Origin of the sequence: Devosia pacifica (genome assembly GCF_014652635.1) — a bacterium.
In the GTDB taxonomy this organism is placed as follows: Bacteria; Pseudomonadota; Alphaproteobacteria; order Rhizobiales; family Devosiaceae; genus Devosia; species Devosia pacifica.
Window position 1 is genome coordinate 508479 of record NZ_BMZE01000002.1, and the last position, 57131, is coordinate 565609.

At 61.2% G+C, this 57131-nt stretch carries 51 protein-coding genes, 2 tRNA genes and 1 pseudogene (2 of these 54 cut by a window edge); 29 read left to right on the top strand and 25 right to left on the bottom strand.

Annotated elements, in window-relative coordinates; translation table 11 throughout:
* The 4 genes in view from yihA to rpmH are tightly spaced (at most 36 nt apart) and all read right to left on the bottom strand, a layout consistent with a single transcriptional unit that may run on beyond the window.
* Positions 1-249: the start of a ribosome biogenesis GTP-binding protein YihA/YsxC gene (yihA, locus tag IE127_RS09610; protein WP_189425463.1), read on the bottom strand. The gene continues 393 nt to the left of window position 1, outside the view; the window shows 249 of its 642 coding nt (coding positions 1-249); it begins with the start codon at positions 247-249; its stop codon lies off the left edge, out of view.
* A 36-nt stretch (positions 250-285) separates the two neighbouring features.
* Entirely contained in the window at positions 286-2115 is a 1830-nt protein-coding gene (gene yidC, locus IE127_RS09615) for a membrane protein insertase YidC (RefSeq protein WP_189425464.1), read from the bottom strand.
* Complete coding sequence (rnpA, locus tag IE127_RS09620) at positions 2112-2537, bottom strand: ribonuclease P protein component (RefSeq protein ID WP_189425465.1); 426 nt, start codon at positions 2535-2537, stop codon at positions 2112-2114. The genes yidC and rnpA overlap by 4 nt, the downstream gene beginning before the upstream one ends.
* Positions 2537-2671, bottom strand: a complete 135-nt coding sequence (gene rpmH / locus IE127_RS09625; RefSeq protein WP_189425466.1) for a 50S ribosomal protein L34 — start codon at positions 2669-2671, stop codon at positions 2537-2539. The genes rnpA and rpmH overlap by 1 nt, the downstream gene beginning before the upstream one ends.
* A gap of 222 nt (positions 2672-2893) precedes the next feature.
* On the opposite strand from rpmH, the gene IE127_RS09630 reads away from it, so the two are divergent.
* From IE127_RS09630 to IE127_RS09645, 4 genes are all read left to right on the top strand, one after another.
* Positions 2894-4330, top strand: coding sequence for a dihydrolipoyl dehydrogenase family protein (locus IE127_RS09630; protein WP_189425467.1), 1437 nt, complete (start codon positions 2894-2896; stop codon positions 4328-4330).
* 105 nt (positions 4331-4435) lie between these two features.
* A complete protein-coding gene (locus tag IE127_RS09635; protein WP_189425468.1) occupies positions 4436-5875 on the top strand; it encodes a sensor histidine kinase in 1440 nt (479 codons plus the stop codon).
* A gap of 107 nt (positions 5876-5982) precedes the next feature.
* Positions 5983-6059, top strand: a tRNA-Arg gene (locus IE127_RS09640).
* A gap of 66 nt (positions 6060-6125) precedes the next feature.
* Positions 6126-6494: a Rossmann-fold NAD(P)-binding domain-containing protein gene (locus IE127_RS09645; protein WP_210310468.1), complete on the top strand. Its 369-nt coding sequence runs from the start codon at positions 6126-6128 to the stop codon at positions 6492-6494.
* Positions 6495-6600: 106 nt separating this feature from the next.
* On the opposite strand, the gene IE127_RS09650 is transcribed toward IE127_RS09645, so the two are convergent.
* From IE127_RS09650 to IE127_RS09665, 4 genes are all read right to left on the bottom strand, one after another.
* Entirely contained in the window at positions 6601-7734 is a 1134-nt protein-coding gene (locus tag IE127_RS09650; RefSeq protein WP_189425469.1) for an MFS transporter, read from the bottom strand.
* Entirely contained in the window at positions 7731-8249 is a 519-nt protein-coding gene (locus IE127_RS09655) for a TetR/AcrR family transcriptional regulator (RefSeq protein WP_244640085.1), read from the bottom strand. Before IE127_RS09655 ends, IE127_RS09650 begins: the two co-directional genes overlap by 4 nt.
* Before the next feature lie 236 nt (positions 8250-8485).
* Positions 8486-8905, bottom strand: a complete 420-nt coding sequence (locus IE127_RS09660) for a VOC family protein (RefSeq protein ID WP_189425471.1) — start codon at positions 8903-8905, stop codon at positions 8486-8488.
* 34 nt (positions 8906-8939) lie between these two features.
* Positions 8940-9797, bottom strand: coding sequence for a glycerophosphodiester phosphodiesterase (locus tag IE127_RS09665; protein WP_189425472.1), 858 nt, complete (start codon positions 9795-9797; stop codon positions 8940-8942).
* A gap of 213 nt (positions 9798-10010) precedes the next feature.
* Between IE127_RS09665 and IE127_RS09670 the strand changes: the two genes are divergently transcribed.
* From IE127_RS09670 to IE127_RS09695, 6 genes are all read left to right on the top strand, one after another.
* Entirely contained in the window at positions 10011-11342 is a 1332-nt protein-coding gene (locus IE127_RS09670; protein ID WP_189425473.1) for a DUF4214 domain-containing protein, read from the top strand.
* Between the two features lie 167 nt (positions 11343-11509).
* Positions 11510-13030, top strand: a complete 1521-nt coding sequence (locus IE127_RS09675; RefSeq protein WP_244640087.1) for an ABC transporter substrate-binding protein — start codon at positions 11510-11512, stop codon at positions 13028-13030.
* Positions 13015-14025, top strand: a complete 1011-nt coding sequence (locus IE127_RS09680) for an ABC transporter permease (protein ID WP_189425475.1) — start codon at positions 13015-13017, stop codon at positions 14023-14025. The genes IE127_RS09675 and IE127_RS09680 overlap by 16 nt, the downstream gene beginning before the upstream one ends.
* Positions 14018-14878 (top strand): ABC transporter permease, encoded by an 861-nt coding sequence (locus IE127_RS09685; protein WP_189425476.1) that lies wholly within the window; start codon positions 14018-14020, stop codon positions 14876-14878. The genes IE127_RS09680 and IE127_RS09685 overlap by 8 nt, the downstream gene beginning before the upstream one ends.
* Positions 14875-15669: an ATP-binding cassette domain-containing protein gene (locus IE127_RS09690; RefSeq protein WP_189425477.1), complete on the top strand. Its 795-nt coding sequence runs from the start codon at positions 14875-14877 to the stop codon at positions 15667-15669. Before IE127_RS09685 ends, IE127_RS09690 begins: the two co-directional genes overlap by 4 nt.
* Entirely contained in the window at positions 15662-16246 is a 585-nt protein-coding gene (locus IE127_RS09695) for an ATP-binding cassette domain-containing protein (protein ID WP_189425478.1), read from the top strand. The genes IE127_RS09690 and IE127_RS09695 overlap by 8 nt, the downstream gene beginning before the upstream one ends.
* On the opposite strand, the gene IE127_RS09700 is transcribed toward IE127_RS09695, so the two are convergent.
* The gene (locus tag IE127_RS09700; RefSeq protein ID WP_189425479.1) at positions 16247-17209 is read right to left on the bottom strand and encodes a helix-turn-helix domain-containing protein; all 963 of its coding nucleotides are present in this window, start codon (positions 17207-17209) and stop codon (positions 16247-16249) included.
* 193 nt (positions 17210-17402) lie between these two features.
* On the opposite strand from IE127_RS09700, the gene IE127_RS09705 reads away from it, so the two are divergent.
* From IE127_RS09705 to IE127_RS09740, 8 genes and pseudogenes are all read left to right on the top strand, one after another.
* Positions 17403-18407: a tetratricopeptide repeat protein gene (locus tag IE127_RS09705; RefSeq protein WP_189425480.1), complete on the top strand. Its 1005-nt coding sequence runs from the start codon at positions 17403-17405 to the stop codon at positions 18405-18407.
* A gap of 132 nt (positions 18408-18539) precedes the next feature.
* Positions 18540-20561, top strand: a complete 2022-nt coding sequence (locus tag IE127_RS09710) for a beta-galactosidase trimerization domain-containing protein (RefSeq protein WP_189425481.1) — start codon at positions 18540-18542, stop codon at positions 20559-20561.
* Between the two features lie 362 nt (positions 20562-20923).
* On the top strand, positions 20924-22216 hold the full coding sequence (locus IE127_RS09715; protein WP_189425482.1) for an ABC transporter substrate-binding protein: 1293 nt from the start codon (positions 20924-20926) through the stop codon (positions 22214-22216).
* Positions 22217-22578: 362 nt separating this feature from the next.
* Positions 22579-23442: pseudogene (locus IE127_RS09720) on the top strand (carbohydrate ABC transporter permease); the annotation flags it as partial.
* Positions 23443-23542: 100 nt separating this feature from the next.
* Positions 23543-24316 (top strand): carbohydrate ABC transporter permease, encoded by a 774-nt coding sequence (locus tag IE127_RS09725; RefSeq protein ID WP_244640163.1) that lies wholly within the window; start codon positions 23543-23545, stop codon positions 24314-24316.
* Positions 24317-24318: 2 nt separating this feature from the next.
* Positions 24319-25341 carry a Gfo/Idh/MocA family protein gene (locus IE127_RS09730; RefSeq protein WP_189425485.1) on the top strand — a complete coding sequence of 341 codons (1023 nt, stop codon included), beginning with the start codon at positions 24319-24321 and terminating at the stop codon, positions 25339-25341.
* Positions 25338-26432 carry a Gfo/Idh/MocA family protein gene (locus tag IE127_RS09735; RefSeq protein ID WP_189425486.1) on the top strand — a complete coding sequence of 365 codons (1095 nt, stop codon included), beginning with the start codon at positions 25338-25340 and terminating at the stop codon, positions 26430-26432. The genes IE127_RS09730 and IE127_RS09735 overlap by 4 nt, the downstream gene beginning before the upstream one ends.
* Positions 26433-26443: 11 nt before the next feature.
* Complete coding sequence (locus tag IE127_RS09740) at positions 26444-27523, top strand: ABC transporter ATP-binding protein (protein WP_189425487.1); 1080 nt, start codon at positions 26444-26446, stop codon at positions 27521-27523.
* Positions 27524-27585: 62 nt separating this feature from the next.
* Here the strand turns inward: IE127_RS09740 and IE127_RS09745 are convergent, their stop codons facing one another.
* The 7 genes from IE127_RS09745 to IE127_RS09775 form a co-directional block, all read right to left on the bottom strand.
* Positions 27586-29133: a carbon-nitrogen hydrolase family protein gene (locus tag IE127_RS09745; RefSeq protein ID WP_189425488.1), complete on the bottom strand. Its 1548-nt coding sequence runs from the start codon at positions 29131-29133 to the stop codon at positions 27586-27588.
* A gap of 61 nt (positions 29134-29194) precedes the next feature.
* A complete protein-coding gene (locus IE127_RS09750; RefSeq protein ID WP_189425489.1) occupies positions 29195-29521 on the bottom strand; it encodes a DUF167 family protein in 327 nt (108 codons plus the stop codon).
* A complete protein-coding gene (locus tag IE127_RS09755; RefSeq protein WP_189425490.1) occupies positions 29518-29808 on the bottom strand; it encodes a YggT family protein in 291 nt (96 codons plus the stop codon). Before IE127_RS09755 ends, IE127_RS09750 begins: the two co-directional genes overlap by 4 nt.
* Before the next feature lie 74 nt (positions 29809-29882).
* Positions 29883-30491 (bottom strand): DedA family protein, encoded by a 609-nt coding sequence (locus IE127_RS09760; RefSeq protein ID WP_189425491.1) that lies wholly within the window; start codon positions 30489-30491, stop codon positions 29883-29885.
* A 96-nt stretch (positions 30492-30587) separates the two neighbouring features.
* Positions 30588-32402, bottom strand: coding sequence for a translational GTPase TypA (gene typA / locus IE127_RS09765; RefSeq protein ID WP_189425492.1), 1815 nt, complete (start codon positions 32400-32402; stop codon positions 30588-30590).
* A 238-nt stretch (positions 32403-32640) separates the two neighbouring features.
* Positions 32641-34764 carry a putative bifunctional diguanylate cyclase/phosphodiesterase gene (locus IE127_RS09770; protein ID WP_189425493.1) on the bottom strand — a complete coding sequence of 708 codons (2124 nt, stop codon included), beginning with the start codon at positions 34762-34764 and terminating at the stop codon, positions 32641-32643.
* Positions 34765-34877: 113 nt separating this feature from the next.
* Positions 34878-36098: an argininosuccinate synthase gene (locus IE127_RS09775; RefSeq protein WP_189425494.1), complete on the bottom strand. Its 1221-nt coding sequence runs from the start codon at positions 36096-36098 to the stop codon at positions 34878-34880.
* A gap of 122 nt (positions 36099-36220) precedes the next feature.
* Here IE127_RS09775 and IE127_RS09780 point away from each other — a divergent pair, with 122 nt between their 5' ends.
* On the top strand, positions 36221-36688 hold the full coding sequence (locus tag IE127_RS09780; protein WP_189425495.1) for an Lrp/AsnC family transcriptional regulator: 468 nt from the start codon (positions 36221-36223) through the stop codon (positions 36686-36688).
* A gap of 46 nt (positions 36689-36734) precedes the next feature.
* On the top strand, positions 36735-37379 hold the full coding sequence (locus IE127_RS09785) for a LysE family translocator (RefSeq protein ID WP_189425496.1): 645 nt from the start codon (positions 36735-36737) through the stop codon (positions 37377-37379).
* Between the two features lie 33 nt (positions 37380-37412).
* Here IE127_RS09785 and IE127_RS09790 read toward each other — a convergent pair whose 3' ends face one another.
* The 4 genes from IE127_RS09790 to trxA form a co-directional block, all read right to left on the bottom strand.
* Positions 37413-39422, bottom strand: a complete 2010-nt coding sequence (locus IE127_RS09790; protein ID WP_244640089.1) for a HAMP domain-containing methyl-accepting chemotaxis protein — start codon at positions 39420-39422, stop codon at positions 37413-37415.
* Positions 39423-39558: 136 nt separating this feature from the next.
* Complete coding sequence (locus tag IE127_RS09795) at positions 39559-39780, bottom strand: Trm112 family protein (protein ID WP_189425497.1); 222 nt, start codon at positions 39778-39780, stop codon at positions 39559-39561.
* Positions 39781-39797: 17 nt separating this feature from the next.
* Positions 39798-40463, bottom strand: coding sequence for an LON peptidase substrate-binding domain-containing protein (locus tag IE127_RS09800; protein ID WP_189425498.1), 666 nt, complete (start codon positions 40461-40463; stop codon positions 39798-39800).
* Positions 40464-40497: 34 nt separating this feature from the next.
* A complete protein-coding gene (gene trxA / locus IE127_RS09805) occupies positions 40498-41442 on the bottom strand; it encodes a thioredoxin (RefSeq protein ID WP_244640090.1) in 945 nt (314 codons plus the stop codon).
* Positions 41443-41616: 174 nt separating this feature from the next.
* Here trxA and IE127_RS09810 point away from each other — a divergent pair.
* Positions 41617-41691 (top strand) — tRNA-Gly (locus IE127_RS09810).
* 390 nt (positions 41692-42081) lie between these two features.
* Positions 42082-44226: a sodium-translocating pyrophosphatase gene (locus IE127_RS09815; protein ID WP_189425499.1), complete on the top strand. Its 2145-nt coding sequence runs from the start codon at positions 42082-42084 to the stop codon at positions 44224-44226.
* Between the two features lie 34 nt (positions 44227-44260).
* On the opposite strand, the gene IE127_RS09820 is transcribed toward IE127_RS09815, so the two are convergent.
* Complete coding sequence (locus IE127_RS09820) at positions 44261-44851, bottom strand: phosphotransferase-like protein (RefSeq protein WP_189425500.1); 591 nt, start codon at positions 44849-44851, stop codon at positions 44261-44263.
* Between the two features lie 2 nt (positions 44852-44853).
* On the bottom strand, positions 44854-45387 hold the full coding sequence (gene ppa / locus IE127_RS09825; protein WP_189425501.1) for an inorganic diphosphatase: 534 nt from the start codon (positions 45385-45387) through the stop codon (positions 44854-44856).
* Positions 45388-45492: 105 nt separating this feature from the next.
* Here ppa and IE127_RS09830 point away from each other — a divergent pair, with 105 nt between their 5' ends.
* Positions 45493-46053: a hypothetical protein gene (locus tag IE127_RS09830; protein ID WP_189425502.1), complete on the top strand. Its 561-nt coding sequence runs from the start codon at positions 45493-45495 to the stop codon at positions 46051-46053.
* 5 nt (positions 46054-46058) lie between these two features.
* On the opposite strand, the gene IE127_RS09835 is transcribed toward IE127_RS09830, so the two are convergent.
* On the bottom strand, positions 46059-46502 hold the full coding sequence (locus IE127_RS09835; RefSeq protein ID WP_189425503.1) for a tellurite resistance TerB family protein: 444 nt from the start codon (positions 46500-46502) through the stop codon (positions 46059-46061).
* A gap of 254 nt (positions 46503-46756) precedes the next feature.
* Here IE127_RS09835 and IE127_RS19910 point away from each other — a divergent pair, with 254 nt between their 5' ends.
* From IE127_RS19910 to IE127_RS09845, 3 genes are read left to right on the top strand one after another with little or no spacing between them, the layout of a single operon-like run.
* A complete protein-coding gene (locus IE127_RS19910) occupies positions 46757-47572 on the top strand; it encodes an ImuA family protein (protein WP_373297307.1) in 816 nt (271 codons plus the stop codon).
* Positions 47523-49139: a Y-family DNA polymerase gene (locus IE127_RS09840; protein WP_373297319.1), complete on the top strand. Its 1617-nt coding sequence runs from the start codon at positions 47523-47525 to the stop codon at positions 49137-49139. The genes IE127_RS19910 and IE127_RS09840 overlap by 50 nt, the downstream gene beginning before the upstream one ends.
* A complete protein-coding gene (locus IE127_RS09845) occupies positions 49136-52537 on the top strand; it encodes an error-prone DNA polymerase (protein WP_189425505.1) in 3402 nt (1133 codons plus the stop codon). The genes IE127_RS09840 and IE127_RS09845 overlap by 4 nt, the downstream gene beginning before the upstream one ends.
* 3 nt (positions 52538-52540) lie before the next feature.
* Here IE127_RS09845 and IE127_RS09850 read toward each other — a convergent pair whose 3' ends face one another.
* Positions 52541-53236, bottom strand: a complete 696-nt coding sequence (locus tag IE127_RS09850) for a DUF998 domain-containing protein (protein WP_189425506.1) — start codon at positions 53234-53236, stop codon at positions 52541-52543.
* Positions 53237-53614: 378 nt separating this feature from the next.
* Between IE127_RS09850 and IE127_RS09855 the strand changes: the two genes are divergently transcribed.
* From IE127_RS09855 to IE127_RS09865, 3 genes are all read left to right on the top strand, one after another.
* Positions 53615-55933, top strand: a complete 2319-nt coding sequence (locus IE127_RS09855) for a putative bifunctional diguanylate cyclase/phosphodiesterase (RefSeq protein WP_189425507.1) — start codon at positions 53615-53617, stop codon at positions 55931-55933.
* A 145-nt stretch (positions 55934-56078) separates the two neighbouring features.
* Positions 56079-56831, top strand: a complete 753-nt coding sequence (locus IE127_RS09860) for an N-acyl amino acid synthase FeeM domain-containing protein (RefSeq protein ID WP_189425508.1) — start codon at positions 56079-56081, stop codon at positions 56829-56831.
* A gap of 62 nt (positions 56832-56893) precedes the next feature.
* Complete coding sequence (locus tag IE127_RS09865) at positions 56894-57052, top strand: YqaE/Pmp3 family membrane protein (protein WP_189425509.1); 159 nt, start codon at positions 56894-56896, stop codon at positions 57050-57052.
* Here the strand turns inward: IE127_RS09865 and IE127_RS09870 are convergent, their stop codons facing one another.
* On the bottom strand, positions 57053-57131 hold the 3' portion of the coding sequence (locus IE127_RS09870) for an HNH endonuclease family protein (RefSeq protein WP_189425510.1). 260 nt of this gene lie beyond the right edge of the window; 79 of the gene's 339 nt are visible here — the last part of the coding sequence; its start codon lies off the right edge, out of view; it ends in the stop codon at positions 57053-57055. It lies immediately after the preceding gene.

A 57131-nucleotide genomic window follows, 5' to 3' on the forward strand; every position in this document is an offset into this window, starting at 1 on the left:
GCTCTCGAAGATGTTGAGCTCCTGCGTTCGCCCAGGCGTGTTGGAAGTGCGAGCGAGAGAGGACGTTCCGCACAAGGCGTTCAAAAGTGACGATTTGCCTACATTGGAGCGCCCGGCAAAGGCGATCTCGACGCGATCGGCGGGCGGCAGGTCGTCGATGCGCACGCAGCCTTTGACGAACTCGAACGGCCGGGCGAACAAAAGCCGCCCGGTCTCCAGCGTTTCCTGAGAATAGTCAGTGTCGGACATACGCGGTTTCCGCTCGGGTTCAGCCCAAAGGCTGGATCATGCCTTGGGCGATGAGTCCGCCTGCTTCGGCTTTCGCTTGAAGCTGGAGGCGATATTTCCGAACAGATTTACCTCTGCGCCATGCCGCTTCATGATCACCCATTGCTGACAGATGGACAGGAAGTTGTTCCAGGCCCAGTAGATCACGAGACCGGCAGGGAACGATCCCAGCATGAACGTGAACAGGATCGGCATGAGCGAGAAGATCATCGCCTGCGTCGGATCCGGCGGCGGCGGGTTGAGCTTCATCTGCACCCACATGGTGATGCCCATGATGACCGGCCAGATGCCGAGGTGCAGGAAAGTGCCGAGGATCGGGATGATCGTCGGATCCCACGGAATCAGCCCAAACAGCGTGAAGATGTTGGTCGGATCGGGCGCGGCAAGGTCGCGTATCCAGCCAAAGAACGGCGCGTGGCGCATCTCGAGGCTGATGAAGATGACGGTATAAAGAGAAAAGAACACCGGGATCTGGATCAGAATCGGCCAGCAACCCGACAGCGGATTGATCTTTTCTTTCTTGTAGAGCTCCATCATCGCCTGCTGCTGGGCAGGCCGGTCGTCCTTGAGGCGCTCCTGGATCGCCTTCATCTCCGGTTGAACGCGGCGCATTGCGGCCATCGAAGCATAGGAGCGGTTGGCGAGAGGGAAGAAGATTGCCTTGACGATAACGGTCACTGCCAGAATGGCGAGGCCGAAATTGCCGAGAATGCCGTAAAGGAACGTCAGCAGCCAGTGCATCGGCCGGGTGAGGAAGTGCAGCCAGCCCCAGTCGATCAGCAATTCGAGACGGTCGAATCCGTATTCCTGCTCGTAAAGGGCGAGAACGCTTTCTTCCTTGGCGCCGGCAAAGGCATAGCTCTGCTGGCTGACCGTCCCGCCTGCCGGGACCAGCGCCGGCTGGGTTTCGACAAAGCTGGTCTGATAAACATTGATACCGTTGCGAACGGCGTGCGAAAAGCGCGCATTGATGCCGGTCTCGGGCGGCGGCATGACCGTCGTGCCCCAGTATTTGTCGGCAATACCGAGCCAGCCACGCGTACTGTCGAAGTCTACGGTGCCATCGTTCTGGATGTCGTGATACTTGCGCCCGACCCAGTTGTTATCGCCGAGAACGCCCAGCAGGCCTTCGTGCTGGATGAAGAAGTTGGCGACCTGCGGCGTGCCTTGACGCACGATGCGTGAATAGGGGAACAGCGCGACATCGCCCTGACCCTCATTCTCGACCGACTGGGTGATCGTGAACAAATAGTGCTCGTCGACCGCAATGGTGCGGTTGAAGATCAGCCCGTTGCCATTGTCCCAGGTGAGGGTGACAGGTGTTTCCTCGGTCAGCGTCGCGGTGTCGCCGGCAACGCTCCACTCGGTCTCGCTGTCCGGCACGGCAACGCCACTGCCGCTTGCCGGGACCCATCCCTGCTCGATGAAATAGCCGTTCGGGCCGTTGGCAGGGGAGAGAAGAGTGATAACCGGTGAATCGGGATCGACCGTTTCGCGGTAGTTCTTCAACTCAAGGTCGTCGATGCGGGCGCCGGTGAGATTGATCGAGCCGTGCAGATCCTCGGTATCGATCTCGATGCGCTGGCTTGCGGCGATGGCCGACGGCCGGTCTTCGAACATCTGTGTGCCGGAGGCGCTGGCGGGCGCACCGTCAGCAGATTGTTCGGGCGTCGACAGGGCGGAATTGAGCTCATCCTGCTCCGCCTGTGCCAGCTCGGCATCCTGCATCGCGCGTTCCATCTGCGGGCCGGCAACGAAATACTGCCAGCCGAACAGCACGATCATGCTCAAGACGATGGCGAGGATGATATTGCGATTGTCGTTCATGCTCGGGGGTTCCGCTGTCCGCCGGATCGGCCGGCTGTAGATCGTGGGGGCCGGGGCCGTGGATCATGCACCCGCTCTATGGCGCCGCTGAGCATGCCTACCAGCTCCGAAAACGGCACTGAGAGCGCCTCGCGCCGGCCGACAAGCACATAATCATGCCCGTGGCGAAAGTCATCGGCACATTGTGTCACGGCCGCACGCAGGCGCCGCTTGATCCGGTTGCGCTCTGGCGCGTTGCCGGTTTTCTTGGTCACGGTGAAGCCGACACCGACATCATCATCACCATTGGGCACTGCCTGCAGCCCAAAAGAAGACCGCCCGGCGCGCAAGCCCCGGGCAGCTCTCAAAAATTGCCACCGCGCCTTCAGATGGCGCAGGCGACCCGCTAGGACGGGCACGGCCGCTATTCGGCCGCTGCACATCAGGCCGAGAGCTTCTTGCGTCCCAGGCGGCGGCGGCGATTCAGAATTGCACGTCCGTCCTTGGTGGCCATGCGGGCACGGAAACCGTGACGGCGGGCGCGGACGAGCTTGCTCGGCTGGTATGTACGCTTCATAACATCAGACCGCGCCTTGCACGGTTCCTCTTGTTCGACTCTGCTTGCGCAAGAAAGTTTCCCGCTGCAGACAAAGGCAGCGCTGGAATTCGGCGGCTGTATAGGCAAAGGTGCCCGCCAAGTCAACGCCGCGCCGGCCTCAAAGGTCGGTTTCGATGCCAGTTTGCAGGCATTGCCGGGGCATGTACAAGCAAAATGGTACTGAGGCAGAACGAGGCGGAGATGGCCCGGCAGCGTTTACCGGATCTTTGTGTGATCGGCGGAGGCGCCGGCGGGGTGGCGGTTGCCGAAGCCGCGCGGCGGCATGGCGCCAGCGTCATCCTCGTCGACCGCGAGGGTTCCGGTGCCGGAAACCAGCTGGCAGGGCTGGCCGGCAATGCGCTGTTCCGGGCGGCGGGATTGGCCCACGACATGCGCCGGGCGCAGAGTTTCGGCCTTGCGGCTGCCGAACCGAAACCGGCTGCACGGGCGGTTTTCGAGCATATCCGCGATGTCGTGACCGAGGTGGAGCCGCGGGCCGGCGCCGAACGGCTGGAAGGGCTCGGTGTCGAGGTCGTCCGGGGGGAGGCGCGCTTTGTCGATCGTCGAAGCATTGAAGTCGACGGCGCGCAAATCGCGGCGCGAAGGTTTGTCTTGGCGACGGGATCGCGCCCGTTCATTCCCGAGATTGCCGGGCTCGACCAGTGCCGCTATTTCACAACGACGACGATATTCGACAACCCCTACAAGCTGACGCACCTGGTGGTGATCGGGGCGGGGCGACACGGGCTGGAGCTGGCGCAGGCCTATCGGCGGCTGGGCGCGGACGTGAGCGTTATCGATGCCGCAAAGGCGCTTGGTCGCTCAGATCCCGAACTGTCGGCGATGGTCTTGCGGCAAGTGGTCGCGGATGGCGTCAAGCTTTATGAGCAGACCACTGTGCGCCGCGTGCAAGCGCGCAGCCAGGGGATCGGCATTGAGTTGAGTGGACCCGACGGGCGTCAGGTCACGCTCGATGCCTCGCATTTGCTGGTGGCGACGGGCCGCCGGCCCGATATCGAGACGCTTGGGCTCGATCAGGCGGGTGTGAAGCGTGACCCAACCAGGCCCGAACGGCTTCGCGTTGGTGATGACCTGAAAACCACCAATCGGCGTATCTATGCCATAGGCGATGTCTCGGGCGGTTTGCGTTATGGCCACGCAGCCGAGCATCAGGCACAATTGGTGGTGCGCAATGCCTTGTTCGGGCTGCCGGCGCGCTATCGTGCGGCCCTCATCCCGCGCCTCTGCCGCACCGCACCGCAACTCGCGGAAGTCGGGCTCGGCGAGCCGCAGGTGCGTCAGCGACGGCGCCAGGATTTCACCGTGACGCGGTTTTCCCTCGCCGAAAACGACCGGGCGCGCGGCGACGAGGAAGGACATGGCGTCGCCAAGATGATCACCGACCGGCATGGGCGAATCGTCGGCGCGGGGGTCGTCGGTGCCGAAGCGGGCGAGGTGATCGCTCTGTTTTCGATGGCAATTGCCAATGGGCTCTCGGCGCGGCACCTGGCCGGGTTTGTTGCCGCCTATCCGAGTTACGCCGGGATTGCCCAGCACCTGGGGGCACTGCATGAACAGCAGCAGTCTGCAAGCGGCGGGTTGACGTGGTTGTCCCGGCTTGTGCGTAATCTGCCCTGACGGCGCAATTGCTCCGCGAGGGCCGACTGATCCGCTGGGAACGAGGCTGCGTAGCAACACGTTGAGACGCCGGTCGATTCCGGCCGTTCTCCAAAAAGGAGGCCGATGCGCGCTTCTCCACCCCAACTCCCCAGCCCGTTTCGCGGACTGTCCGTAAAACTGCTCACCGCCTTGATGGTGGTGATTCTTGCTGTGGAAATTGCTGTTTATCTGCCCTCACTTGCGAATTATCGCGCCAGCTGGCTGGATGACCGTCTTCGGGTGGGCGTGGTGGCGGCGCGCGTGCTGGATGCCGTGCCTGATGTCATGGCGCTACCGCGCGAGCTGACCGACCGGTTGCTGCGATCGGCGGGGGCGGATGCCATCGTTTATCGGCGCGAAGGCCAGAGCCAGCTCATCGAACTGGCCGATGCGCCGACGCCGCGCGAGGCGGTGACGGCCGACATGCGCATGCGCGATCCGATAACGCTGATCGGCGGAGCGCTCGATACGCTGTTCTCGGGGGGCGATCGGACGCTGCGCATTGTCGGGGAAGGCGAGCTTCAGGAAAGCCTTGTCGAGGTGCTGATGCCCGAGCGTGCGCTGTACCTCGAACTGGTCACCTACTCGCGCAATATCCTGCTGTTGTCGCTGCTGATCGCGGCAATCACCGCGCTCGTGCTCTATGTCTTCATCAATGTGCTGGTGATCCAGCCGGCGCGGCGGCTAACCGAGAATATGCTGGCGTTCCGCCAGGAGCCCGAGAATGGCACGCTGATCATGGTGCCGTCGTCGCGGCGCGATGAAATCGGTGTTGCGCAGCGCGAACTGGCTGCCATGGAAACCGATCTTTACACCATGCTGCGCCAGCGCCGGCACCTGGCCGATCTCGGCCTCGCCGTTGCCAAGATCATCCATGATCTGCGCAACACGCTGACATCGGCGCAAATGCTTTCCGACCAGGTGGCGACGCTCGATGACCCGAAGGTGCAAAGGCTGGCGCCACGCCTCGTCAACACGCTGGACAAGGCGATCAGCTTTGCCCAGTCGGTGCTGGACTACGGTCGGGAGAGCGCCACACCGCCATCGCCCTCGCGCGTCGCACTCAAAGGCTTGATCGATGATGCAGGCTTTGATGCCGGGCTTGCCGGGCATCCCGACATCGTGTTTACGAACGAAGTCTCCGCCGATATCGCCTTGAATGTTGATGCGGTGCAGATGACGCGGGTTCTCGTCAATCTCTTGAAGAACGCCCGCCAGGCGCTGGAGCAGCGCACGCTCGAAGGGCGGGAGCCTGAAATCCGCGTGAACTTCGATCAGGGTGCGGAAGGGGTCGTGCTTGGCATCGAGGACAACGGGCCGGGCCTGATGCCGCGGGCCCGCGACAATTTGTTCGTCGCCTTTGAGGGGTCGGCGCGGTCAGGCGGCACCGGGCTGGGGTTGGCGATTGCGCGCGAACTTACGGAGGGCCATGGCGGCCGCCTGCGGCTTGCCGACAGGAAAACCGGCACGCGATTTGAGATCGTTCTGCCAAGCGCGGTACGTCGCGACGAGCCAAACAGATAATCTGTCGTGCAACGCTTGCATTAGCCATTCCGCCCATGTATGGCTTTGCGCGCTTCGCCGATAGCGGCTTTCGCTGTTCTCGGCCCGTCGATCTTTGATCGGCATGCGCGCCCGTAGCTCAGCTGGATAGAGCACCAGACTACGAATCTGGGGGTCAGAGGTTCGAATCCTTTCGGGCGCGCCATTTTTCTTTTATGATATCATCATGTCGTGAAGAAACGCGATTTACACCGCCACCGGCAGTGCTCGGGTGGGCTTCATCGACGCCGATGATATCGCCGCTGCCGCCGTTGCCTGCCTCACTTCATCCGAGCCGCTCAACGGCGACAAGGTCCTGACCGGCCCGGAGGCGCTCAGCTACGAAGATACCGCCGGCATCGTCTCGGAGGTGACCGGCAGGACGATCCGCCACGTTGCCCTGTCCCCCGAGGAGCTGGCCCTTCGCTTCGAGGCGCAGGGACTGCCGCGCGACCATGACGGTATTCTCGCAGGTCTGGACGAAACCATCTGCACCGGTGTCGAGGACCGCACGACCGATGGCGTGGCGCTGCTGACGGGGAAGGCGCCGGTTTCATTTCGCCAGTTCGCCAAGAGCAACCTCGGAAGCTGGCAGGTTTGACTTCGAAGAGCCTGCGAGGCGCTGCTGAGTGGCTCAGCAGCGCCGCTCTTCAGCAGAGGCCAGCAGATTGGCCAAAGGCACATGCGTCCGTATTTTGTCACTCAGGCTAAATAACTGCGCTTTCGACCACTCTCCGTGCCCGGAAAGCCCCCGCGATCAGCGCCACCGCGGCGAAGCATATCACGGCAGGTCCGACGCCCGCGCCCGCCATGAGAACTCCAAAGAGAGGGGCACCGACGGTCTGGCCCACGGCGATTGTCAGGAAGCCGACCATGAGTCCGGTCGCGGGCCGATCCGGCAAGGCGTGGGTACCCCAGACCAGGTAAACCCCTGTCAGCATGATGTAGGCCGCGCCGAAAACGACACCTCCGACGAATGTGATGATCGGCCCGAGGCCGAGTCCGACCGACAGGATGCTGGCTGCCGTCAGGCCAAGAAAGGCCCTGTGAACGCGATCGAGGCCGAACTGGCTGACGAGCGTTCCGGCCCAGGCTCCGGCCAACCCGCCGATGCCGATACACGTCCAGAGAAGGCCGGTACCGGTCGGCCCCCAGCCCATCTCGCTCGAGACGATCTGACCGCCAAAGGACCAGAGCGCGGTGCTTGCAGCTCCCATCAGGAAAGACGCGGAAATCAGCCGCAGAACCGGACCCGTCATCGGGGGCAGGCCCCCCGCGCGTTCACTGCCCGAGGCGGCCGGGAGCGAGATCGCGGCCGCAATGGCCAACACCAGGGCCGCGGCTGCGAACGCTCCAAATGCCAGCCTCCATTGTCCAGTGATGGCGAGCGCGATGGGCCCCGATAGAGCCACGCCCGCGCTCGTCCCGGCGTTGATTACCGTGTTCGTGAGGTCCTGACGGCTCTTCTGCACCGCGGCGGCGACCGCAGCGGCCATGGGCGGAGAAGCGAGGCCCGTGCTCGATCCGGCGACCACGACGGCGATGGCCAGGATCAGCGGCGACGGCGCGAGGGCGATGCCGGCCATGCCCGTCGCGGCGACTAGGGCGGCGCCGACCGCGACGATGCGTGCCCCGATCCGTTCGGTCAGCACCGCAGACGCGATGATGGCGATGCAATAGCCGGCAAACGAGCCGCCGGAGATGAGACCGCTGAGCGAGGGGCCGAGGCTTAGATCGCCGTCGATCTGAGGCAGGAACAGTCCGAAGGCGAAGCGGGCGAAGCCGTAGCAGACCGCGATGAGGGCGAACCCTGTCGCGCCAATGCGAAGGGCCGGGCTCATGCGCGCGCCCTCTCCAGCAGGATGGCCGCCGCCGCCCGCGCGGCGGATACGGCGCCTGCGCCCCTGTAGACTGCTGCATGGGTCGCCCCTTCGAGGAGAACCAGCACCTGCTCGGACAGGACCGGGTCCTCGCGTCCGAGGTTCACCGCGACAACTTCCTCGATCCGTTTATGAAACGCCGCCTTGTGTGCCGCAACCGCCTCGGCGATCTCGGGCGTGTCGCCGCCGGTCTCGGCCCGGGAGCGCAGGAAAAGGCACCCTCTTGTTCCCTCGACCCGCACCCAGTCCTCGAGGGCTGCAAACAGCGCGTCTACGCTTTGCACCTCGAGCCGAGCCATGAACCGCCGGTCCCGCTCGGTCAGCACCCGCGCCATGAGCTGCGCCTTGTTGCCGGCATGCTTGTAGAGCGTCCGGCTCGACATCCCCGCAGCCTCCGTCAACCGATCCATGCCGGTGGCCATGTAGCCGTGCCGATCGAAAAGCCGCTCGGCGGCAGCGGTGAGTTTGCTGGTCATGTCCATAAGAACCTCCTTTGGGTGCCCTTGGACATACAAGTAAAACGAACGTTTTACATGTCAAGCCAGCAGCTGCTGAGACTTGTGCGCTGAACGATGCTCCGTGCCGTCACGGATGACCGCTTTTCTCACGCCGCACCACCTCCCTGAAGATCGCGCCAATGGAGGGCAAAATTGGCGATCAAGTCGACTGCGTCGGGGGCTTTCCTCGCAGCAAACGTCGGGCGTTGGCGCCCTTAAGTTTCAACGATGGTGACGCCCTTATCCGGGTGTGCACGGTAGTGGGCGAGGCGCGATTGCAGGGAACCGAGATGGAGTTCGAGCTTGTGCCCGTCCGGATCGAGGAAATAGATCGATGCGCCTTCACTGCTGTTGTCCTGCCAGAGGCGCGCTTCGCCGAGAAGGCGCTGCCGCAGGACGGCATAGTCAGCGTCCGAGGCGCTGAAGGCGATATGGGTGTAGTCGTCACGTCGCGAGGGCGCCGCGCTTTTGTCGAGCGACAGGCATAGCCACAAATCCCCAGCCTCGAGATAGGCGCCATTCGTCCAGACCGCGCGAAGCCCGCACCCGAGGATATCGCGGTAAAAACTAATGGATCTTTCGAGATCGGTCACCGCAAGGGTGATGTGGTTCACGCCGGAAATTCGCGCTGTCATGGCTGGTCCTCAATCTCTTGGGGGCTGCAATGCGCTAGATGGCGAATGCGGATGCCACGCCTTGCGGATCGTCGGTCGTGATCTGGTCGACCCTGAGCTCAAGCAACCGCTCGATGATCGGGCGCGTGTCGTCGTTGACCGTGCGGATTGTCCAGGCGTCGACACGACGCCCGGCATCGTGAAATGCCCCGATGACATCGAAGCCTTCGCGATCGAGTTCGATCACGAGCTGCCAGGCGAGATAGATCATTTCGGCATCGGGGGAGGTGGCAAGCGCGGTGTCGACGAACCCGCGATAGTCGGCAGTCTGTTGCAGCGCCGTGATCGTCTCCTCGCTGCACGGATCATAGCCGATGCGCGGCTTTTGAGACGGGTTGTCGGTCGTCTCGCCAAGGCCCGCCAGCAAATCAACCGCCCTGGCGCTGCCCGAGGACAGGATCAGGTTACTGGCGACCGGCGCTGTCGCCTCGCGAAAGTTTCGGATTGCCGCGTCATTGAGGACAGTCTCATCTTGTTTGTAGTCGAGTTGCAGCAGGGCATCAGAGTGAATGGATCCTGCCGCCATCAACCGGCAGAGGTCGCCAAGCAGCATGACCGGTTGATCTGTCGGTGCGCCGGTATTGTCGCGCAGATACAACTGGCGCAGGGCATCATCGCCGAGTTCAGAGACCAGGCCGCTGCCGGTGGTTTCCTCCGATAACTCCAAGTTATGGAGCACAGCGAACCCATTGTCGCCGGTCACGACAAGGTCGACCTCGATGGAGGCGCCCACGGTCATCGCCTCGATCACACGCCGGCCGGTAAAGACGGGATCGGATAAGCAGCGCCGGGCCCGATGCCACTTCAGCATCGCCGTGCGACCGTTTTGCGTAATTGATACGGGTGCTGACATGAACCGAAGGACCTTTTCGCTAGGGGTCGTCGCGTTGACGCGGCTGATCGGGAATGGCGTGGCTAGCGCCGTCGCATGACGCCTCTATGTCACTGGCATCTTAGCGAAATCGCAAAATGCGCGCGAGTTCAGTAATACGGCGCCCTTGCCGGCCAATTGCGCATTGACCGGTTGCAAAGAATCCGCTCCCATGCCGGAAACAGAGGAAAATGAATGGCTTATGCACCGACGCCCGAGGATGTTGCGGCGCTGACCGGTTACGAACAGACGGATCGGTGGAATGCCGGACATTCTGTCGGTACCGCCAGTGTCGTCACGTTCAGTTTCGCCAGCACTCAGGCGGCGTATGATGCTGAGCCGCGTCCAGGCTTCGCTGCTTTCAGTGAGGCGCACAAGAGCCATGTGCGTCAGGCACTGGACCTGTGGGCACGAGACACCGGGCTGAGTTTTGTCGAGGTTCCCGAAAGTGTTGGCGGCCAGATTCGTTTCGGCATGTTCGACATGACCGGCGAAACCAACGCGACTGGCAAGCAACTCAGTGGCTACGGCTACACCCCGACGCGCGGCGGCAGCGTACCCAGCGAGGGCAATACCGGTATTGGCGGGGACGTTTTTTTGAACGCGGCCTACTATGCTGACGATGCCGCGAGCATCGCGCCAGGGGTTCGCGGTTACTCCATTCTCATCCACGAAGTCGGCCATGCGATCGGCTTCAAGCATCCGTTCAGCGGGACACCGACGATCGATGCGGCGCGAGACAATGGCGATTTCACCATCATGTCCTATGATCGTCCCTGGTCGACGACGGAACTGGGCCCGATCGATCTTGCTGCAGCGCAGCTTTACTACGGCACGGATGCGATTACTGCGTCTTATGATGCCGCCTCCCAACGTGTCCTGATCACTGCGACAGATGCGGCAAACACCCTGCTCGGTACGGAGCTGTCCGACACGATCTCTGCGGGGAGCGGCAATGATGTGATTCTCGCGAGTGCGGGGTCTGACCTTATCGACGGTGGTGACGGGATCGACACTCTTGCGGTGCGTTTGTCGCGCGCCAGCACAAGTATTGAGTCCAGTTCAGGCATTACGGTCGCACTGCAGGGGCATACGACGAGCCTTAACAATGTCGAACGCGTGGCGTTCTCCGATGGCACGCTGGCCTTTGATATCGAGGGCAATGCCGGCCAGGCTTATCGTCTCTATCAGGCAGCGTTCGCGCGGACGCCCGATAATGACGGCCTGAAGTTCTGGGTCGGATGGATGGATGAAGGCGGTGATCTTGGCGAGATGGGCGCCCGTTTCATCGACTCCGCGGAATTCGAAACTCTCTACGCGGGGCTGGATACGACCGAGGCCTTCGTCAATCAGCTTTACAACAACATTCTCGGGCGAGACGGGGAAGCTGAAGGCTTGGCATTTTGGACAGGAGAGATCGAATCGGGGCGGTTCGACCTGGCGCGCGTCCTGGTGGGTTTTTCTGAAAGCCCCGAAAACCTTGCGAAGGTCAGTACCGCAATCGAGGATGGCATCTGGTACGTTTGAGAGGGTGGACTTCTCAAGTCGAGTAAGAGGTTTTACCCTAGACATCATACTTCTTGCCGCCTAGCGTGAGCCCCCAGCAGGTTCATCGACGTTTACGGCTTTTGGGGAATATGATGGCAACCAAACAGTGGGGCGGCGTAGCGGCCGCTTTTTTTGCGACGTGCAGCATGTTGGTTGCTTCCGATGCGGTGGCGAAATCCGAGCTCGTACTGGCGGTCGGCGGTGAGCCCGAAACGGGATATGACCCCTTGCTGGGATGGGGGCGCTACGGGCATCCGCTGTTCCAGTCCACGCTTTTAAAGCGCGGGCCGGATCTCGAGACGGTGCCGGACCTTGCGGCCGACTGGTCTCTCTCGAGCGACCGACTCACCTGGACGATTACCATTCGGCCCGGGGTGACGTTCTCCGATGGGTCGGCGCTCACGGCGGATGATGTCGCTTTTACCTTCAACCGGGCGGCTGAAACGGCCGGCGCGCGCGACCTCTCAGCGATGGTGGATGCAACCGCGATCGACGCAGAGACTGTCGAGATTACGTTGAAGCGGCCGTGGATCACGTTCAGCGAAACCTTCTATTCGCTCGGGATCGTGCCCTCCGACAGGTACGGCCCGGACTATGCGCGTCAGCCGACCGGTTCGGGACCCTACACGCTTGTCTCGTGGACCGAAGGCGAACAGCTTATCGTCGAAGCCAATCCCGGCTACTATGGGGAGCATCCACAGTTCGAGCGCCTAACGTTCCTGTTTACCAGCGAAGACACCAGCCTTGCCGCAGCGCTGGCCGGGCAGGTCGATGTGGTTTCTGTACCGGCACCCATGGCGGATCTGGAGCCCGCCGGGTTCAAGACCATCGTTGCAACGTCGGTCGATAATCGTGGCATCACCTTTCCCATGCGCGAGCCGGGTGAAACCAACGCCGAGGGCGAGCCCGTTGGCAATGCTGTGACCTCCGACATCGCAATCCGGCGTGCCATCAACCTGGCAATCGATCGCGAGGAGCTTGTGGCGGTCGCGCTGCTCGGTCATGGCCGGCCAGCATATGGGCCCGCAGACGGGCTGCCGTGGTCGGCGCCCGATGCGTCACTCGCACAGGATCTCGGCGCCGGGCGCGAGATGCTTGATGCGGCGGGGTGGCGCGAAGGCCCGGACGGTGTACGCGTTCGCGATGATGTGCGGGCGGCAATGAACCTTAATTATCCCGCATCCGACCTGACACGCCAGGCGCTGGCCGTCACTACTGCGCAGCAATTGGAGGCGATCGGCCTTGATGTCACGGCTAAGGGTTTGAGCTGGGACCGGATCGAGCGCGTGATGCACTCCGAGCCAGTCTTGTTCGGCTGGGGCAGCCACAGCCCGGAGGAGGTCTATAGCCTCTATCAATCCGATTGGGGCGGGGTCGACTACTACAACCCAGGGTACTTCTCGAATCCGGCGGTGGACGAGTATTTCGCTGAAGCGCAGGCGGCGGTCAGTCTCGAAGCGTCCTATCCTTACTGGCAGGCGGCTGAGTGGGATGGCGACACCGGGTTTGGCGCGAAGGGCGACGCCGGGTGGGCGTGGCTGGTCAATCTCGACCATGTGTATTTTGTCAATGAATGTCTCGATCTTGGGCCGTTGCAGACGGAGCCGCATGGCCATGGCTGGCCGGTCACGGCGATGATCGAGCAGTGGCAATGGACCTGCGAGTAGGAGCGGTGAGCCGGTTAGCGGGACGGACGCTGCGGCTTATTGTGGTGCTCGCCGTCGTGGCGGTGGTGGCGTTCGCGCTAGCGAAGCTTTCGCCCATCGATCCGGTTGATGCTTACCTCGGGGCGGACATTGCGCGGGTCGGGCCGGAGCAGCGTGCGCTCATTGCCGAGCGCTGGGGTTTGGATCAACCCCCATCGGTGCAGTTTTTCTCTTGGCTCCAGAGCCTTGCGCAGGGCGAACTGGGATACTCGATGATCTACAACGCGCCTGTGGCGGAGGTCATCGCCGAGCGGTTCTGGATCTCGTTGCCGCTCGTCGGCACGGCATGGCTGCTGTCTGGCATTTTCGGCTTTGTGCTCGGCCTTGCCGCCGGGGCAAATGCGGGCGGGTGGGCCGATCGAGTGATCAGACTCTATGCCTATGTCCTCGCCTCGGCGCCGAGCTTTTGGGTCGCAATCGTGTTGCTGATGGTATTCGCCGTCGGGCTCGGCTGGGCACCGGTTTGCTGTGCCGGTCCGATCGGCGTCGTGCCTGAGGCGGTGACTATATGGGATCGGCTCTCGCACCTGGCACTGCCGCTGATAACGCTGAGCATTCTCGGGATCTCGCAAATCGCGCTCCATACCCGCGCCAAGATGGCCGAGATCATGCAATCGGACGCGGTTCTGTATGCCCGCGCGCAAGGCGCCGGAACATTGGATATTGCCTGGCGGCATGGTGCGCGCAATGCCGCCCTGCCGGCGGTGACGGTGCTTTTCGCTTCGCTCGGGGAGCTGTTTGGCGGTTCGGTTCTGGCCGAGCAGGTCTTTGCCTATCCGGGGCTCGGACGCGCCGTGGTCGAAGCGGGTCTGCGCGGAGACGTGCCGCTGCTCCTGGCGGCAACGCTGGTGCTGACGCTATTTGTGTGTATCGGCAATATGATCGCTGACAGTCTCTATGCCATCGTCGATCCAAGACTGCGCAGGCCTCGACCATCAAGGGTCGGCCATGGCTGAACTCAGTGGCACTATTGACGATGTGCTGCAGCCGCGTTTCGGCAATCGCGCGCTGACGCTGGTCGTTGCAGCAGCAGCGTTTCTGGTCATCCTTGCGTTGCCGATCGCGGCTAGTGTGCTCGGCGAAACCGGCATGCGCGGTGATTTTGCCAACCGACTGCAGGCACCGACGTTTGCGCACTGGTTCGGCACCGATGCCATGGGCCAGGACATGCTGGCGCGCACCATCCATGGCCTCACCACCAGCCTTTGGGTTGGACTTGCGGCTTCGCTGATTTCGGCGTTTGTCGCCACTGTTCTGGCAATGCTTGCGGCGGCGGGCGGGCGCGTTGGTGATACTATCGTATCGGTGCTCATCGACGCGACAATGGGCTTGCCGCATATCGTCTTGCTGATCCTGATCTGCTTTGCCCTTGGCGGCGGTCCGCATGCGGTGATGCTGGCGGTGGCGCTGACGCATTGGCCACGCCTGGCGCGCATCCTGCGCGCGGAAATGCTGCAGGTGCGAAACGCTGACTACGTTATTGCGGCCCGCCATTTCGGCCGCTCTGCGTGGCAAATCGCCTATGGGCATGTCATCCCGCACCTGCTGCCACAGATCCTTGTCGGAACGGTTCTGATGTTCCCGCATGCGATTTTGCACGAGGCGAGCCTGACCTTTCTGGGGTTCGGGCTCGAGCCGTCGCGCCCGGCCATCGGCTTGCTGCTCGCGGATTCGATGCGCTACCTGACCGCCGGACAGTGGTGGCTCGGCCTGTTTCCGGGCCTCAGCCTGCTGGCGCTGGTCCTGTGTTTCGATGCGCTCGGCAATGGACTGCGCACCATTCTTGATCCACGCGGGGCGCAGCTATGAGCCTTCTGCAGATTGAAAACCTCTGCCTTTCGTTCCGGCACTATCGGGGCCTGGTGCACGAGGCTCAGACAAGTGTGCTGCGCGGCATCGGATTTGATGTCGATCGCGGCGAGGTGCTGGCGGTGATCGGTGGATCGGGGGCGGGCAAGAGCCTTGTCGCGCAGGCACTGTTTGGTGTCTTGCCGGGTAATGCACTCGTTTCGGGCATCATGCGGTTCGAGGGGGTGCTGATCGACAAAACGACGCGGCCGCGCCTTTTGGGCCGGCGCATGGCTTTGCTACCGCAATCCTCAAGCCACCTCGACCCGATGGCGAACTGTTCCAGCCAGTTGCGCTGGGCGGCGCGGCGCGGCGGTCGCACCATCCGCAAAGCAGATGCGCAGGCGGCATTCTTGCGGTTCGGTCTACCGGCCAGTGTCGGCAAAGCCTTTCCGCACGAGCTTTCGGGCGGCATGGCGCGCCGTGTGATGATGGCGATCGCAACGATCACCGAGCCGGACCTGCTGGTTGCGGACGAGCCCACGGCGGGGCTCGACGCCGGCAATGCCGAAACCATTCTCAGCCAGCTTCGCGCGGCAGCCGACGCCGGTGGCGGCGTGATCTTGATCACCCATTCGCTGCCGGAAGCGCTGAAATTTGCCGACCGCGTGGTGATGATCGAGAACGGCCAGCTCGTCGGCACTGAGGCTGCAGCGGATTTTACCGGTTCCGGCGCCTCACTGCGATCCCACTATGGGCAAGCGCTCTGGCAGGCATTGCCGCAGAACGCGTTCGGGGCCGCCAATGCTTGAGGGCCGTGATTTGAGCTTCGGCTATGCCGGCACGAGCCTTTTCGAGCAGCTCAGCCTCGCGGTGCCGCCGAGAACTATCGTCGGCCTGACCGGGAGATCCGGGCGGGGGAAATCGAGCCTAGGGCGCATCCTTGCTGGGCATCTCCGCCCGAGCAGCGGCACGGTCGTCATCGATGGCCAGCCTCGCAAGTGCGGAGCGCTCGATTCGGTGCAATACCTGCATCAAACGCCGATCTTCGCCTTCAATCCGCGCTGGCGCATCGAGCGCATTCTCTCGGAGGCCTGGCCGTGTGATGCCGATACGCGACGAAGTCTCGAGATACCGGATGCGCTGTTGCGCCGGTATCCGCACGAACTGTCTGGCGGCGAACTGCAGCGCGTGGCGGTACTGCGTGCGCTGGCGCCTGGCGTGCGATATCTCATTGCGGACGAGATCACGGCGGCGCTTGATCCGATCACCCAGGCGCGACTATGGCGGGTGCTTCAGGAGCGTGTGGCTGATGGGCTCGGCATCCTCGCCATCAGCCATGACCGGGCCTTGCTGCAGCGCATTGCGGGCACTGTCAGAGCGCTATAGTCACAGGCTCTGGAGCCAGGCGGCAAAGCTCTGCTCAGTGTGCGGTGAAGCATGAGGCTGTGTGCCGCGTGAAGCCAGCCGTGCCGCGGCACGCAGATCGCGCGGCGTGATGCCGAACCGCTGGCGGAATGCGCGCGAGAACGCCGACTCGCTTGAAAAGCAAAGCGTGTGGGCGATATCCGAAATCAGCCGGTTTTGCTGCGCATCGTTCAAGAGCCGATAACTCAGTTCAAGCCGCCGCTCGAGAATGTGCGCTGCGACACCTCCAGTCGGCTCGAACAGCCGGTATAGCGCCGATCGTGACATGCCAAGCCGTTCGCAGATAAAGCCGGGTGCCAGTCTCGGTTCGCTGAGGTTTTGCCGCACGAAGTCGAGGACCCGCTGGCGGGCCGCGGCGGCAAGCGCTGTCCGTGCGCGGTCAAGCGCGGGTGCTTTGGAGCGAAGCGTTGCCGACATCAGGTCGAGCATGGCCTTGGCGGCCGCTTCCGCCTGGTCGTGGCGCAAACCTGCGGCGTTGCGGGACAATGCCAAGATACATTCCTTGAGCAGGGTGGCTCCGGGATCATCGGGGGCCGTGGCGTGCAGGGTTTCTGCATCCGGCACCGCATCCAGCACGATGTCGCGCGGCATGATCAGCGAGACGTTGTGCGCCGAAATCGGCTCGAATGTTTCGAGCGCCTGGCCGAAATCAACGATATTGAGGGTGCTGGACCCACCCCGATCATCGACGCGCAGCATGAAGTGATCCAGCATGTCAGCGCGCACTTTGGGTTTACGCCGGGCGAAGTGAAAGGCGCTGGTACGCATGTCGCTGATGATCATGCGCTCGAGATGGGTGCTTTTGACCGCGATTTCGAACGGCACTTCTTCTGCAAAGCTGGTTTCGAACATCACGCCGACGCGCCGGCTCCAGAATTCCGGATCGTTAGACGTGAGAAGGCGGTTCGGCAGCGACGCTGTCATGAAGTGTCCGGAAGGCAGGGGTTATTGCCATGCCGGATGCTGCCCGAACCCAAAGGGTTCGACAAGCGCCAATTGGCTGGCGCCCGGCAGTCATCGGGACGCCATGTCAAAATATGACGCGTTGATCGGGATGCCTTGGCTAACGCGACTGATGCAGAGGTCTTATTCTGTCGCAACTGACGGGAGATGACCAATGCGCCTTGCTGCACACCTGCGCCTTGCCGGATCGATCGGGGCAATTCTGGCGATGAGCGTGAGCCTCGAGGCAAGCGAGAGTGCAGACGCCTGCGCGCGCCTTGCCGCCAATCCATTCCAGCCGGGGTACGAAGATATCGGAAAGGATCAGGCCGATATCGACTACGATAAAGCGCTCGATGTCTGTCGCGCCGCAGCGGAGGCGGAGCCCGACAATATGCTGGTTCAGGGCTGGCTGGCGCGAATTGCGTATCTGACAGAGGATTTCGATGTTGCCGAGCGTCATGCGGAACGCGCAGCGCAGGCCGGCAATGCGATGGCGCAACAGATACTCGGCGACATGCTCATCCGCGGCGTTACGGGAGAGCCGGATTTCGAGCGGGCGATTCCGCTGCTCGAAGCGTCGGCGCAAAGTGGCTATGCCCTGGGCCAATATAGCCTCGGGCTCAGCTATGTGTGGGGGGAAGGCGTCGAGCAGGATGCGGAGCGGGCCGCAGAGCTCTTCGAGGCTTCGGCCGAACAAGGATTCGCCGGTGCCATGCGCGATCTCGGCGCACTCTATTACAATGGCAACGGGGTCGAAGAGGACTACGAACGCGCCAGATCGCTTTTCGAGCAGGCGGTGGCCGGCGGCAATGCCGAAGCGCTGGTCGACCTCGGCAATCTCTATCTTGATGGCCTTGGGGTCGAGGCAGACGCCGAGAAGGCACTTGAGTATTATCAAGACGCTGATCAACAGGGCGCTTTCTTTGCGCCGGCGTCAGTGGCCTATGTGCAGATCGATCCGTCCTACGGCCTCGTCGATCTTGCCAGCGCCGAGGAGCATGCACAACGCGCCGTTGCGATAGGGGACAGCTACGGCCATGTGTTGCTTGGGCGCATTGACGAGGTGGGTCTCGATGGCGAGCCCGATCTCGATGCTGCGCGTCAACACTATCAAGCGGGTGACGAGGCCGGTGAGACCGAAGCCACAGAGGCGCTTGAGCGTCTCGAGGCAAACTAGCGCGTAGACCAGCGCAATGCTCTAAGTCTTGCACTTGACGCGGAGGCGACAATGCATAGGCTGCCGATACTGGTCAGGCCATCTGACCAACTTCGGAGGAGAGCATGACACAATTCATCGGGGCGCCGCGCCATGGCTGAACGTACCAACAGCCCGTTGCGCTATCGCCAGATCCATCTCGACTTTCATACGTCAGAGCACATACCCGGGATCGGCGCGCAGTTTGACGCGAAAGACTTCGTCGAGACCTTCAAGCGGGCGCATGTCGATTCCGTAACGATCTTCGCCAAATGCCACCACGGCTGGTCCTACTACCCGACAAAAGTGGGAGAGCCGCATCCGCAGCTGGCGCGCCCGGACCTGATGGGTGAAATGGTCGAGGCGCTGAACGCGGCCGACATCCAGTGCCCGATCTACATCTCAGTGCAGTGGGACGAACGCAATGCGCGGATCAACCCGCAATGGCGGGTGCGTGGCGCTACCAAGGATTTTGATCCGGACCAGTTGACGGCGGGCTGGCACACGCTGTGCCTCAACCATAAGGCCTATCGCGACGAATTGCTGGAGCAGGCGCGCGAGGTTGCCCGCAACTACGATACGCCCGGCCTGTTCTTCGACATCATCCTGACGCCGGATTGCGTGTGCGCGGAATGCCTCAAGACCATGGATGAGCAGGGTCTTGATCCCGCAAATCCGGTGGATCGGCTGAAAAAGGACGAGTGGGTCAACGAGCGTTTCCGCAAGGAGATGTCGGAAGCGCTGCGCGCGGAATTCCCGGGCCTCAGGATCTTCTACAATTGCGGGCATATCCATAAGCAGGGACCGGAGCGCTTCGCCAGCTACAGTCATTTGGAGCTTGAAAGCCTGCCGACTGGGGGCTGGGGCTATGACCATTTCCCTTCAAGCGCACGCTATGCCGCACCGCTCGGCTTCGACTTTCTCGGGCAGACGGGCAAGTTTCACACCAGCTGGGGTGAGTTTGGCGGCTTCAAGCACCCGCACGCCCTGAAATACGAGACGGCGCAGATGATCGCGCTCGGTGCGAAATGCCTGGTGGGAGATCAGCTGCATCCGAACGGTGCGATCAACCACGATACGTATGCCTCGATCGCGTCAGCCTACGAGCATGTCGAGGCGCTGGAGCCATTCGCGGAGGGCGCGCGTCAGGTATCGGAGATTGCGGTACTCAGCGCAGAACATTTTCACCCCGTGGGTGCGCGCAACAACCATAGCGACGATGGCGCCGTTCAGATGCTGCTCGAGCTCAAGCGGACGTTCGACGTGATCGACAGCTCCGCTGACTTCGGTGCTTATCCTCTGATCATCCTGCCGGACAGCATCGCGGTGGATTCGGCGCTGGCCGAACGGTTGAATGCCTATGTCGGGGCCGGCGGCAAGCTGATCCTGTCAGGCCGGTCAGGTCTCAACAGCGCAGGCGAGTTTGCCGTTGATGCCGGGGTGCGCCTCGCGGCCGACGATGTTGGATTTGAGCCGTTCTACGTTGCGGCGAAAAAAGCTCTCGATGAGGACATGCCACAATCCCCTTTTGTGGTTTATGGGCGGGCGATGGGAATTGAGCCCTTGGGTGCCGAGGTGCTGGGCGATATCCGCCAGCCCTATTTCAACCGGAGCTATAAACACTTCTCATCGCACCAGCACGCACCGGACGATCCGGAAGCCGCCCCCCTGGGCGCGGCGGTAACGGCAACGGACCGAGTTGGCTACATCGCCTTCCCGATCTTCGAGATCTACCATGCGATGGGCCAGCCGCTTTACAAATATGTCCTACGCGGCTTGCTGCAGCGGCTACTGCCCGAGGCGCTGATCACCTCTGATCTGCCGTCCTCGGGGCGGGCGACACTGACGGAACAAAGCTCGCAGAACCGGCACGTGCTGCACCTGCTCTATGGCCCGCCTCAGGTGCGGGGCAAGTCGGTTCCGACTGCGGATGGCGAGCGCTTGATGGAGATGATCGAGGATATCCCGGCGCTTGGTCCGATCAGTGCCTCGGTCAAACTGCCGCGTGCACCGGTTCGCGTCTATGAGGCTGTCTCTGGCGAGGAGCTGGCCTGGGCGCAGACCGGTGATGGCCGCTTTTCGGTGGACCTGCCGGGGCTGCATATCCATGCCGCCGTGGTGTTCGAGAACAGTTGATCCAAATGTTCGGCCCGGCATTGGTCGGGCCGAACTCCCTGATAACTCAAGGAAATTCTACGTTCACCGGGTTGTGCAAATGAGCGCAATTTTCCCGTTTGCAATCGAAATCATGTCTGCTAGAACTTCCATACAAGTCGGAGGCGGTCCGTAGAGAATGGCCTTTGCGCTTGTAACCATTCGGTTCGGTACACGCTTGTGGCCTTTCGGCTAAGGGGATCAAAGCCTCTCAGAACGCGGAAGTTGACAAGCAGTTGAAGTTTGGCGAAGTTCGTAACCGGTTGGTGAGTTAGCGCTGGGAGTGCTGCTAGCTCGAGGTGTCCGCAAATGCGGATACCCGGCCTTATTATTGGGAGGACATGATGACCCTACGTTTGAATCGACGCCGTTTCCTTATGGGAAGCTCGGCGCTCATGGCTGCCGGTGCAGTAGGTCTGCGCCCGGTTCTCGCTCAGGATGGCCGTATCCGCTTGCTCTTCTGGGGTGGGCAGGATCGGGCCGACCGCACTTACGGTGTGTCGGACCTATTCGAAAGCCAGACCGGTGCCGCGGTTGACGGCGAATTTCTCGGCTGGGGCGATTACTGGACCAAGCTCGGCACGCAGACTGCGGGCGGCAACGCGCCCGATGTGATGCAGATGGACTATCGTTATATCGTCGAGTACGCGACCCGCGGTGCGATCGCTCCGCTCGACGAGTTTGTCGGCGAAGTTCTCGAGCTCGCAGATTTCGACGCTGACCAGATCGAAGGCGGTCGCGTCAACGACCAGCTTTACGGCATCAGCCTTGGTGCCAACTCGGTTGCCATGCTCAACAACCTTTCTGCCTTCGAGCAGGTCGGGATCGATCCGCCGGATCGTAACACGACCTATGCCGACTGGCGCGAAATGGGCGAGGCCTTCAATAGCTCCGATATTGGCATGAAGGCGCTCTCCGATGGTTCCGGTGTCGAGCCGATGCTCGACAACTGGCTGCGTCAGCAGGGCCTGATGCTCTATACCGCTGATGGCGAACTTGGCTTTGGTGAAGACGAGGCCGTCGAGTGGTTCCGCATGTGGCAGGAGTTGCGCGAGGCTGACATCATCGTGAGTGCCGAACAGCAGGCGCTCGACACGGGCGGTGGTCTTGAAGCAACCATGGTGGTTCAGAAGCTCTCGGCGTCGATGCCGTCGAACTCGAACCAGCTGGTCGCCTATCAGTCGCTGATGGAAGATGATCTTTCGATCTCGAGCTATCCGCGCATTGAACCGGGTTCTGGCGGTGGTCACTACCGCAAGCCGTCGATGTTCTTCTCGGTCGCTGGCAGCTCGTCAGCCAAGGAAACCGCGGCTCGCTTCGTCAACTTCTTCGTCAATGACGTCGAAGCTGCCGAAATCCTTGGGGTTGAGCGCGGCATTCCGTGCGCTGAACACGTTCGTGAAGCTCTTGCTCCGCAGCTCGACGAGAAGAGCCGTATCGCTCTTGAGTTCGTTGCCAATCTCGACGACCTGCTTGGGCCGCTGCCGCCGCCGCCACCACCGGCTGCGGGTGAAATCGACTCCTCGCTTCTGCGCACGATCAGCCAGGAAATCGCTTTCGGCGCCCGTTCGCCGGAAGATGGTGGTCGCGCCTTTGTCGAAGGTGCTCGCGATATCCTGTCGCGCGCTTCCTCGTAAGCTTTGGGGAGTGCGCCCGATGGGCGCACTCCCACTTCTCAAGGTTTCCTGCACCGAGAGGGCAGGTACCGGCTCTGCGATATTTCGCAGAGCGAACCGGGGCAGACCGCGCCGTGCCTGGGGGTAGTCCTCTGAGCCGGCTCGTCTGTGTCACATTGATCCAGGCAACCGCCCGGATCGTCTTCCCGGGGCTGTGCTGCTCCGGTGATGATCGGTGAAACAGGATTGCCTGTCGTTACTTGCGGCATGGCCAAATCCACAGCAGGACGCATATCATGACCGCGAGTTCGCTTGAGTCCGGTTCCAGAGGAGCCGGGAACAAGGTAGGCACACGCAACGTCCTTGCCAAAATCTGGCAACAGGATGGTCCAGGCTACATGTTCCTGTTGCCCTGGCTGATTGGCTTTTTCGGTCTCACCGTCGGTCCGATGGTCACGTCGCTCTACCTATCCTTCACGGATTTCGACCTGCTGACCGACCCCAACTGGGTCGGAGCGTCAAACTATGTCCGTATGTTCACGGCCGATCCGAAGTTCGCTGCAGCGATGCGCGTCACGTTCTTCTTCGTGATCTTTTCAGTGCCATTGAAGCTCGCATTCGCGCTCCTCGTCGCGATGCTGCTCAATCGCGGCCTGCGCGGGCTGCCGCTATATCGCGCGATCTTTTATCTGCCATCCTTGCTCGGCACGAGCGTGGCGATCGCCATTCTGTGGCGCCAGCTTTTTGCCGGTGATGGCCTCGTCAATCAGTTCCTCGCCAATTTCGGCATCGATGGCCCGAGCTGGATTTCCAATCCGCGCTATTCGCTGTGGACGCTGATCGTTTTGTCGGTCTGGCAGTTCGGCTCACCGATGATCATCTTCCTCGCAGGTCTGCGTCAGATTCCACAGGACATGTACGAGGCCGCCAGCCTCGACGGCGCCTCCAAGTTCCGCCAGTTCTACAAGATTACTCTGCCGTTGCTGACGCCGGTGGTGTTCTTCAACGCAATCGTGCAGACCATCGAGGCGTTCAAGAGCTTTACCCCCGCGTTCGTCATTTCGGGCGGCACCGGAGCGCCGATCAATTCGACGCTGTTCTATACGCTCTACCTCTACCAGGAGGCCTTCGGCTTCTTCCGTATGGGCTACGCCTCGGCCCTGGCCTGGTTCCTTCTGGCGATGATCGCCGCCTTCACGGCCTTCTCGTTCCTCACCTCCAAGTATTGGGTGCACTATGACGACTGAAGCCCACAACCTCACCGTCGTAGGCACCGAATCCTCGAAGAGCCGTCGGCGCATCATCTCGATCGTGTCGCATGTCATTCTTGTCGGCGCGTCGATCCTGATGCTCTACCCGCTGCTATGGATGCTGGCGTCGACATTCCGGCCGGAAAACGAGATCTTCACATCCTCGAGCCTTTGGCCGTCATCGTTCAGCATCGATTCCTATATTCGCGGCTGGAACGGCTTGCGGGTAAGCTTTGGCACGTTCTTTCTGAACTCGTTCATCATCTCGATCGTGAGCGTGATCGGCAATGTCTTCGCTTGCTCGCTGGCGGCCTACGCCTTTGCACGCCTTGAATTCCGCGGCCGCAAGTTCTGGTTCGCACTGATGCTGATGACGCTGATGCTGCCGTATCACGTCACCCTCATCCCGCAATATGTGCTGTTCCTGCAGCTTGGTTGGGTCGATACCTTCCTGCCGCTGCTGGTGCCGAAATTCCTTGCGGTCGATGCGTTCTTCATCTTCCTCATGGTGCAGTTCTTCCGCGGCATTCCGCGTGAACTCGACGAGGCTGCGATGATGGACGGCTGCAGCGCCTGGCGGATCTACTACAAGGTCATGCTGCCGCTCAGCATGCCGGTTCTTGCCACGGCCGCCATCTTCACGTTCCTTTGGACATGGGACGACTTCCTCGGCCCGTTGATCTACCTGAACGACATGCGCAGCTACACCGTGCAGCTTGGTCTGCGGACCTTCGTGGACAGCACCGGTGAATCCGATTTCGGCGGCATGCTAGCCATGTCGGTGCTGACGATCGTGCCGGTGTTCGTGTTCTTCCTGTTCTTCCAGCGCCTGTTGATTGAAGGCATCGCCACTACAGGCATGAAACGGTAGTTATGACTGATATCAAATTTGCCGTTATCGGCATCAATCACGGCCACATATACGGTCAGGTCGAGTGCCTGAAACGCGCCGGCGCAGAGTTCGTCGCCTTCTTCGCGGAAGAGGATGATCTGGCGGCAGACTTCGGGGCAAAGTTCACCGAAGCGCGTCGGGTCACCGACCGCCGCGAAATCCTGGAAGACGAGACGATCGCAATCGTCGCGACTGCAGCGATCCCGGCCGATCGAGCCGAAATCTCGATCGCCGCGATGCGGCACGGCAAGGATGTGCTGTCCGACAAGCCGGGCATGACGACTTTCGCTCAGCTCGACGAGATCGAGGCCGTTCAAAAAGAGACCGGACGGATATACTCGGTTCTGTACTCGGAACATTTCGAGACGCGCTGCACGGTCAAGGCCGGTGAACTGATTGCGCAGGGCGCGATTGGCGAGGTGATCCAGACCGTCGGGCTCGGACCGCACTCAATCAGCAATGGCAAGCGTCCGAACTGGTTTTTCGAGCGCAACCGCTATGGTGGCATTCTTTGCGATATCGCCAGCCATCAGTTCGAGCAGTTCCTGTTTTTTTCGAACACACTCGATGCCGAGGTGATCTCGGCGAGTGTCGCAAACCGAGCCCATCCACAGCACCCCGGGCTGCAGGATGTCGGTGACGTCCATCTCAAGACACCGCGCACGACGGGGTATGTCCGGGTAGATTGGTTCACCCCGAAAGGGCTGCCGACCTGGGGTGATGGCCGCCTGACGATCCTCGGCACCGAAGGCTATATAGAGCTGCGCAAGTACATCGATATCACCGGGCGCGAGGGCAAGGATCATTTGTTCATCGTTGATGGCGAGGGCACGCGATACATCGATTGCTCGGATGTTGCGCTGCCGTTCGGGGATCAGTTCCTAGCCGATGTGCGCGACCGCACCGAAACCGCGATGCCGCAGCAGCGCTGCTTCAATGCCATGCGGCTGGCGCTCAAGGCTCAGCAACTGGCTGAAGAGACCTCCGAGTGGACCGGCAAATGAGTTCCGATATCAAGACCGTCGCCGTTGTTGGCTGCGGCATCGGGCGCAGCCATATCGTCGAGGGCTATCTGCCCAATGCCGACCGCTACAAGGTGGTGGCGTTGTGCGATCTCAACATTGAGCGCATGAATACGCTCGGTGAGGAATTCGGCATCGAGCGCCGATTGACCGACCTTAACGATGTGCTGGCGATGGACGACATCGACATCATCGATGTGTGCACGCCGCCGGGTGTGCACTACGAGCAGGTGATGGCGGCGCTGCAGGCCGGCAAGCACGTTGTGTGCGAGAAGCCGCTGGTCGGTTCGTTGCGCGAAGTCGATGAAGTGATCGAGCAGGAAAAGGTCTCCCGCGGCAAGCTGATGCCGATCTTCCAGTACCGGTTCGGCGACGGCATCGAGCAGGTCAAGGCGATCATCGACGCCGGGCTTGCGGGCAAGCCCTATATCGGCACGGTCGAGACGCTGTGGCGGCGCGAGAAAAAGTATTACGAAGTGCCGTGGCGCGGCAAATGGGCGACTGAGCTTGGCGGCGTGCTGATGGCTCACGCCATTCACCCGCATGATATCTTCACCTATCTGATGGGCGACATCAGCCGTTTGTTCGGGCGTACCACAACGCGGGTCAACGACATCGAGGTTGAAGACTGCGTCAGCGCCAGCATCGAGCTGCAAAGCGGCGCCGTGGGTTCGCTGACGGCGACCCTTGGCTCTGCCGACGAGATTACCCGCATTCGCCTGGCGTTCGAGAACGTCACGTTCGAAAGCGATCACGCACCATACAATCCGGGCAACAAGCCCTGGACCATCCTGCCACGCAACGATGCGACGCAGGACGCAATCCGCGATCTGTTGCAAGACTGGACACATGTGCCGCCGCGTTTCACCACGCAGATGGCCAGATTTCACGACGCTCTGACCGGCAAGGCAGATTTGCCGGTGACGAGCGCTGACTCGCGTCGGTCGCTTGAGATCGTCACAGCATTTTATCACTCCTCGGCGACCCGCGAGGATGTCGACCTGCCGATAGGCGCCGATCATCCCCGCTACAAGAGCTGGATCCCGGCCGAGTTTGAGACTGTAAGGAACTGAGGAAACCCGCAATGGCCGCTAGCGTCGAACTCAAGAAGATTCGCAAGTCCTACGGGGATGTTGAAGTCATTCATGGCATTGATCTGATGATCGAGCCGGGTGAGTTCACCGTGTTCGTGGGTCCTTCAGGCTGTGGCAAGTCCACGCTCTTGCGGATGATTGCCGGCCTCGAGCCGATCACCGGCGGCGACATGCTGATCGAGGGTGACCGGATGAACGAGGTCCCGGCTGCGAAGCGCGGGATCGCGATGGTGTTCCAGTCCTACGCGCTCTACCCGCATATGTCGGTCTACAAGAATTTGTCGTTCGGCCTCGAAACGGCACGGGCGCCAAAGGAAGAGATCGAGCGCAAGGTGAAGCGCGCGGCCGAAATCCTTCAGATCGAGCCGCTGCTGCAGCGCAAGCCGAAGGCACTGTCGGGCGGTCAGCGCCAGCGCGTTGCGATCGGTCGGGCGATCACGCGCGAGCCGCGGCTGTTCCTGTTTGACGAACCGCTTTCCAACCTCGATGCCGAGCTGCGCGTGCAAATGCGCGTCGAGATTGCCAAGCTTCACAACGATCTCGGCAACACCATGATCTACGTGACACACGACCAGATCGAGGCCATGACCATGGCCGACAAGATCGTCGTGCTGTCGGCCGGTCACATCGAGCAGGCCGGTCCTCCGCTCGAACTCTATAATAACCCCAAGAACCTGTTCGTCGCCGGGTTTATCGGTTCGCCGAAGATGAACTTCCTAAAGGCCAAGGTCGAGGGACAGGACGCAGGCAGTGCCAAGCTGGCAGTCGCCGGATCTTCACTGACCTTCGACCGTAAGGTGAACGCCAGTCAGGGCGATGAGGTGACGTTCGGGGTACGCCCGGAGCACATCACCATCACCGAAGGGTCCGGCAAGCATTTCAGCACGGTGACCGTCGATCTCGTCGAGCATCTCGGTGGCCAGACCATCATCTACACCACGACGCCTGATGGCACCGCCATGACACTCGCCCTCGAGGGCCAGCGCGAAGTGCCGCTCGGTTCGCAGATCGAGACCTATATCGACACCAAGCGGTGCCATGTCTTCAACGCTGCGGGTGATGTGGTCTGAGAGGCGATAAACAGCCAGAAGAAAAGGGGCGGTGCCATTGGCACCGCCCCTTTTGTTTTTCCTCAGCCGCCGTCCCACCAGCGGACGCGATAGAGATCGAATCGCCGGTCGCGCAGATTGCGGACAGCGCCTTGCGCGCGCGCCCAGCGTACCGTCGCAAGGTTGAGGTCGGCCACCGCCACCATCTCGACATTCTCGCTGCATTCGGCAGCAATGCCGTCGCGCGCGAACGGCATGTCGCACGGCGTCAGGATCGCTGACTGGGCGTAGTTGATATCGAGATTGTCGACATTGGCGAGATTGCCGGTAATGCCGGACGTGACGACATAGCACTGGTTTTCGATGGCGCGCGCCTGCGAGCAGAAACGGACACGCAGGTGCCCGTGACGGGTATCGGTGCAGAACGGAACGAACAGAATGCGCGCACCCTGGTCTGCAAGCCGCCGCGCCAGTTCCGGAAATTCGCTGTCATAGCAGATCATGACGCCGATCGGGCCGCAATCGGTGTCGATGACATCGATCGCATCCCCGCCGACCGTGCCCCAGGAATCGCGCTCGTCGGGCGTGGGGTGAAGCTTTTCCTGCGCATGGATGGTGCCGTCGCGCAGGAAGACGTAGCTGACGTTCTGGATATCGCCATCATCGGTAATGGTCGGGTGCGAGCCACCGATAATGTTGATGTTGAGCGCCAGGGCCATTTGCTGCATGCGCTCGACGAATTCCGGTGTAAATTCCGTCAGCCGGCGAATTGCATCGTGCGGCGCCAGTTGGGGCTCGCTCGACAGCAGCAGCAGTGTGAAGAGTTCGGGGAATACCACGAAGTCCGAGCCGTAATCGGCAGCAACTTCTACGAAATAGCGGATGTGGGCGAAGAAGTCGTCGTGATCGCGAACCCAACGGGCACCGAGCTGAACGGTAGTGACGCGCACCGTCTCGCGGCCGCGATGACTGATCGGCTGGCCGATCTCGTGCGGATCGTAATAAGGATTGTGCCAGATCATCAGGGCGGCATGCCCACCTGAGGCACGGTCTTCCGTATGGTAGTTGCGCAGCGCCATCACCGGCTCGAAGCCAAGCTTCATCTGAAAGCTCGCTACCGGATCGCGCACTTCGCGCTCGCGCACCGCGGCAACATAGGCTGCCGGGTCCGAATAGTCCTTGCGATGGCGCCGGAACCCTGGGATGCGGCCGCCAAAGGCGATGCCCTTGAGCTGCATCTCCTCACAAAGGCGCTGGCGGACCTCATAGAGACGCTTGCCGATCTTGGCGCGCCTGCGGCCCGGATCGACGCATACTTCTACACCATAGAGCCATTCGCCCTTGCCGTTATGCGGGCTGGCATAACCGCCGCCGGTGATATCCACCCAGGTGTGCTGGCGAAAAATCTGGCTTTCCGCCACCTGCAGGGTCGCGGCATAGCCGACGATCTCGCCATCGAAGACGGCGACGAACTGACCTTCTGGAAAAGCATGGATCTGCCCACGAATGGAGCCGGGCAGATAGGCGCTTTCTTCCGGGTAGACACGCCGTGTCAGATCGAGAATGCCCGGTATGTCGGCAATCTCGGCGTTCCTGACTTCAAGTATGGGCTTTCCGGTCAGTTCCGGCATTTAGGGCTCCGCGCTGTTGGTCGGGTCGGACCTGTTTTTCGGCTCAATGCCAAGATAACGCTCAGGCGATCTCTGCCAAGCGCGCCAGAACAGCGGGGTGCTGTTCTGCTGAAATGTCGAGGCAGAACGTCTTGATCCGGGCTGTGGCTCCGGAGGTGAGGCGAATTGCCGAGGGCGCGATCCCCGTGGTGCGCGCCAGCAGCCGCGTTACCGCGGTGTTAGCACGTCCCTTGTCGGGCACGGCGCGAACGCGCACGCGCAGCACCTGTTGCCCATCATCGCGCGTTTCGCTTCCTTCGACAGCATCGCGCGCCGCATTCGGGGTGACACGCGCCCTCAACAAGAGCTTGCCCTTTTCGATTTTGCAGAAGCCGGGCAAGGCGCTCAATATACGTTGGGGTAGATGTAGTAGATTATCACCCGCTCGATGAAGAACAGGATCAGGAACAGGATGATCGGGGAGATATCGAGACCGGAAAAGCTCGGCACAACCCGCCGTATCGGATTGAGTACAGGTTCGGTCAATTGGTTGAGGATACGCCAGACCGCTGCGACAAACTGATTGCGCGTGTTGATGACGTTGAACGAGATCAGCCAGCTCATGATGATCATGGCGAGGACGATCCACCAGTAAAGCGACAGGATCAGCAGGATGATGTCGAGCACGGCGCGCATGGGCGTCTCCGGTTATTGGATATCCTGGGTATCTAGTGGCTTGGGTACACTTCGGCAAGCCGCATGAGGCGTGGCTAGCCGATATCCTTGATCGGCTTCCAGGTCGCGAAGCGGTAAATATAAACCAGCACGCCGATCACGACGACGGCGGTCGATACCGGGTCGACCCAGCCTTCGACGGCCTCGTAGTTCTCGTGCAGCAGAAAGCCTGCGCCAAGGAGGATGCCGTTCCACAAGAGCGTTCCGAAGGTGGTGATTGCAAGGAACCTGTAGAGCGGCATTGCGGCAAGGCCCGCCGGAACGGAGATCAGCGTGCGGATGGCGGGGATGAGACGTCCGATGAAAACGGCTGCCGGACCGTATTTTTCGAACCAGCGCACAGCCATGTCGATATCATGTTCTGTGATGGTCGCGATGCGGCCGAGCTTGTTGCACAGCCAGGTGAACCGTTTGAGGCCAAGCATACGGGCTGCAGCGTACCAGGCGGAGGTTCCGGCGAGCGAACCGAGCGTGCCCGCCAGCATCACGCCAAGGGTACTGAGTTCTCCGTTTGCGGCGGCATACCCCGCAAAGGGCATGATCAGCTCGGATGGTATCGGGGGAAAGACGTTCTCCAGCAGCATCAGGAAGAAGAGCCCGAGATAGCTCCAGTCCGTGATGACGCCGATAATCCACTCGCTCATGCCCACTCCTTGGCTGTTCGACCGAGCCATAATGCGGGAAGGTGGATAAAGGTTTAGCACCGGGCAGGAACATTTCCTGCCCGGCGTAGGCGGCTATTAGCTGGCCTTGGCGGCGCGCATCTGCTTCTTGCGCTCGTTCGGGTCGAGGAAGATCTTGCGAAGTCGGATCGACTTGGGAGTGACCTCGACATATTCGTCGTCGGCGATGTAGCCGAGAGACTGTTCGAGCGAGAGCTTTTTCGGCGGTGTGAGGCGCACCGCCTCATCCTTTGAAGTGGTGCGGATGTTGGTCAGCTGCTTGCCCTTGATCGGGTTCACCTCGAGATCATTCTCGCGCGTGTGCTCGCCAATGATCATGCCTTCATAGACATCGACGCCGGCATCGACCAGCATCGGACCGCGATCCTCGAGATTGAACAGCGCATAGGCGACCGCCTGGCCGTTCGAGTTCGAGATCAGAACGCCGGTGCGCCGGGTCGGCAGTGGACCCTTGTGCGGCTGATAATCGTGGAACAGACGGTTGAAGATCGCCGTACCGCGTGTGTCCGAAAGCAGTTCAGGCTGATAGCCGATCAGGGCGCGCGTCGGCACAAGCAGGCGCAGGCGCGAACGGCCGGTGCCCGAAGGACGCATCTCGACGAGATCGCCACGGCGCTCGGAGAGCTTCTGGACTACAGCGCCGGTGTGCTCATCATCAACGTCGATGATGACTTCTTCAATTGGCTCAAGCGTCTGGCCGTTCTCTTCCTTGAAGAGGACGCGCGGGCGACCAACGGTCAGCTCGAAGCCTTCGCGGCGCATGGTTTCAATAAGAACAGCGAGTTGCAATTCGCCGCGGCCGGCAACCTCGAACGAGTCGTTATCGGTACCGCGCGTGATCTTGATCGCGACATTGCCTTCAGCCTCACGCATCAGGCGTTCATAGATGACGCGTGACTGAACCTTGTCGCCTTCGCGGCCAGCCAGCGGGCCGTCGTTGATGCGGAAGGTCATCGACAGGGTTGGCGGGTCGATCGGGCGCGCCGGCAGGGCTTCGTTGATCGCCGGCACGGCGACGGTGTCCGACACGGTTGTGGTTTCGAGGCCGGCGATCGAGATGATATCGCCCGCCTCGGCGACGTCGATTGGCTGGCGCTCAAGGCCACGGAAGGCAAGCACCTTGGAGATGCGGCCTTTTTCGACCTGCTTGCCGTCACGGCTAAGCGCGTGAACGGTCTCGCCCGCCTTGGCGGTGCCCGAAAAGATACGACCAGTGAGGATGCGGCCGAGGAAGGGGTTGCGCTCAATGGTGGTGACCAGCATGCGGAATTCGCCGTCTTCGACGGTCGGCTCGGCAACATGCTCAACCACCTTGTCGAGGAGCGGCGCCATGTCGGTTTTCGGGCCCTCGGGCTCGGCAGCCATCCAGCCCTGCTTGGCGGAGCCGTAAAGGATAGGGAAATCGAGCTGTTCGGAGGTGGCGTCGAGAGCAACGAACAGGTCGAAGATCTCCTCGAGAACCTCAAGATGACGCTCGTCCGGCTTATCGATCTTGTTGATCGCAACGATCGGACGGAGGCCCTGTGCAAGCGCCTTTGCAAGCACAAACTTGGTCTGCGGCATCGGACCTTCCGCGGCATCGACGAGGATAACCACGCCGTCGACCATCGAGAGGATGCGCTCGACCTCGCCACCAAAGTCGGCGTGTCCGGGCGTATCGACGATATTGATGCGGGTGTCGCCCCATTCGAGCGAAGTCACCTTGGCAAGGATGGTGATGCCGCGTTCGCGCTCGAGATCGTTCGAATCCATTGCACGTTCATCAACGCGCTGGTTGTCGCGGAACACGCCTGACTGCTTGAGAAGGACGTCGATCAAGGTGGTCTTGCCGTGGTCAACGTGGGCGATGATTGCAATATTGCGCAAGTTCATGGGCGTTTCGGTCTGCCTGGTTGGCATGATCCGAAGGGTATTCACGGGATGAGGCTCGTGAATCGCAACCGGCCGATCATGCAGGAATCTGGCTGCGGGACCCTGGTCCCGGAGCTTTGCGGCCTGCAATAGCCCAGAGCGATGACGGAAACAAGACGATGTGACGCAATGCCGGCATGCGCTGGTCTTGATGCGCGAGAGCCTCGTGCTCGCAAGGAGACGCGCGACCATCTGTCGACTAGAGGTGCGCGCCTGCCTTTTGCGAAGCGTCGGCGGTCGCCAGAAGGAGGGCGAAATCGGCAGCCGACACGGGCTTCGAGAAGTAAAAGCCCTGAATTTCGTCGCAGCCATTGGCGCGCATGAGTTCGAGCTGCTCAGGCGTTTCCACGCCTTCTGCCGTCGTCGTCATGCCGAGACTTTTTCCGAGACCGATGATTGCCTTGATGATGGCAAGGCTGTCGCCAGGTGTGGCCAAGCCGCGCATGAAAGAGCGGTCGATCTTGATCTTGTCGAATGGGAAGCTGCGCAGATAGCTCAATGAGGAATAGCCGGTGCCGAAATCGTCCATGGAAATGCGGATGCCGAGCGATCTCAGCCTGTGGAGCGTACGCAGGACCTGGTCGTTCTGGGCCAAAAGCAAGGACTCGGTGATCTCGAGTTCGAGCCGCGTCGGGTCGAACCCGGTTTCGGCGAGGATAGCCTCGACCTGGCTGAACAGGTTTGCCGAGCGGAACTGAACTGCCGAGAGGTTCACTGCGACCCGGACATGTTTCGGCCAATCCCTTGCGACAAGGCAGGCCTGGCGCAGAACCCAGGCGCCGATGGGCACGATCAAGCCCGTCTCTTCTGCCACCGGGATGAACTCGTCCGGCGCGATTGTCCGGCCCTCGAACTCCCAGCGCAAAAGAGCTTCGGCGCAGGCAATGCGATCAGCCTCGAGTCCGAGCAGCGGCTGAAAGGCCAGGTGCAGTTCGTTGCGTTCTATGGCGCCCCGCAAGCCGGCCTCGATCGCGCGGCGGCGGCGCAGAGCGGCATCGAGTTCAGCTTCGAAGAAGTGGTAGGTGGAACGCCCCTCAGCCTTGGCTTTGTAAAGCGCGATATCGGCGTTCTTGATCAGGGTTTCGGCCAACCGGCCATCACCCGGGGCCATGGCGATACCCACCGACACACCGATCTCGACTTTCTGTTCGCCGATAATGAAAGGGCGTGAAATCGTCTCGATGATCTGCTCGGCAAGGCTCTGTGCATCGCGCTCCCCTGCGACGGGCCTCAAAAGCAATGCAAATTCGTCCCCACCGAGGCGCGCAAGCACGTCGCTGTCGCGCTTTGCCAGCGCCAGACGCTCGCCGGCGAGCTTGATCAACTGGTCACCAGCAGAATGCCCCAGCGTATCATTGATGTGCTTGAAGTGATCGAGATCGATATAGAACACGGCGGCTTTTTCGCCGCGCTTCAGGGCCATCTCGAGCGCGTCCATTTCGGCGAGGAACTGGGCGCGGTTCGGCAGATCGGTCAGGGCATCGTGCCGTGCAAGATGCTGGATGCGTGACTCGATTTCTTGTTGTTCGGTAATGTCCTCGTGGGTCGAGACCCAACCGCCATCCGGCATCGGGTGATGCTGCATGATCACGGTACGGCCATTCAGCTCGTGCACCGCCTTGCCGTATTCGCCCTGATGGATGACATCTTCGCGCCAGGCGAGGTATTCCTCGCGGGTCCCGCCGGTGAACATGCCGGTTTCGAACAGATATCCGAGAATGTCATGTAGCGGCGTGCCCGGTTTCAGGAGCGGCTCGGGCAGGTTGTAGATGCGCGCATAGGGGCGGTTGCAGATCACCAGATGGCCATGCCTGTCGAACATGCACAGGCCTTGGCCGATATTGTTGACGGCGGCATCGAGTCTGAGGTTCTGCAGCTCGAGTTCGCGCTTGCGCCGGTCGGCGTTTTCCTCACGGGCAATTTCGTCGGTCACGTCTTCATGCGTGACCACCCATCCCAGGGCTGATGAATAGGCGTGGGCGGTCTCAATGATACGGTCGCCGTGAACACGCTCCTGGCTCTTGTAGCGAAGCCCCGACCGGTTGGAGAGCAATTCCGCTGTATAGGTCTTGTAGAATTCCTCGGCGGTCTGGTCGGCATGGTTACCCATGCGCTGCGACAAGGCCACGACGTCCGTGAGATGCATGCCGCGGCGGATTTCCTTTTTGGGAAATCCGTAGATCTCGAGATAGTGCGCGTTCCACATGACCAGGCGGAACTGCGGGCTCCAGACACAAAACCCGTACGGGATGTTCTCGAGCGCTGCATCGAGCAGCAGTCTATCCGCCAGTTCTCCGAGCGACTGCGCAGCTTCGGTCTGCAATTATATCCCGCCTAATACGCTGGTGGTGCTTAGTATTAGACAAGCGTAGGCTCAGCCAGGTTAATTGCAGATTACGGAATTGTACTGCCTGCCCAAGTGGCGAAGCGCCGGCGTTAGCCGACGCTCCTGTTGCGGGAAGACCAAGTACGAAGCCGCAAGGCATTCAGCCGAATGAAGCCTTCCGCGTCGTGGTGATCGTAAGTACCCGTGCCTTCCTCGAAGGTAACGAGATCTTCCGAGTAGAGCGAATAGGGCGAGGTGCGCGAGACCAGATGCGTCGAGCCCTTATAGAGCTTGACGGTGACTTCGCCGGTGACGAATTCCTGGCTCTTGTCGATCAGCGCCTGCAGCATCTCCCGCTCCGGCGAGAACCAGAAGCCGTTATAGATCAGCTCGGCATAGCGCGGCATGATCTCGTCCTTGAGATGCGCTGCCCCGCGGTCGAGGGTGATCGATTCGATGCCGCGATGGGCGACGAGGAGGACTGTGCCACCGGGCGTTTCATAGACGCCGCGCGACTTCATGCCGACGAAACGGTTTTCCACCAGATCAAGCCGGCCGACGCCATGGGCGCCGGCGATCTCGTTGAGGCGTGTGAGCAGCGCCGCCGGCGACAGCCGTTCGCCGTCGATCGAGACCGCATCGCCCTTTTCAAAGCCGATGCGAACGGTCTGCGGCGTGTCCGGTGCCTTTTCCGGATCGACGGTGCGCTGGTAAACGTACTCAGGCGCTTCCTCACCCGGATCCTCGAGAACCTTGCCCTCTGAGGAGGTGTGCAGCAGGTTGGCATCGACCGAGAACGGGGCCTCGCCGCGCTTGTCCTTGGGGACCGGGATCTGGTTCTTTTCGGCGTAATCGATAAGCCGGGTGCGGCTTTGCAGGTCCCATTCACGCCACGGTGCAATCACCCGGATCGCCGGATTCAGCGCCATCGCCGACAACTCGAAGCGCACCTGGTCGTTGCCCTTGCCAGTCGCGCCATGGGCAATGGCGTCGGCGCCGGTTTCCTCGGCGATCTCGACCAGACGCTTGGCGATCAGTGGTCGGGCGATGGAGGTGCCAAGCAGATACACGCCCTCGTAGACCGCATTGGCCCGGAACATCGGGAAGACGAAATCGCGGACGAATTCTTCACGGACATCCTCGATGCGGATGTCCTTGATGCCCATCATCTCCGCTTTTTTACGCGCCGGCTCGAGTTCCTCGCCCTGGCCGAGGTCGGCGGTGAAGGTGACGACTTCACAGCCATATTCGGTCTGCAGCCATTTGAGGATGATCGAGGTGTCGAGGCCGCCCGAGTAGGCGAGGACCACCTTGTTGATGTCTTTGCTCAATTTGGATCTCCATGATCTGCACAAAGAATATCTGGATGGGGACGCAATTTGCTTGCGATTGCTTCAATCCGTGGGCAGTTATTGGCCATTCCTGCCACAGAGGTGATGGAGATTAGCGGTTTATGCCAATTCGCCTCGATGAAATCGACAAGCGTATACTGCGCACTCTGCAAGCGAATGGCCGCATGTCAAATGTCGAACTGGCCAGCGCGGTCGGCCTGTCACCCTCGCCCTGCCTGCGCCGTGTCAGATTGCTCGAGCAAGCCGGCGTCATTGAGGACTATGTGGCCGTTCTCAACGGCCCCAAGGTCGGCATGGGGCTCACAGTGTTTGTGCGCGTGTGGTTCAAGACGCAGGACGCGGACGTCACTCGGCGCTTTGCCGAAACGGTCGCGCGGTTTCCCGAGGTGGTGGAGTGCTATCTGACGACGGGAGAGTGCGATGCAATCATGCGGGTGGTGACCTCCGACCTGCATGCCTATTGGCGGTTTCAGGCCGAACACCTTACCCGCATTCCAAGCGTTCAAAGCGTCAAGACAGACGTGCCGATGGAAACGGTCAAGCGCAGCCACGCATTGCCATTGCCTTGATGTCTGCCGGCTCTTAGGGTCCGAACCAAACGCAAACGGTGGTCCCATGCAGTTCATCCCCGATCTTCCGGTCATGCTCGCTTTTGCGCTGGCCAGCCTGGTGCTGGCGATCACCCCGGGTCCTGACATGGCGCTGTTCGTATCGCGTACGATCAACTACGGACGTCCGCATGGGCTCAGCACGATGGCGGGCGCCGTGACGGGCATTGCCATCCATACCGGGTTGGCGGCATTCGGGATCTCGGTGCTGATCCTTGCGGCGCCCACCGCCTTTTTCGTGCTCAAGCTGGCGGGAGCGCTCTATCTGGTGTGGCTGGCAATCCAGGCGATCCGCGACCAGGGCGGGCTGACAGTGGCCAAGGCGCGGGGGCGGGCGCCGAGCCTGATGCAAAGCTATTGGACCGGGCTCGGGATCAATCTCACCAATCCCAAGGTCGCGCTGTTCTTCGTGACGTTCCTGCCCCAGTTCGTTTCAGCGTCCGATCCTGCCGCCTCGCCCAAGCTGTTGTTTCTCGGCGTCGAATTCATCGCCGTGTCGCTGCCGATCGTTCTCGGTATCGTCCTTGCGGCGGAGTGGCTGACCGCCACTCTCAAGCAGAACAAATGGGTCTCGAAGCTGTTGAACTACGGTTTCGCGGCCGTGTTCATGGGCTTTGCTGCGACGATCCTGCTGGCTGAAGGAAAGCGCTAGGGCGGAAAAGGCCGCCCTAGCGTATATCGAGGACTAGAACTCGCTCCAGTCCTGTTTCAAGGCGGCATTGCCTTGAGAAAGGTACGTCTCTGCCGTGGATTTCACCGAACGCGGACGCTTCTCGGAGGTCGGCCGCTCAAAGCTCCGCTCGCGGGCCATAGGGGTGCGCGGGGTGGTTACGAAGATTTCGACAACCCCGTCGAGCTCGCGTGCCTGCGCTTCGGTCTGCTCGATGGCGGCGTTGGTTTCTTCGACCAACGCAGCGTTATGCTGGGTCATCTCGTCCATCTGACGGATCGCCGTTGCGACTTCGCTGATCGCAGATGTCTGCTCGCGGTTGGCCTCCGAAATCGCCTGCATCAGCGTGCTGTTCTCCTGGACCGCTGAGAGAATGCCATCGAGCTTCTGGGCGGCGTTGGCAACGAGTTTGGCGCCACCGTCGACTTCTGTCGAAGACTGCTCGATCAGCGCCTTGACCTCGGAAGAGGCCTGTGCCGCCGATTGTGCGAGACGCCGAACTTCAACGGCCACGACAGCAAAGCCCTTGCCGGCTTCACCGGCGCGCGCTGCCTCGACCGAGGCATTGAGGGCCAGCAGGTTGGTCTGGAAGGCGATATCGTCAATCATGCCGATGATGTTGGAAATCTTGGCAGACGACTGGGTGATGCGCTCCATGGCGGTGGTCGCCTGACCCATCACCGCGCCGCCCTCACCTGCGAGCTTTGCCGCAGACTGACTGCGCTCATAGGCGTTTCCGGCTTTCTTGGCGTTGTCGGTGACGGTGGTGCTGAGTTGCTCCATTGCAGCCGACGTCTCTTCAATGGCGGCAGCCTGACGGGTCGTGCGCTCTGACAGGTCATTGGCGCCGGCGAGAATTTCGCCAGTGGCGGTCTTGAGGGCACTCGACGTCCGGCGCAACTGATCCGCGACGCTGGTGAGCTTTTCGCCCACTGCGTTGGTGTCGTCGCGAAGCGCCGCAAAGGCGCCGTGATAGGTGCCTTCCATGCGCTGGGTCAGATCGGTGCGCGCCAGAGCCGATAGCACGTGCCCCGCTTCGCCAAGTGCGCCATTGATCGCTTCCAGCATCGCATTGAAATTCTGGCAGATCCTGTTGATGTCGGGATCAGCGAACTGGCGGTCGATCCGCCTGGTGAAGTCCCCTTTCACACTTGCTTCGACCACTTCGTCAAACGCGGACTGGAAGGCGCCCATCATCTCTACGCGTTCGCTCGTCTGCCGCGCGGCGCTTGCCCGCTCCACTTCAGCCAGTTCCATAGCCTTGCCGTTGCTCTTGAACACTTCCAAGGCCTTGGCCATCTGGCCGAGCTCATGTTCGCGCTCGGCGCCCGAGATCGACATGTCGAATTCGCCGTTTGCGAGGCGACGCATGACGGCGGTCATGGCCGCAATCGCTCGCGACAGCCAGCGGCCAGTGATGAAAGCGAGGATCGCGCCAATTACGACTGCGACACCACCAATGACCGCAACAAGTACTGAAGTCAGCTCTGCTTGTGTATTCGCCTGAGGGCCAAGAGTTTCTTCACGCTGACGGGTGGCTTCAGCCATCGTGTCGAACGTCTCTTTCATCTCCGCTTTCAGGATATCAATCCTAGCGTTGAGGGATGAAACAGTGAGGATATCGCCGTCTTCTCTGGCGGTAATTAGCTGGTCTGTGATATCGAGGAACTGGTTGGCCGCAGTCTCGACAGACCTAATCTGTTCGATTGCCACTGGATCGTTTTCAAACAGCGCCACACCGTCTGGGTCGTTCGTCGCAACATCCTCCATGCGCTCAATCAGGTACGCCGCAGCGGCTGGTGTGGGCGACAGTCGATAGCTGAGCAAGGCAACGTTTGCCTCGGCCAAGTCGCGATCATAACCACTAATTTCAAGTGATTGCCGTGCGGCGAGACGATAGTTGTCAAAGGTGGAGCCGATGACATTGGCACCGGCATAGCCAATGAGGCTTGCGATAATCAAGAGTACAATTAGGGTGCCGAAAGCACCGTAGACACGCGAGGCGACGCTGAGTTTTGAGAACATTGGTGGACTGACTTAGAACTGCGGCTGACCGCGATTTACAACAAGAGAAAGCTATCGGTGCTAAAGCCCGATAGGCGCTACGATGAGAGTTAACCCGTAGCTCTTAAGTCTTGTTAAATGAGTGACCGGCTGGTCTTCACGATGTCAGTCTTGGTGGGCGTTCAGCTTGCCCGGGATCGTAAGGGCGCGCTTCTTCAAGGCTGAGCATTGGCACGCCGCGTCGGATGGGAAACGCGAGCTTGGCCGCAGCCGAGAACAATTCGGTGCCGTCCTTGGAAAGCGTCAGGCGGGTCTTGGTCAACGGGCAGACCAGCATCTCGAGGGTTTTTGGGTCGAGCGTTTCTCTTTGCGTAGTCATGGCTGCCAGCAGCTGCTTCAGTTGAGGGTGGCCGCGTCGCCCCCGCCCCTCGCAATCTCGTATTCCGTCAAGGCGATAAGCGTCTCTGCACGCTCCTCGAGCGATCCGGCTTCCAGCAATTGCTGCTTTTCAGCGGCACCGTATGGCGAGACCATGCAGCAAAAATTGACGAGATCGGCAGTGCCGGTGCGTTCGATTTCGTCCCAGTTCAATTCGATGCTGGCAAAATCGGCATATTCGCGCATCATCCGTACGAACCGTTCACGATCTACAGCGTCCTCGCCATAATCGCGCACGAAATCCTGCGAAAATGGCTCTGCATCGATGATGCACTGGCGGTACGGCGTCATCACCGTCAGCTCGGAGACCATGCGGAAGCGGGTAATGCCTTCAAGAATGATGAAGTAGCGACCCTCGCCATTCTCCTCGAAATGGGTGAGTCGCCCGAGGCAGCCGATGGACTGCAGCGGCGAGCGATCCGTCGGACTTTCGACTGTCGTGTCCTCCGGCTGAATGAGGCCGATCAGCCGCTCGCCCCGCAAGGCTGCGTCCACCATCTCGACATAACGCGGCTCAAACACATTGAGCGGGCGATGCGAGAACGGCAGCAGCAATGCGCCCGAAAGCGGGAACACCGGCACCGAACGGGGGATGTCAGCGGCAGATGCGGGGCGTTTGAGCATGAACTCCTCTTGGTCCGGCTATAGCCGCCGGTGCTTACGAAAACAGGGCCGTCGACAGCATCCTGCGGCCCTTGATGGTTGCCGGATCTTTCGGGCCCCAGGCCTCGAACAGTTCCAACAGCTTCTTGCGGGCGCCGTCTTCGTTCCACTCGCGGCTGCGGCGCATCAATGCGATCAGAGTCTCGGCGGCGGCCATACGGTCACCATTGGCGTTCTGCACCACCGCAAGGTCGAAACGCGCCTGATGATCATCCGGATCAGTTTCGAGCTGCGCCTCGAGGCTGTCGGCGGCCGACAGTTCCGCCGCTTCACTGAGCAGGCGAAGCGAGGCAGCCACGGCCTCATAACCTTCGGTGTTGCGCTGATCCTCGGGGACGGCGTCAAGGGCCGCCTGAGCCTCGTCGGTCTGGCCGGCAGCGAGATACACGCGCGCCATGCCGACAAGTGCCGACGCATTTGTCGGCTCGTGCTGCAGCACCATGCCGAAAATCTGCGCGGCGCGGTTGATGTCGTTGACCGCCAGTGCCTCATCTGCTGCCGAAAGCGCGGCTTCGATCTGCTCATCACGTGAGCCGGCTTCGGGGCCGGGCTCCGGCGCGGAGGCGATGATCTTATCAGCGAACCGGCGAATTTCGCTCTCCGGCAGCGCACCCATGAAACCGTCCACCGGACGTCCGCCGACAAAGGCGAATACGGCAGGTATCGACTGGATACCGAGCTGGCCGGCAATGGCCGGGTTCTCGTCTATATTGATCTTCACCAGCTTGATCTTGCCGGCCTTTTCGTTGACGACCTTCTCAAGCGTCGGCGTCAATTGCCGGCAGGGGCCGCACCACGGCGCCCAGAAGTCGACAAGCACCGGGGTCTGGCGTGAAGCGTCCATGACATCGGCCTTGAAGGCCTGGTCCGAGGATTCCTTGATCAGCCCGGCCGGCGGGCTGGTGTTCGAATCGGCTGCGCCGTTGAGCATAATGGTCATTCGTTGTGGCCCTTGGGCGTTGGTGTAAGCACTGGTTCTACTTGCGTTGGCGGATACCAGCAACGCAAGAGATAGGGGTTGTCACGGCAACGTAAAGAATGGGGTTGCAATCACCCTTATGATTGGGCATATAGGCGCCCGTCGCGCCGGTCACAAGCCGACGCACTGGAGCGTGCGGGTGTAGCTCAGGGGTAGAGCACAACCTTGCCAAGGTTGGGGTCGTGGGTTCGAATCCCATCGCCCGCTCCAAATCTCTCAGACAGAGATTACGAAGGCCGCCGTGAGGCGGCCTTTCGTGTTTGTGGCCCACGACCATATCGAGGCGCTTTTGAGCCGCTTGGCACTGCGTGCGTGATTGCCTCGGCATTCAAAGGTTTCGCAGCTTTCTCCCAATTCGGTTCCTCAGACCGCGACGAGTGTGTCCTGCGGTGTGCTGGTGATGCGCTGACCCACCCGCTTGCCATGCCGCCCGTCTTATCGAGAGGCCTGCGACAAAATAACGCAAATCCCATTGCTTAACACGCTAATCCCACTAAGCTCGCGTTGTGGGAGCGCTCCAGAGGGAGGGCGGTGCGCAGGCTTGGAGGAGGCTGCGCACCGTCTCGGAGGGCTCGGAGGAGACATTGCGAGGGGTTTCTCATGAGTTTGGCACTCTGGCTGATCGTGCTGTGCGGTGGCCTGTCGATTGTATACGGGGTGATCACCACCCGAACCCTGCTTGCGGCGGATTCAGGATCCGCGCGGATGCAGGAAATTTCGGCGGCGGTGCGTGAAGGCGCCTCGGCCTATCTCAAGCGCCAATACACCACGATCGCGATCGTCGGCGTCGTTATTCTCGTGCTCGCCTTTGTCCTTCTGGGGCTTTATGCCGCCATAGGATTTCTGATTGGCGCCGTGCTGTCCGGGGCCGCGGGCTTTATCGGGATGAACGTGTCGGTGCGGGCCAATGTGCGCGTGGCACAGGCGGCAACGACCTCGTTGGCCAAGGGGCTCGATCTGGCGTTCAAGTCCGGGGCTGTTACCGGCATGCTGGTTGCCGGGCTCGGACTGTTGGGAATCGTCATCTACTTCATGGTGCTGACCGGTATCGGCTTCGAGCCGACCAGCCGCACGGTGATCGATTCGCTGGTGGCGCTGTCGTTCGGTGCGTCGCTGATTTCGATCTTCGCCAGGCTTGGCGGCGGCATTTTCACCAAGGGCGCCGATGTCGGCGGCGACATGGTGGGCAAGGTCGAAGCGGGAATACCGGAGGACGATCCGCGCAATCCAGCAACCATTGCCGACAATGTAGGGGATAATGTCGGTGACTGTGCCGGCATGGCGGCGGATCTGTTCGAGACCTATGTGGTGACGATTGTTGCCACAATGGTGCTGGCAGCCATCATATTGCCGGACGCCTACAAGCTTGCGGGCATGGTCCTGCCGTTGGCAATCGGCGGCGTGTGCGTTCTCACCTCAATTGCAGGCACGTTCTTCGTCAAGCTGAGCGGTGGGTCGACGAACATCATGGGCGCGCTCTACAAGGGTGTCATCGCGACAGGCGTGATGTCGCTCGTTGCGATCTTTCCGGTGCTTTGGCTGGTGTTCGGCGATCTCGGCCTAAATCTCGGAAGCGAAACCAATCCGTTCACGCCACTTGATCTGTTCTTTTGCGGCGTTGCCGGGCTAGTGATCACCGGCCTGATCATCTGGATCACGGAATACTATACCGGCACCGGTCGACGGCCGGTCAACTCCATCGCCGAGGCGTCCGTTACCGGCCATGGCACCAACGTCATCCAGGGACTAGCGGTATCGCTGGAATCGACGGCGCTGCCGGCGCTGGTGATCATTGTCGGCATCATCGTCACCTATAATCTCGCGGGTCTGTTCGGGATCGCCGTGGCCGTCGCAACCATGCTGGCGCTGGCCGGGATGATCGTCGCGCTCGATGCCTTCGGACCCGTGACCGACAATGCCGGCGGTATCGCTGAAATGGCGGGGCTGCCTTCGGAAGTGCGCCAGAACACCGATGCGCTCGATGCGGTCGGCAACACCACGAAGGCTGTGACCAAGGGCTATGCCATTGGCTCGGCGGGGCTCGGCGCGCTGGTGCTGTTTGCAGCCTACACGCAGGACCTGATCTACTTCAGCGCTGAAGCGCCGGAAGGATCGTTCTTTTCAGGCCTTGGGACGCTCAACTTCTCGCTGGCGGACCCTTATGTGGTCGTTGGGCTATTGTTCGGCGGGTTGCTGCCGTTCCTGTTCGGTGGGCTGTCGATGACGGCAGTCGGGCGTGCCGCGCAGGCAGTGGTGGTCGAGGTGCGGCGCCAGTTCAAGGCCGATCCGGGGATCATGGCCGGCACCTCGAAGCCTGATTATGCCCGCGCCGTCGACATGCTCACCAAGGCCGCGATCAAGGAGATGATCGTCCCGTCGCTGCTGCCGGTGCTGTCGCCCATCTTCGTGTTCTTCGCAATGTACTGGATCGCGGGACCAGCGGCCGGGTTTTCGGCGCTTGGCGCAATGCTGATGGGCGTGATCGTGACCGGGCTGTTCGTTGCCATTTCGATGACCGCGGGTGGCGGGGCCTGGGACAACGCCAAGAAGAGCTTCGAGGATGGTTTTACGGACTCCCAAGGCGTCACCCACCACAAGGGGTCTGAGGCGCACAAGGCCTCGGTGACGGGTGATACGGTCGGCGACCCTTATAAGGATACGGCGGGCCCGGCGGTGAACCCGATGATCAAGATCACCAATATCGTCGCGCTGCTGCTGCTTGCGATCCTGGCGCATCTGGGGTGACAGCCTCGTTCGGCGGCGTTGCCGCCGGACGGTTTCACGCCTCGTAGTCGAGCGTGCCGGTCTTTGCGGCAAGCGCCTGGTCGATCTGCATCGCGCCGGTCTCCGGCGTTGTGGTGCCGGTATCGATGACGAGGTCATAGCGCTTGCCGGCGGCAACGGCTTCACGCCAGCGGGCGACGATCGCGGGATCGACGGCATACTGCGTCGCCGATTTTTCGCTTTTTGTGCGACGGGCAATATTGATCTCGTCAGCACAGGTGACGCCGACCATCAGTACCGAAAGGCCTGCCAGCTTTTGTTCGAGATGGACGGCGATGTTCAACGGGGTGGCATAGAAATCGTGGATGCCGAGATCGGCGACGACGTTGAAGCCGGCGTGCGCATGCAGCGCGATGGTATCGAACAGGGTCTGGTAGAGCCGCAGCACCATCGGCTCGAGGTCGGGCCGTTCACCGCCGGGGCGCAGGCCGATGCCGGGGAGCAGGGCTTTGGGCAGGGCGGCGTTATAGAGATCAACGCCAAGATTGATCCACGCGCCCGCGACATGCTGCTGAATGGCTGCCGCGAGCGAGGATTTTCCAGAGCGCGGCGGCCCGTCAAGGATGACGATGCGGCCGCGCTGCATGATTATTTCTCGTTCTTAGCCATCTCGATGGAATCGAGAATGACCTTGCGGGCGTCGTCAATGTTACCGATGCGATCGATCTTGGCCCACTTGCCGGGCTCGAGATCCTTATAGTGCGTAAAGAAATGCTTCACGCGTTCAACGGCGATCTCCGGCAGGTCGGTGACGTCATGAACGTTATCGTACATGCGGGTGAGCTTGGAGACCGGCACGGCAAGGATCTTTTCGTCCTGGCCGCCATCGTCTTCCATGAACAGAACGCCGACGGGTCGCGAGCGCACCACGGCGCCCGGCACCAGCGGGCGCGAGTTCAAGACGATGACATCGAGCGGATCGCCATCGCCGCACAGCGTATGCGGCACGAAGCCGTAATTTCCGGGATAGCGCATCGGCGTATAAAGAAACCGGTCAACGAACAGGGCACCGGAGTCCTTGTCGATCTCGTATTTGATCGGTTCGCCGCCCAGCGGCACCTCGATCACCACATTGAGGTCGTCGGGAGGATTCTTGCCGGTCGGAATGGCCGCAAAATTCATGAAGCAAACTCATGGTCGGGGAGGAGGATAGCCGCGTTCTGCCTAGATCGGCCCGCAAAAGCAAGCCATATTGGCGCCAGATGCGGCAATGAGAAAGGCAGCCGGGTGCGCAGGTGGAAAGCGGTTTCGGCGTTTGTGTTGCTGGCCAATAGTCTTGCTGCCGTTCCGGCAGTGGCAGGATTTCAGAGCTTTTACACCGATCTCAATCTCGATGATTGCCTGGTGCTGAGCGCCGACGATTTCGAGAGCATCTGGTCGTGCCCCGGATATCGCGGTTTTCCGTTATGGGTGTCGCAGAGCGATCTGCGGTTCTACCTCAGCTATGGGTTTTCTGCGCCTAACGAGCGGGTTGCCGGTCAGACCGCCGAGCCGTTCAATCACCTCGGTCCGGAGCTCGAATGGCGATTATCGAACGCAATGGGCAGGTGGTTTCCGGTGGCGAGTATTGCGCGCTACTTCACTTCCAATGCGCAAGGTGAAGAGACCAACGAGGTTCTGGTGGTCAGCCAGATCGCCGAAGGTAATTCCTGCCATATCGCCTATGTGGATGCGCTGGTGAACGAGGATGCTCAGGCGCTGGCGCGCGATGCCGCTGACCGGCTGGCCGGCACTGTCGAGTGCGATAAGGTCGAGCCGGAAATCATCGGCGCTTTCGAGGCCTGGTAGCGTCCTTAGCCGGCGTGCTTTTCGCGGGCGATGCGGGAGCGCAGGACGGTGCGGTCGCGCGAGGAAATGCCGATCAGTTCGGCCACGCGCCAGACCATGTTGTCTTCCATCTCGTGGTTCTTGTCATCGGTGAAGACGATCCGCCACATCATCTCGATGATTTCGAGGCGCTCGGCAAGATCGAGCCGGCTGAGAGCGGAAGTGAAGCCATAAAAATCAACGGCCTCTGCATCGCGTTCGCTGGCTTCCTGCATCAGCGAATCGACGGCCTCCTGGTCGAGGGCGTAATTGTCCATCAGCGCTTCGCGAATCGCCCTGCGCTCTTCTGGCTGCGTCTCGCCATCGACACCGGCGAGATGGATGAGGAGCGCAGCGACTGCGAGCTTCGGGTCATGCTCGTCCAGCTCCGGCTCGGGCTTGGCGAACAGGCGGCTGAGCGCTTCAAACATGGCTTGGTCCTTTCGCATGTCCCGGCTGGGACTCGGGTGAGTCCTGAAACTATGTATGGCATAGCCACGCGGCAATGCCGGTCGCGCTGATTCACGGCCTGTTGAGCCTCAAGGCCTTAGGTGCCGGGCGGGTTCCCTCGGACATGTGCTGGATACACACAGCCTGAAAAAGACTCAGCTTGACTCTTTTCGCCGGTAGATGTTCTGTTTTTGTTCTCATCTGACGACGGAACAGAGACCCATGCGAGTGTGTCATGACCACGCGTACACAAACCGCCACTCTCGATGCGCTGCGCCAGACGATTGCGCGAATCGAGCGCCGGCCAAGCCTCAAGGACACGACCACCAATTCGGAGAACGTCGCTGGAGCTTTGCCTGTGCCGTCCGGGGTAATGCACGAGGTGTTCACCGATGCGACTCGCAATGGCGGCGCAACGCTCGGGTTCGCGCTTGCCCAGGCACGGCATCTGCTGACGCCGCAAAGGCCGGCGCTGATCTATATCCACCTGCTGCGCGACAGCCAGGAATTCGGTTTGCCCTATGCCGCAGGACTGGCGCGTTTCGGATTCTCTCCCGAAGAGGTGCTGCTGGCGCGTACCGCGACAATCACCGAGTTGTTGTGGGCGGCCGAGGAGGCGCTGGCCTGCCAGGCCGTTGCGGCGGTGATCGCCGAAATCCGGGGTGCGCCGAAGCAGTTCGATTTCACCGCAAGCCGGCGGCTGAGCATGCGGGCGGCTTCGGCCGGAGCCTCGCTGTTCGTCATGCGCTACGGAACGGGCCGCGAGGCGAGTGCAGCGGGCTTTCGCTGGCACCTGACGCCCGAGCGCAGCGCCGCGATGCCGTTCGATGCAAAGGCGCCCGGCGCACCGCGCTGGCTGGCGCGTTTGGAAAAAGGGGTACTCGACGGGCGGGTGAATGGCCAATGGCTGCTGGAGTGGCGTGAGCATGGCCTTCTCGAATGCGTCAGCCCATTTGGAGGGGCCGCAGAACACGCTGCAGCAGACCGGCGATCGACGCTTCATGGTTCTGAACCTGCCGCTCTGGGCGACGGACTGTCTCAGACGGGCTGAGCCTTCGCTGAGCCCCGATCTGCCGCTGGTGCTCTATGAAAAAAACAAGGGTGCGATGCGGCTGGTGGCGCTCGATGCGCTTGCCGCGCACGCCGGGCTGCGGGCCGAGCAGAGCCTTGCCGAAGCGCGAGCGCAACTGCCGACGGTTCAGGCGCGCGAGATCGACCGGTCGTGGACCAGTGCGGTGTTTGCCGATTTTGCCGACTGGCATTCCTGGGCGAGCCCGCTGGTGGCGGTTCTCGAGGACATGACCGCCTATGGCGATCTGGTGCTCGACATTACCGGGGTGTCGCACCTGTTTGGCGGCGAAGAGGCGATGCTCGAGCGCGTCACAGGGCGGCTTGCGGCAATGGGCATTACGGTGTTCGGTGCAATTGCGCCAAGCATTGGTGCCGCCTGGGCGATCAGCCATCATGGCCGGGAAAGCCGGATCCTTGCCCCTGACGAGGTGTCCGCAGCGCTTTCTGGCCTGCCGGTTTCGGCGCTGAGGCTGAATGGCGAGCAGGTGGCGGGGCTGGCCCAGATGGGCCTCAAGAGCATCGGCCAGCTTTACCAGCGTCCGCGCAAGCCGCTGCAGGCAAGGTTCGGCGTCTCGCTGTTGACCAGACTCGACCAGGCGCTTGGACATGTGAGCGAGCGGATGACGCCGCGTCTGCCGCCGGCGGAACGATTTGCCGAGCGCAGGTTTGCAGAACCGATCGGGCTGATGGATGACGTGCTGGCGGCGGCACACGATCTGGCGATCCGGCTCGGGCACGACCTCGAACGCGAAGGCGTCGCGGCCCACAGTTTTCACCTGTTCATCTACAGGGTCGACCACAAGGTACTTTCGCTTTCGGTCAATGCCGGGCGCGCAACGCGCGATCCCAGCCACATCACGCGGCTGTTCGCGCATCGCAGTGAACGGCTCGAAGGCGGCTACGATCCGGGCTTCGGTATCGACATGATCCGGCTTGCGGCAAGTTCTGTCGATACGCTCGATGAAACGCAGATGGGCGTTTTCGAAACCCGCGACGGAGCGAGCGATCTCGACAGACTCTATGACCGGATGACTGCCCGGCTGGGCGCCCTTGCGGTGGTGCGATCGATCTTCGTTGATACGCACGTGCCCGAACGCGCCATAAAGCTGGCTCCGGCCGTTTCGGGCGAGACCAATTCAGTCTTGCCCAACACCGGGCTTGTGCGGCCATTGCGGCTGCTGCCGTCTCCAGAGCCGATCAGTGTCGTTGCGGCGGTGCCCGATGGACCGCCCGCCGCAATGGTATGGCGACGGGTTCGGTACGGTTTCGTCAAGGCCTCCGGGCCCGAGCGGATCGGGGCCGAGTGGTGGCGCGCTCATCGCCGGCTCGATCTTCTGGCGCCGCTCGATGCCGGCAAGACGGATCGTGATGACAAGCCCGAGCAGATGCCGCTTCTGCCCAATCTCGAGCCTTTCGATTCAGCGGCTGCGACGCGCGATTATTACGTGGCCGAAGATGACGGGGGACGCCGATTCTGGTTGTTCCGGCTGGGGCTGTTCGTGCCCGGGGCCGATCCGCAATGGTATCTGCATGGGGTGTTTTCATGAGCGCTCCGATCCCGCTGCCGCCGTCTCGCCCATCTCGTCCGGTCGCGCCGCCAGCCTTCATCGAGTTACTGGCAACCAGCAATTTCTCTTTTCTCAGAGGCGCCTCGCATCCCGAAGAGATGGTCTCAGCTGCAGCGCAACTCGGGCTCGCGGGGCTCGGACTTGCCGACCGCAACAGTTTTGCAGGTGTTGTCAGAGGCTATGTGGCGGACCGTGATCTCGAGGAAAAGCCTAAAGGATTTCGCTATCTCGTCGGCGTCCGGTTGTGCTTTGCCGATGGGACACCGGATATCGTCGCCTATCCCAGCGACCGGGCCGCCTATGGGCGATTGTGCAGGCTTTTGACCCTGGCCAACAAACGGGGTGCCAAGGGGGCGCCGGAGCTGCACTTATCTGATCTGTTGTGCCGGGAGGGGGATTTCATCGTGGGGCAATTGCTCATCCTCGTGCCTGACGAAGACGACTGGGCCAAAACCGAAGACGTGCTCACCCGGCTTGCCGGCAGAGTGCCGGGCAATATCTGGCTCGCGGGTTTTTTGAGATTTGCCGGCAATGACCGGGCCCGGCTCAACCGTGTGGCTGATCTTGCGAAGCGTTGTGGCGTTGCCATGCTCGCCTCTGGCGATGTGCTCTATCACGAGCCCGACCGGTCACTGGTTCAGGATGTTGTCACCTGCATTCGCGAGCACATGACACTCGAGGAGGCGGGACGGACGCTGGCAGCCAATGCCGAGCGGCATTTGAAGCCGCCGCGCGAGATGGCGCGCCTGTTCGCGGAACATCCCGATGCGCTGGCCGAGACCGTGCGGTTCGCTGCCCGCATCGGCTTTTGCCTCGATCAGCTGCGCTACAATTATCCCGAGGAGACGATCGGCAATGGTGAGAGCGCCCAGCAGACCCTTGAGCGCCTGACCTGGCGGGGGGCGGCACGACGCTATCCCGGCGGTGTGCCGGACAAGGTGAAGCGCGCCCTTTGGATGGAATTGAGCCTGATCGCCTACAAGCACTACGCGGCCTATTTCCTGACCGTACATGACATCGTGATTTATGCGCGCTACGAGCGGAAAATCCTCTGCCAAGGGCGCGGCTCGGCCGCCAATTCGGCGGTGTGCTTTTGTCTCGAGATCACCGAAGTCGATCCGGCGAGTGCCGATCTGGTGTTCGGGCGGTTCATTTCCACCGAGCGCGACGAGCCGCCCGATATCGACGTCGATTTCGAGCACGAGCGGCGCGAGGAGGTGATGGCCTATGTCTATGCCAAATATGGGGGCAAGCGCACGGGGCTTACGGCCAACGTCATCAGCTATCGTTCGAAAAGCGCTATTCGCGAGACCGCGAAAGTGTTCGGCCTCTCGGAAGACGTGGTGGCGGGGCTCAACCAGTTGCACTGGGGGTGGGGGCAAAAGCTCGATCTGTCGAGCGTCGCCCAGATGGGGCTCGATCCCAACGATCCGGTGCTGGCGCAGATGTTCGCTGTTGTCGGGGTGCTTCGCGGCTTTCCCCGGCATTTGTCCCAGCATGTCGGCGGCTTCGTGATCACGCGGGATTCGCTCGAATCGCTGGTGCCGATCGGCAAATCAGCGATGGACAGCCGCACCATCATCGAGTGGAACAAGGACGATATCGACGCGCTTGGCATTCTCAAGGTCGATATTCTGGCGCTTGGCATGCTGAGTTGTTTGCGGCGCGGGTTCGAGCTGCTGCATCGGCATTATGACACGCAGGTGGAACTGGCCGAACTGCTGCGTGAGGAGAAGAAGTTCCCGGAGCGCGCCGCGCCGGTTTACCGGATGACGCACAGGGCGGACACGATCGGCGTCTTTCAGATCGAGAGCCGAGCGCAGATGACCATGCTGCCAAGGCTGAAACCGCGTGAGTTCTACGATCTGGTGATCGAGGTGGCGATCGTGCGGCCCGGCCCGATCCAGGGCGGCATGGTGCACCCGTATCTCAAGCGTCGACTGGGACGCGAAAAGGTGACGTTTCCGAACCCTGATCTCGAGGCGGTGCTGGGACGAACACTCGGCGTGCCGCTGTTCCAGGAGCAGGCGATGCAGATCGCCATTGTCGGCGCTGGGTTTTCCGCCGGCAAGGCAGACCAGCTGCGCCGGGCAATGGCGGCTTGGCGCCGCAATGGCAAGATCGCCGAGTTCGGGGCGGAGTTCATCGCCGGGATGATCGCCAATGGCTATGAGGTGGAGTTTGCCAAGCGCTGTTTCGCCCAAATCCAGGGGTTCGGCGAGTACGGCTTTCCGGAAAGCCACGCGGCCTCGTTCGCGCTTCTGGTCTATGCCTCGTGCTGGATGAAGTGCCATTACCCTGATGTGTTCGCCTGCGCGCTGCTCAACAGCCAGCCAATGGGATTTTATGCGCCATCACAGATCATTCGCGATGCCATTGAACATGGCGTCGAGGTGCGCGAGGTGGACGTGAACCTATCCGATCTCGATTGCGTGCTGGAGGAGAATAGCCGGCCCGCCGCAGAGCATGTGCGACCGCAGCACCGAGAAATGCGCGAGGACATTCTCTCCAATCATGCGATCCGACTGGGGCTCGGCTATATCAAGGGCCTGAAGCAGGATCATGCCAATTTGCTGGTGGCGCGGCGTGGCGCAGGCTACGATTCCGTGCGCGATGTGTGGCTGCGGACGGGTCTGCCGGTCTCTGCCCTTGAAGTGCTGGCGAATGCCGATGCCTTCGCCTCGCTTGGGCTAAGCCGCCGCGATACATTGTGGGCGGTGAGGGGACTGATGGGCGCGGAAGGCGCAGAAACGCTGCCTCTGTTCAAAACCAGCGAAGGCGGTCGCCAGAGCAGTGAGCCGGATGCCGATTTGCCGGCCATGCCGCCGGGCGAAGAGGTGGTGAGCGACTACAAGGCGCTGACTTTTTCGCTCAAAGGGCACCCGGTCAGCTTCTTGCGCGATCAACTCGACCGTCACGCCGTGGTGCGGGCAGCGGACCTTCTGGATCTTCAAAATGGCAAGCAGGTAACGGTTGCGGGACTTGTTCTGGTCCGTCAGCGCCCCGGCACGGCAAGCGGGGTGATCTTTTCAACGCTCGAGGACGAGACGGGGGTCGCCAACATCATCATCTGGCCGCGTGTGTTCGAAGCCAACCGCCGAACGGTTCTGGCCTCGCGCATGCTGGTGGTCCGTGGCGAACTGCAACGTGAAGGGCTGGTGGTGCATGTGGTGGCGCGTCAGATGCACGATCTGACGCCAAGACTGATCGCGATCGCCAATGGCGTGCCGCTTGGCGACGCGGCGATGTCGCGGGCGGACGAGGGAAAGTCCGGCCCGCATGGCGATCGCGCCCGCTCACGCGACGCTATCAGGCACGAAGATCTGGCCCGCCGGCGCGCCTATGCGGCTCTGCCAAGCGGGCGCAACTTCCACTGAAGGCTAGCCATAGGCCAGTTCTTCCGATCGCAGAGGCCGAAACCACCCTGTCAGGATCGCCGCCCCCATAGCAATCGGCCACAAAACCAGCGGGTAGGCGGCAAGCCGTTCCATGCCGCCGCGCCCGAGCCCGAGATAAAGCCCGAGCGCATAAAGCAGTGCGGCTCCGAGGACCAGCGCTGCCGTGATCAGGGAATAGACCGACAATGATGCGTGCTCGGTGCGGACGGACAGGCCAATGAGGAGTATGGCAAGCCCGCCGGCAACAAACGTCGTCGTCGCGCCTGCCGTATGCAGCCACAGGCCGCTATCGACCGGAAAGGCGCCGGTGACGATTCCGCCAATGCCGGAAAGCGCGTAAAGGCCGAGACCCAGCGTTGCCAACCGATTTCGTGGCCAGAGCGGCCAGGTCAGCAAGACGCCAAAGACCACAAATAAACCAAACAAGATCAGCCCGATATTGTACGCCATGAAAAGTGGCGAGCACATTTCGAGGGCAGCATCGAGATCCGGATTGAAAAAGCTGGTGCAGCGCGCAATCCCTAGATAGCTCAGGTCGTAGTGGCGCACCGAATAGCCACTGGCCGCGAACAGCGCCGCCAGTTCGCCGATGAAGAACACGGCACATTTGACCCACATCCACGCCCCGAAATCTATCCGGCGGCTTCGGCGGTCAGCAATAAGGAAGTCGTCCTGCATTCTAGGCCTCCATCTGGCCCCCTGATAGACGATTTACCGAGCGGACCGAACGCTTAATGTTGACCAGTGCGCGATAATTTTCGCACCCCTATGATGGCTTCGGCAAAAATCAACTTACCGGCAGATAAGATTAGCCTAGCCAGCCTCGGCCCACGCCACGGTCCGTCGGGTGCAGCGCACTCGACAGCCAGTGAGGCCAGTTGAACCGCAGATGGTGCAAAGTACTGACAGCAAATATACCTACGAAGCCTGCCCGCTTAATTCAGATTAACCTGCGCTTCATTCGCCGGGGCTAAGCTGACGCTGTTTGCTCAGCCTGGTGTCCGGACATTTCCTGTCCGGTGCAGGGGTCTGACAGGACGCAACCGAGGATGCCGCGTGCTTACGTCTGCCCGCAAAACCATGCCAGCCATCGACTATGTGTCGATTGTACGCTCTGTCTATGGTGACAGGCGTGCGCTTCTGTTTGGCGCCCTTGCCAGTGCTTCCGCTGCAGCCGTGTCCGCGTATCGCGCACAGTCCATTGCCCTAACTGTCGTCGCCGTGGCCTTTGTGCTTGTTGGTGTCGCACGTTATCTGAACATGGTCGCGTTCTGGAAAGCGGCAATCGAGGACGAGGACGATGCGGCGGCCGAGCGCTGGGAGAACCGCGCGCTGCTCGGCGGCTGCATGGTGGCAATCACTTATGGCGCCTGGTGCCTTATCAGCATTCTGTTCGTCGACGACCCTTTTGCCGAGTTCGCCAGCGCCACACTCGGCATTGCGGCCATGGTCGGATGTGTTGCGCGCAATTTTGGTCTTGATCGTCTGGTCACGCTGCAAACCCTCTGCCTGACGATCCCGTTTTCCATAGCACTGATCCTCAAGGGCGGTTTTTCCTACCCGTTCCTTGCGGTGCTGCTCGTGATGCTGCTGGTGAGCTTCCGCGATCTTGCCGGCGGCATTCGCAGTATTCTGCTCGCGGCAGTACACGGTCGCGTCGAGGCTTCGCAGCTCGCCGCCGATCTCGACATATCGCTGGCAACGATGAACCACGGCGTGCTGATGCTCGACGCCAGCAATGCCGTATCTGTCTCCAATCAGCGCGCCGTCGAGTTTTTCGACCGGTTTGGCGCCAAGATCTCGACCGGGCAACCGTTCGAGGACGTCGTCGAAGCCCTGGGCGGCGACGAGACACTTCCACGCACAACGATCGACCGACTGACCGATCTCGTCTCGCGCAATGGCGACGGCAAGGTCCTGCTGGCGCTGTCGGAGGGACGCTATTTCGAGGTCACGGTCAGCTCCCGCCGCCGCAACAGTGTGTTGCTGTTCGAAGATATCAGCGAACGCGTTGAGGCTGAAGAGCGCATCAACCACCTCGCACGCCACGATGCGCTTACTGGCCTGCCCAACCGCATTTACTTTGCGGAATACGTCAACGAAGCGCTTGAAGACCGCCGCAGCAGCGTGTTGCAGGGCGTGGAGCCGACGTCGACCGCGCTGTTCATGATCGATATCGATGATTTCAAGCACGTCAACGACTCGATGGGCCACATGGTGGGCGACCGCCTGCTTCGCGAAGTGGCGTCGCGGGTGCGCAAGGCACTGCCGCCGCAGTGCATGCTGGCGCGTTTGGCCGGCGACGAATTCGTGGTGTTCGTTTCGCAGATCGGATCGCACGACGCTGCAGAGGAGCTTGCCAAGATGCTCCTGTCGACGTTCGATCGGCCGTTCAATCTCGGCAGCGCCTCACCGCTGGTCAGCACCAGCATCGGCATTGTCGTCAGTGATCGCCTGATGGACGATCTCGACAATTTGCTGGCACGTGCCGACCTTGCGCTTTATGCGGCCAAGGCCGAGGGCAAGCATGGCGCCAAGCTTTTCCATGCGGATATGGACATCAACTACCAGCACCGCCAACGCCTCAAGTTCGACCTGAGCCAGGCGGTGGCAGACCAGGATTTGAGCCTCGCCTTTCAGCCTCTGATCGATTTGTCGACGGGCAAGGTGGTCAGCTGCGAGGCGCTTGTGCGCTGGACGCATCCATCTCTCGGAGTGATCCCGCCATCGACCTTCATTCCGCTTGCCGAGGAAATGGGCCTGATCAGCGCCATTACCAATCTTGTGTTGCGCCAGGCCACACGCGAATGCAGCCGTTGGCCGGCGCATATCGGGGTGGCGGTGAACATTTCAGCACGTGATTTCCGCAGCGGCGACGTGCACCAGATGGTCAACCGCAGCCTTGCGGAGGCTGGATTGGCGGCGAACCGGCTTGAGCTGGAAGTCACGGAAACCGCACTGATCGAGCACCGAGAGTCTGCGATCGAATCGCTCAAGGCGTTTGCGGCACAAGGTATCGGCATCTCGCTCGACGATTTCGGTACCGGCTATTCCTCGCTGAGCTATCTGCAGGCCCTGCCGTTCACCAAGCTGAAGATCGACCGCAGCTTTCTCAGTGATATCGTAACCGACCGCCGGGCCCGGAACCTGTTGACGAACGTCGCCCGCATCGGCACCGACCTCAATATGTGCGTTCTGGCCGAGGGCGTTGAGACTGAAGAGCAATTGCAGGTGCTCCGCGACCATTCTAGGGTGCAGCAGGCCCAGGGGTATCTGTTCTCTCGGCCACTACCGGCCCGCGACGTGGCGGACTTTATCCGGCATTTCGAAGCCGCGTCGCGCGGCGAAGGCGAAGCAAATCTGCTTCATGGTTAACCAGGCGTTAACCGACTGAACTTTCGGCGGATTTGTCAGCCTTGCAGCGGGTAATATGCGTTACCCGTATACCGCATATCGTGAACAATCGATAGAAATATGGTGAAGGAGACGTTAAGGTTTCTGCAGTTGCGGAGTAGTGATAATGCGTCCTACCAATTCTTCAGAAACTGTTGCTGTCTCACGTTTTGCTGGCGCACTCATCGACATTCTCGACCGGGTGCGCTACCGGCGGGTTTCGCCCGATGAGGTGTTCGATCCGGTCTACAAGTTGCGCTATGAGGCGTACCGCCGCGAGTCGTTCGTGCCGATCAACAGTGATGCGATAACCCGCGATCCATACGACGATACGCCGAACGTTTACTGCTACGGCGTCTATATCGATGACCGGCTGGTCAGTTCGATCCGGTTTCACCACGTCACGCCACAAATGCCGTTTTCGCCGGGCCGCTCGGTCTGGCCGGAGGTGCTGGATCCGGTGTTGGCGAACGGGGATGCCTATATCGATCCGAGCCGGTTTACTGCGGATTTCGAAGCATCGCTGGCCTATCCGGCCCTGCCATATCTGACGCTGAGGATCGTTGCGATGGCGTGCGTTCATTTTTCGGTACGTTACTGCCTGACCGCGGTGCGCCCGGAACATGGAGCGTTTTATCGGCGGGTGTTCAATGCACGCCAGGTTGGAGAAGAACGCAATTTCGCCGAGCTGACATTCCCGATGCGCCTGTTCGTCGCCGACGTGCCTCACATCCGCTACAGCCTTATGGAGCGTTTTCCCTTCTTTGAATCAACCCGAGCGGAGCGCGAGGCGCTGTTCTCCTCTGATCCGCACACTTCGGTCGAGATCACGCCAAGCGCACGCTTGGTGCAAAGACTGGCGATGGCTGCAGGACATTAGGTGCCGCTCAGGAACTGATAGGCGCTCCACGAGTTGCCATAGCAACAAAAGGGGCACCTCGCATGGACGTCTTACGCATTATCCTGTCAGTCATCATCCCGCCGGTTGGCGTATTCCTACAGGTAGGAATCGGGCTGCATTTCTGGCTGAATATCCTGCTCACATTGCTCGGATATTTCCCGGGGCTTATCCACGCCGTTTGGGTGATTATACGGAAGTGATTATCCGCGACGCCTTGGACCACGACGGTCCCGCATTGAGCGCGTCGGTGCATGAAAATGCGGCGGCTTATTAGCGACC

Excerpts from the sequence above, each read along its gene's own strand:
- IE127_RS09715 (WP_189425482.1), top strand. The coding sequence starts at position 20,924 with ATGACCCTACGTTTGAATCGACGCCGTTTCCTTATGGGAAGCTCGGCG.
- IE127_RS09790 (WP_244640089.1), bottom strand. The coding sequence starts at position 39,422 with ATGTTCTCAAAACTCAGCGTCGCCTCGCGTGTCTACGGTGCTTTCGGC.
- trxA (WP_244640090.1), bottom strand. The coding sequence starts at position 41,442 with ATGACCATTATGCTCAACGGCGCAGCCGATTCGAACACCAGCCCGCCG.
- IE127_RS09815 (WP_189425499.1), top strand. The coding sequence starts at position 42,082 with ATGAGTTTGGCACTCTGGCTGATCGTGCTGTGCGGTGGCCTGTCGATT.
- IE127_RS09795 (WP_189425497.1), bottom strand. The coding sequence starts at position 39,780 with ATGACTACGCAAAGAGAAACGCTCGACCCAAAAACCCTCGAGATGCTG.
- IE127_RS09700 (WP_189425479.1), bottom strand. The coding sequence starts at position 17,209 with ATGACAGCGTCGCTGCCGAACCGCCTTCTCACGTCTAACGATCCGGAA.
- IE127_RS09710 (WP_189425481.1), top strand. The coding sequence starts at position 18,540 with ATGGCTGAACGTACCAACAGCCCGTTGCGCTATCGCCAGATCCATCTC.
- IE127_RS09780 (WP_189425495.1), top strand. The coding sequence starts at position 36,221 with ATGCCAATTCGCCTCGATGAAATCGACAAGCGTATACTGCGCACTCTG.
- IE127_RS09840 (WP_373297319.1), top strand. The coding sequence starts at position 47,523 with ATGGTTCTGAACCTGCCGCTCTGGGCGACGGACTGTCTCAGACGGGCT.
- IE127_RS09630 (WP_189425467.1), top strand. The coding sequence starts at position 2,894 with ATGGCCCGGCAGCGTTTACCGGATCTTTGTGTGATCGGCGGAGGCGCC.
- IE127_RS09650 (WP_189425469.1), bottom strand. The coding sequence starts at position 7,734 with ATGAGCCCGGCCCTTCGCATTGGCGCGACAGGGTTCGCCCTCATCGCG.
- ppa (WP_189425501.1), bottom strand. The coding sequence starts at position 45,387 with ATGAATTTTGCGGCCATTCCGACCGGCAAGAATCCTCCCGACGACCTC.
- IE127_RS09755 (WP_189425490.1), bottom strand. The coding sequence starts at position 29,808 with ATGCGCGCCGTGCTCGACATCATCCTGCTGATCCTGTCGCTTTACTGG.
- IE127_RS09860 (WP_189425508.1), top strand. The coding sequence starts at position 56,079 with ATGCGTCCTACCAATTCTTCAGAAACTGTTGCTGTCTCACGTTTTGCT.
- IE127_RS09675 (WP_244640087.1), top strand. The coding sequence starts at position 11,510 with ATGTTGGTTGCTTCCGATGCGGTGGCGAAATCCGAGCTCGTACTGGCG.
- IE127_RS09725 (WP_244640163.1), top strand. The coding sequence starts at position 23,543 with ATGCTCTACCCGCTGCTATGGATGCTGGCGTCGACATTCCGGCCGGAA.
- IE127_RS09740 (WP_189425487.1), top strand. The coding sequence starts at position 26,444 with ATGGCCGCTAGCGTCGAACTCAAGAAGATTCGCAAGTCCTACGGGGAT.
- IE127_RS09705 (WP_189425480.1), top strand. The coding sequence starts at position 17,403 with ATGCGCCTTGCTGCACACCTGCGCCTTGCCGGATCGATCGGGGCAATT.
- IE127_RS09665 (WP_189425472.1), bottom strand. The coding sequence starts at position 9,797 with ATGTCAGCACCCGTATCAATTACGCAAAACGGTCGCACGGCGATGCTG.
- IE127_RS09760 (WP_189425491.1), bottom strand. The coding sequence starts at position 30,491 with ATGAGCGAGTGGATTATCGGCGTCATCACGGACTGGAGCTATCTCGGG.
- rnpA (WP_189425465.1), bottom strand. The coding sequence starts at position 2,537 with ATGTGCAGCGGCCGAATAGCGGCCGTGCCCGTCCTAGCGGGTCGCCTG.
- IE127_RS09730 (WP_189425485.1), top strand. The coding sequence starts at position 24,319 with ATGACTGATATCAAATTTGCCGTTATCGGCATCAATCACGGCCACATA.
- typA (WP_189425492.1), bottom strand. The coding sequence starts at position 32,402 with ATGAACTTGCGCAATATTGCAATCATCGCCCACGTTGACCACGGCAAG.
- IE127_RS09745 (WP_189425488.1), bottom strand. The coding sequence starts at position 29,133 with ATGCCGGAACTGACCGGAAAGCCCATACTTGAAGTCAGGAACGCCGAG.
- IE127_RS09735 (WP_189425486.1), top strand. The coding sequence starts at position 25,338 with ATGAGTTCCGATATCAAGACCGTCGCCGTTGTTGGCTGCGGCATCGGG.
- IE127_RS09695 (WP_189425478.1), top strand. The coding sequence starts at position 15,662 with ATGCTTGAGGGCCGTGATTTGAGCTTCGGCTATGCCGGCACGAGCCTT.
- IE127_RS09685 (WP_189425476.1), top strand. The coding sequence starts at position 14,018 with ATGGCTGAACTCAGTGGCACTATTGACGATGTGCTGCAGCCGCGTTTC.
- IE127_RS09635 (WP_189425468.1), top strand. The coding sequence starts at position 4,436 with ATGCGCGCTTCTCCACCCCAACTCCCCAGCCCGTTTCGCGGACTGTCC.
- IE127_RS09850 (WP_189425506.1), bottom strand. The coding sequence starts at position 53,236 with ATGCAGGACGACTTCCTTATTGCTGACCGCCGAAGCCGCCGGATAGAT.
- rpmH (WP_189425466.1), bottom strand. The coding sequence starts at position 2,671 with ATGAAGCGTACATACCAGCCGAGCAAGCTCGTCCGCGCCCGCCGTCAC.
- IE127_RS19910 (WP_373297307.1), top strand. The coding sequence starts at position 46,757 with ATGACCACGCGTACACAAACCGCCACTCTCGATGCGCTGCGCCAGACG.
- IE127_RS09690 (WP_189425477.1), top strand. The coding sequence starts at position 14,875 with ATGAGCCTTCTGCAGATTGAAAACCTCTGCCTTTCGTTCCGGCACTAT.
- IE127_RS09660 (WP_189425471.1), bottom strand. The coding sequence starts at position 8,905 with ATGACAGCGCGAATTTCCGGCGTGAACCACATCACCCTTGCGGTGACC.
- yidC (WP_189425464.1), bottom strand. The coding sequence starts at position 2,115 with ATGAACGACAATCGCAATATCATCCTCGCCATCGTCTTGAGCATGATC.
- IE127_RS09680 (WP_189425475.1), top strand. The coding sequence starts at position 13,015 with ATGGACCTGCGAGTAGGAGCGGTGAGCCGGTTAGCGGGACGGACGCTG.
- IE127_RS09655 (WP_244640085.1), bottom strand. The coding sequence starts at position 8,249 with ATGACCAGCAAACTCACCGCTGCCGCCGAGCGGCTTTTCGATCGGCAC.
- IE127_RS09865 (WP_189425509.1), top strand. The coding sequence starts at position 56,894 with ATGGACGTCTTACGCATTATCCTGTCAGTCATCATCCCGCCGGTTGGC.
- IE127_RS09820 (WP_189425500.1), bottom strand. The coding sequence starts at position 44,851 with ATGCAGCGCGGCCGCATCGTCATCCTTGACGGGCCGCCGCGCTCTGGA.
- IE127_RS09835 (WP_189425503.1), bottom strand. The coding sequence starts at position 46,502 with ATGTTTGAAGCGCTCAGCCGCCTGTTCGCCAAGCCCGAGCCGGAGCTG.
- IE127_RS09670 (WP_189425473.1), top strand. The coding sequence starts at position 10,011 with ATGGCTTATGCACCGACGCCCGAGGATGTTGCGGCGCTGACCGGTTAC.
- IE127_RS09800 (WP_189425498.1), bottom strand. The coding sequence starts at position 40,463 with ATGCTCAAACGCCCCGCATCTGCCGCTGACATCCCCCGTTCGGTGCCG.
- IE127_RS09785 (WP_189425496.1), top strand. The coding sequence starts at position 36,735 with ATGCAGTTCATCCCCGATCTTCCGGTCATGCTCGCTTTTGCGCTGGCC.
- IE127_RS09845 (WP_189425505.1), top strand. The coding sequence starts at position 49,136 with ATGAGCGCTCCGATCCCGCTGCCGCCGTCTCGCCCATCTCGTCCGGTC.